Below are 56741 nucleotides of genomic sequence, written 5' to 3'. Positions count from 1 at the left end.
CGTGCAGGTCGCCCGCCCCGGTTACGCCCCGTCGCTCATCTGCGCCGATTGCCGACGCCCGGCGCGCTGCCAGCACTGCGCCGGCCCGCTGCGCGCCGCCCGACCGGGTGCCGTGCCCGTGTGCGCGTGGTGCGGGCGGAGCGCCCACGCGTGGGCCTGCGGGCACTGCGGCTCGACCAAGCTGCGCATGGCCTCCTCGGGCAGCGAGCGCACCGCCGACGAGCTCGGCCGCGCCTTCCCGAACACGCGGGTGATCGTCGCCGACGGCGCCCATCCCGTCGCCGAGGTCGACGCCACTCCCGCCCTCGTGATCGCCACGCGCGGGGCCGAGCCGCTCGCGCGGGGCGGCTACAAAGCCGTGATCCTGCTCGACGGCGACCGGATGCTGCAGAACGAAGCCCTGCGCATCGCCGAGCACTGCCTGCGCTGGTGGTCGAACGCCGCCGCCCTGGCCGCCCCCGGCGCCCCCGTGCACCTGGTCGGCGTCGCGGGACCGGTCGCCCGGGCGCTCGCGACCTGGACCCATCCGGCGTACGCGCGCGGAGAACTCATCGAGCGCCTTCCCCTGCGGATGCCGCCCGCCGTGCGCGTCGCGAGCGTCGACGGACACGCCCGGAGCGTCGACGTGCTGCTCGAATCGCTGCGCGAGAGCGTGCCCGACCTCGACCCGCTCGCGATCCTCGGCCCGGTCGACACGTCGGAGACGCCCGACGTCGCGACCTCCCGCGCACTGGTGCGCTTCGACTACGCCCACGGCCGCGCCGTCGCCGAGGCCCTGCGCGCCGGGGTGATCGCCGACGCCCTGCGCGCGCGCAAATCGCGCAAAGATCGCGGCCCCAAGCCGCGCAGTACGCTCAGAGTCCGCCTCGACATCCCCGAGCCCGACCTCTGAGCGGGTCACGCACCCGTCACGACCCCGAGACTCTGAGGAGACCCATGCGCCTCGTCTTCGCCGGCACACCCGCCGTCGCCGTCCCCTCCCTGCGCGCCCTCGCGTCGGGGCCGCACGAGATTGTCGCGGTCGTCACGCGCGACGACGCGCCCCTCGGCCGTAAGCGCGTGCTCACGCCGTCGCCGGTCGCGCAGGCCGCCGAAGACCTCGGTCTGCCGATCATCAAGGCCGACCGCCTCGACGCCGACGTCACCGCCCGCATCGCGGAGCTCGAGCCCGAGCTCGGGGTGATCGTGGCCTACGGCGGACTCGTGCGCGAACCGCTGCTGTCGACGCCCGCGCACGGCTGGATCAACCTGCACTTCTCGCTGCTCCCGCGCTGGCGCGGCGCCGCCCCCGTGCAGCGCGCGCTCATGGCGGGCGATGCGGTCACGGGCGCGAGCGTCTTCCAGCTCGTCGCCGCGCTCGACGCGGGCGACGTCTTCGCCGAGGAGCGCTACGAGGTACCGGTCGGGGCCACCTCGGCCACGGTGCTCGACGACCTCGCCGAGATCGGGGCTCCGCTGCTGGCCCGCGTGGTCGACGGCATCGCCGACGGCTCGGCGACCGCGACGGCGCAGCAGGGCGAGCCGACCCTCGCGCCCAAGCTCACCCTCGACGACGGAGCCCTCGATCTCACCCGGGATGCCGAGAGCCTCCTGCACCAGATCGCCGGAGTCACGCCCGAACCCGGGGCCCACACCACCCTCGACGGAGCGCGCTTCAAGGTGCTGCGCGCCGCCCCCGCCGATGCGCCCCCGTTGCCGCCGGGCCGGGTCGCGGCATCCGGGAAAGACGTCGTCGTCGGCACGGGGACCACACCGTTGCGCCTCGACACCGTGCAACCCGCAGGAAAGGGAGCGATGAACGCGAGTGATTGGTTCCGCGGCCTCCGCACCGACGAGCCGGAGCTCGGCGCATGAACGTGCAGGGAGCCCGTGCCGTGGCCTACGAGGTGCTGCGCGCCGTCTCGGGTGACGAGGCGTACGCCAACCTGCTGCTGCCGCACGCGATCACCCGTCAGAAACTGGATGCCAAAGACGCAGGTCTCGCGACCGAGCTGACCTACGGCACCCTGCGCCGACGGGGCACGTACGACGCGATCATCGCCTCCGCCGCCGACCGCACGGTCGATCGGATCGACCCGGCCGTGCTCGACGCCCTCCGCCTGGGCGTGCATCAGCTGCTGTCGACCCGCGTCGCCTCGCACGCCGCGGTGAACGAATCGGTCGAGCTCGCGCGTCGGCACGGCGGGGGCCGTGGAGCCGCGGGCTTCGCCAACGCGGTGCTGCGCCGGGTGTCGCGCGACAATCCGGGGCAGTGGATGCAGACCATCTCGGCGGCCGCGCGCAGCGACGACGAGCGCCTCGGCCTGACGACCTCGCACCCGGTGTGGATCGTGCGGGCGCTGCGCCGCGCCCTCACCGCCGAGGGGCGCGCCGACGAGCTCGACGGACTGCTCGAGGCCGACAACGTCGCGCCGCGCGTGGCGATGATCGCCCTGCCCGGCCTCGCGGAGGTGCCGGAGGACGCGACCCCCACGAGGTACGCCCCGACCGCGTTCACCACCCGTGGGGGAGACCCCGAGGGGCTGATCCGCTCGTCGGGCGGCACGATCCGCGTGCAGGACGAAGGGTCGCAGCTCGCCGCCCTCGCCCTCAGCCGTGCCCTTCCCGTGCGCGAGGGCGAGCGCTGGCTCGACCTGTGCGCCGGGCCCGGCGGCAAGACCGCGTTGCTTGCCGCCGAAGCCCTCGCCCACGGGGCGACGCTCGACGCCAACGAGATCGCCCCGGCGCGAGCGGGGCTGGTGCGCCAGGCCGTGGCATCCGTGCCCCTCGACGTCGAGGTGAGCGAAGAGGACGGGCGCGAGCGCGCGGCGCGGATGCCGGGGGAGTACGACCGCGTCCTCGTCGACGCCCCGTGCACCGGCATCGGCGCTCTGCGACGCCGGCCCGAGGCGCGCTGGCGCAAGACGCCGGCCGACGTGCCCGACCTCACCGCACTGCAGCAGGAACTCGTGCTCGCCGCCTTCGAGGCCCTGAAGCCCGGGGGAGTCGTGGCCTACGTCACGTGCTCGCCGCACCTGGCCGAGACCTCGGGCGTGCTCGCCGAGGTGAAGCGTGCGCTCGGCGACGCGGTCGAAGAGCTCGACGCGCGCGCGGTGGTGCGTGAGATCGCCGAGGTCGAGATCGACCTGCCCGACCAGGCCGACGGGTCGCTGCGGGCGCAGCTGTGGCCGCACCGGCACGGCACCGACGCGATGTCGATCGCGCTGCTGCGCAAGCGCTGAACCGCGTCCGTCCCGCGCGAGCCCCCGCGTGAGTCGCCAAGACCTGTCGCTTCCGTAATCCGCGAAGCGACGAACTCTGGCGACTCACGCGATCCGCACCGGCGCCCATAATGGTCGGGTGCCTACCGACGCCCCGCGCATCAACCCGAGCATCCTCGCCGCCGACTTCGTGAACATGGAGGCCGAGCTCGCGCGCATCGCGGGAGCCGACTTCGTGCACGTCGACGTGATGGACAACCACTTCGTTCCGAACCTCACGTTCGGGCCGCAGATGGTGGGCCGCATCCAGGAGACCAGCCCCGTTCCGCTGGACGTGCACCTGATGATCGACGACCCCGACCGCTGGGCTCCGGCGTACGCCGAGCTGGGTGCGGCATCCGTGACCTTCCATCTCGAGGCCGCGGCGTCTCCCGTCGCGCTCGCCCGGCAGCTGCGCTCGATGGGCGCGCGGGCCGGAGTGGCCGTGAAGCCCGGAACCCCGGTCGAGAACCTCTTCGACTCGCTCAACGAGTTCGACCAGATCCTCGTGATGACCGTCGAGCCCGGCTTCGGGGGGCAGTCGTTCATGCCCGAGACCATGCCGAAGCTGCGCTCCCTCGCCGACGAGGCGAAGCGCCGCGGGGCCAGCGTCTGGCTGCAGGTCGACGGCGGCATCGGCGAATCCACGATCGCCCAGGCCGCAGAGGCCGGGGCCGACACGTTCGTCGCGGGCTCCGCGGTATTCGGCGCCGACGACCCCGACCGCGCGATCCAGTCGCTGCGCGCCTCGGCCGCCCACCACCGCCACTGAGCCCGGCCGGCGAACTCCACGCTCGGGAAACGCTCCCCGCCCCGCGCGCACACGCCGCGGACAGCCCCACCCCCGCCGACCCGATACCCTGGAACCGTGAAAACTTTCGACGACCTGTTCGCGGAACTCAGCGCCAAGGCCGTCGAGCGACCCGCCGGCTCCGGCACCGTCGCTCAGCTGGATGCCGGCGTGCACGCCATCGGCAAGAAGATCGTCGAAGAGGCCGCCGAGGTGTGGATGGCCGCCGAGTACGAGAGCGACGAGGCCGCCGCCGAAGAGATCTCGCAGCTGCTCTACCACCTGCAGACGCTCATGCTCGCGAAGGGCCTGTCGCTCCAGGACGTCTACCGACATCTCTGAGCCGCACTCTTCCCCCTCCAGCTCACACAACACGAAAGCCCCCGTCATGCTGCGAATCGCCGTGCCGAACAAGGGGTCGCTCGCCGAGACCGCCGCCGAGATGCTCTCGGAGGCCGGTTACACCGGACGTCGCGACTCGAAAGACCTGTACACCGTCGACCCCGTGAACGAGGTCGAGTTCTTCTACCTCCGCCCGCGTGACATCGCGACCTATGTCGGCTCGGGTGCGCTCGACGTCGGCATCACCGGCCGCGACCTGCTGCTCGACGCCCGCATGCCCGGCGCGCGCGAGGTGGAGTCGCTCGGCTTCGCCGGTTCGACGTTCCGCTTCGCCGGTCGCCCCGGTCGCTTCACCGACATCGCCGACCTCGAGGGTCTGCGCGTCGCGACGGCCTACCCGGGACTGGTCGACGCCTTCCTCGACGAGCGCGGCATCGCCGTCGACATCGTCCCGCTCGACGGTGCGGTCGAATCCGCCGTGCAGCTCGGGGTGGCGGATGCCGTGGCCGACGTCGTCTCGACCGGAACCACGCTGCGCCAGGCCGGGCTCGAGATCTTCGGGCCGGTCCTGCTCCAGTCCGACGCCGTGCTGATCGCCGGTCCCCAGGAGGCCGAGGGCACCGAGACGCTGCTGCGCCGCCTGCGCGGCGTGCTCGCCGCCCGCACCTACGTGCTGATCGATTACGACCTGCCCGCTCACCTGATCGAGCAGGCCGTCGCCGTGGCCCCGGGCCTGGAGTCGCCCACGATCTCGCCGCTGCGCGACCCCGAGTGGGTGGCCGTGCGGGTCATGAGCCCGCGCCGCGACGTCAACCAGGTCATGGACGCCCTCTACGCGATCGGCGCGCGCGCGATCCTCGTCACCGAGATCCTCGCCGCGAGGCTCTGATGACCCTCGCGCGTCGCGTCATCCCCTGCCTCGACGTCGCCGCGGGCCGCGTCGTCAAGGGCGTCAACTTCCTCGACCTGCGCGACATGGGCGACCCCGTCGAGCTCGCGAAGTTGTACTTCGAGCAGGGCGCCGACGAGGTCACCTTCCTCGACGTGACCGCCACGGTCGACGAGCGCTCGACGACCTACGACGTCGTGCGCCGCACGGCCGAGCAGGTCTTCATCCCGCTGACCGTCGGCGGGGGAGTGCGCTCGAGCGACGACGTCGCCCGCCTGCTCGCGGTCGGCGCCGACAAGATCGGCGTCAACTCGGCCGCGATCGCACGGCCCGCCCTGATCGATGAGATCGCCGACCGCTTCGGCGCGCAGGTGATCGTGCTCTCGCTCGACGTCAAGCGGGCGGCATCCACCCCCTCGGGCTTCGTCGTGACCACCCACGGCGGCCGCACCGAGACGACCCTCGACGCCCTCGAGTGGGCGCGCGAGGCGGTCGAGCGCGGAGCCGGCGAACTTCTCGTCAACTCGATCGACGCCGACGGCACGAAGCAGGGCTTCGACCTCGAGCTCGTGCGCCTCATGCGCCAGGTCGCCGCGGTCCCCGTCATCGCCTCGGGCGGGGCTGGCGCGCTCGAGCACTTCGCCCCGGCCGTGCAGGCCGGCGCCGACGCCGTGCTCGCGGCATCCGTGTTCCACTCCGGCCAGCTCACCGTGGGACAGGTCAAAGACGCCATGGCCGCCGAAGGGATCGAGGTGCGCCGATGAGCGTCGACCGTGTGAAGTACGACGCCGACGGTCTGGTGGCCGCGGTCATCCAGCAGTTCGATTCGCGCGAGGTGCTGATGGTCGGATGGATGGATGCCGAGGCCCTCAACCGCACGCTCACCACGGGCCGCGTGACGTTCTGGTCGCGTTCGCGTCAGGAGTACTGGCGCAAGGGCGACACCTCGGGCCACATCCAGCTGGTCAAGGGCGCGCGCCTGGACTGCGACGGCGACACCCTGCTGATCGAGGTCGACCAGATCGGCGCCGCGTGCCACACCGGCGACCACACCTGCTTCGACTCCGACGACCTGCACCCGGTCGTGGGGGAGCGCTGATGCGTCGCGCCCGCTCCACGGCGGTGCTCGCGATGCTCCTGACCGGCGCGATCGGGGTGATCGCGTCGACGCAGACCTGGATCGACGTCACCCTCGACGACGGATCGCAGCAGACGCTCGCGGTGCCCGGCGCCGAGGCCCTGCCCGTGCTCACCCCGCTGAGCCTCGCCGCCCTCGCCCTGGGCGCCGCCCTCTCGATCGTCGGCCCCGTCATGCGGTACGTCTTCGGCGCGCTCGGCGTGCTCATCGCCGCCCTCGTCGGGTTCGGCACCGCGCAGCTGCTGTTCGCCACCCCCGTGTCGGCGACCGCGGCGACCGTCACCGATGCGACGGGGATCTCGGGCACGGATGCCGTGGGAGCGCTGGTCCAAGACCTCTCGCTCACGCCGTGGCCGGCCGTGACCTTCGTCGCGCAGGTCGTGCTGCTCGCGGCATCCGTCTTCACCCTCGTCACGGCGCGACGCTGGGCCTCGGGCGCGAGCCGCAAGTACCGCACGGCCGAGGAGGCCGCGGCGACCGGCACCGGTCGTCCGCACGACGCGATCGACTCGTGGGACGACCTCTCGCGCGGCGACGACCCCACCGCCTGAGCGATCCTCGCGACATCGAGACGTCGGCGCGGGGACGGCACCACCGTTTCGGTAGACTGGACGCACGCTTTCCCCCGCGCTGCGCGCGACTGTAAGGAGCCCCATGAGCAACCCCATCGGCGATCCCGGCCACGGACACTCGCCCGCCGCCTGGACGACCGTGATCATCATGCTGGTCGCGATCACGCTCGGCACGCTGTTCTTCTGGTTCGACATGCCGGTCATGGTGTGGGCGTCCGTGGGTCTGCTCGTGGTCGGCGCGATCGTCGGCTTCGTCATGACCAAGGCCGGTTACGGCGCGAACGGCGCGAAGTCCAACCCGAAGGCCCACTGATCGTGCTGGCCGATCTCACGGCCGGAGCGGTGGAAGACGCCGAGCAGCGCGCCCAGGCGCGTCCGCTCGCGGAGGTCGAGCGCGACGCCCTCGCGCAGACCCCGGCTCGCGATGCCCTCGCGATGCTCGCCCCCGCCGACCGCGTGAAGATCATCGCCGAGGTCAAGCGCGCGAGCCCCTCGCGCGGCGACCTCGCCTCGATCCCCGACCCCGCTCGTCAGGCACGCCTGTACGAAGAGGGCGGGGCCTCGGCGATCTCGGTGCTCACCGAGGCGCGCAAGTTCAAGGGCAGCCTCGCCGACCTCGAGGCCGTTCGTGCCGCCGTCAGCGTTCCCGTGCTGCGCAAGGACTTCATCGCGACGCCGTACCAGGTGCTCGAGGCCCGCGCGTCGGGCGCCGACCTGGTACTGCTCATCGTCGCGGCCCTCGACGACAAGACCCTCGCAGAGCTTTACGGCCTCGTCACCGACCTGGGCATGACCGCCCTCGTCGAGACGCACTCGGCCGATGAGCTCGAGCGCGCGTCGCAGCTGGGCGCGAAGCTCATCGGCGTCAACGCGCGCAACCTGTCGACCTTCGAGCTCGACCGCGACCTGTTCGGTTCGCTGGTCGAGCGTTTCCCCGCGGATGCCGTGAAGATCGCCGAATCGGCCGTCCTCGCCCCCGCCGACGTGGCGCACTACCGCGCGGCGGGTGCCGACGTCGTGCTCGTGGGCGAGGCCCTCGTCACCGGCGACCCCGTCGCCACGCTCCGCGCGTTCCTCCAGGAGTCCTGATGACCACCGTGCCCGACCAGAAGCTGCGCGACCAGAAGGGGCCGTTCTTCGGCGACTTCGGCGGGCGCTACATGCCCGAATCGCTCATCGCGGCGATCGACGAGCTCACCGCGGTCTACGAGTCGGCGATGGCCGACCCGGAGTTCCACACCGAGCTGCGGGCTCTGCTGCACGACTACGCGGGTCGCCCCTCGGTGCTCACCGAGGTGCCGCGCTTCGCCGCGCACGCGGGAGGCGCGCGCGTCTTCCTCAAGCGCGAAGACCTCAACCACACCGGCTCGCACAAGATCAACAACGTGCTGGGCCAGGCGCTGCTGACCAAGCGCCTCGGCAAGACGCGCGTGATCGCCGAGACCGGCGCCGGACAGCACGGCGTCGCCACCGCCACCGCCGCGGCCCTGTTCGGCCTCGAGTGCGTCGTCTACATGGGCGAGGTCGACACCGAGCGCCAGGCGCTCAACGTGGCCCGCATGCGCCTTCTCGGCGCCGAGGTCATCCCCGTCACGACGGGCTCGCGCACACTGAAAGACGCGATCAACGAGGCCTACCGCGACTGGGTCGCCTCAGTCGAGACGACCAACTACATCTTCGGCACCGCCGCGGGCCCGCACCCCTTCCCGGCGATGGTGCGTGACTTCCAGAAGATCATCGGCGAAGAGACCCGCGCGGAGTTCCTCGAGCGCCTCGGCCGCCTCCCCGACGCCGTGTTCGCGTGCGTCGGCGGCGGATCGAACGCGATCGGCATGTTCGACGCGTTCCTCGACGACGAGGGCGTGGCCCTCTACGGCGTCGAGGCGGCGGGCGACGGCGTCGACACCCCCAAGCACGCGGCCTCGATCGAGCGGGGTCGCCCCGGCGTCCTGCACGGTGCGCGCACCTACGTGCTGCAGGACGAAGACGGCCAGACCACCGAGTCGCACTCCATCTCGGCCGGACTCGACTACCCGGGCGTCGGTCCCGAGCACGCGTGGCTCGCCGACATCGGCCGCGCCCAGTACATCCCCGCCACCGACGACGAGGCCATGCAGGCCCTGCGCCTGCTCTCGCGCACCGAGGGCATCATCCCGGCCATCGAGTCGGCCCACGCCCTCGCCGGAGCCCTGCGCATCGGTCGCGAGTTGGGTCCGGATGCCGTGATCGCCATCAACCTCTCGGGTCGCGGCGACAAAGACATGGACACCGCGGCGCGCTACTTCGACCTGTACGACGCCGAGCACGCGGCCGAGGGTCCCGAGGGCTCCGCGCAGACGCGTGCTGCGGAGACGGTGGCATCCGCCCCCGGCTCGCCCGTCGACGTGACCCCGGCCCCGGACGCCGCCAGCGGCGCGGGAGTCGAGCTGTGACCTCTCGCGTCTCGGCGGCCATCGACGCCGCCCACGCCGAGGGCCGTGGTGCCTTCGTCGGCTACCTGCCCGCGGGCTTCCCCGACGTCGCGACCAGCATCGAGGCGGCCGTCGCGCTGGCCGAGGCCGGCGCCGACGTCATCGAGCTCGGCCCGCCCTACAGCGACCCGGTGATGGACGGCCTGGTCATCCAGGAGGCCACGCAGACGGCGCTCGCGAACGGGTTCCGCATGCGCGACCTGTTCTCGATCATCCGCGAGGTCACCGCGCGCACCGACGTGCCGGTCCTCGTGATGACCTACTGGAACCTCGTCGAGCAGTACGGCGTCGACCGCTACGCCGACGAGCTCGTCGCCGCGGGCGGTGCGGGCCTCATCACGCCCGATGTGACCCCGGATGCCGCATCGCAGTGGATCGAGACGAGCAAGCGCGCCGGCCTCGACCGCGTGTTCCTCGCCGCCCCCACCTCGTCGGACGAGCGTTTGAAGATGATCGTCGAGGCCTCCACCGGCTTCGTCTACACCGTGTCGACCATGGGCATCACGGGGGAGCGCACCTCGCTCGACGCCGCCGCGCGGAACCTCGTCGAGCGCCTGCGCTCGTTCGGTGCCGCCCACGCATGCGTCGGGATCGGCATCTCGAACGCCGAGCAGGTCGCGGGTGTCGTCGAGTACGCCGACGGCGCGATCGTCGGAACCGCGTTGGTCAAAGCGCTCCGCGACGGCGGCGTCGAGGGGCTCTCCTCGCTCGCGAAGGAGCTGTCCGCGGGCGCTTCGAAGCGCGCCTAGACTCATCTGCATGACGTTCGCCCTCTCGAGCGCCGCCTCCGGCGTGCTCGCCAGCATCCCGAGCCCGACGATCTCCTACGTCGATCTCGGTCCGCTCCGCATCCACTTCTATGCCCTGTGCATCGTCGCGGGCATCATCGTCGCGGTGTTCCTCACGAACGCGCGTCTGACGCGTCGCGGGGCCGAGAAGTGGGTCGTCATCGACATCTGCCTGCTGGCGGTGCCCCTCGCCATCGTCGCGGCGCGCATCTACCACGTGGTCACGCACGCGGGCTTCTACTTCGGCCCCGGCTCCAATCCGTGGAACATCACGCAGCCCGGATCGGTGTGGGCCATCTGGGAGGGCGGCATCGCCATTTACGGCGCCCTCATCGGCGGCGCGATCGGCGCCTTCCTCGGGTGCAAGTGGACCGGCATCCGCTTCTGGACCTTCGCCGACGCGCTCGCGCCGGGCCTCATCATCGCCCAGGCCATGGGTCGCTTCGGCAACTGGTTCAACCAGGAGCTCTTCGGCCAGCCCACCGACCTGCCCTGGGGTCTGCAGATCGACTCCGGCAACCCGGCCATCCCGGTCGGCCTGCCCGCCGGCACCCTGTTCCACCCCACCTTCGCCTACGAGGTCATCTGGAACCTGCTGGGCGCCGCGGTCATCCTCTACGTCGGCAAACGCTTCACCCTGCAGTGGGGCAAGCAGTTCGCGATCTACCTGGTCTGGTACTCCGCCGGACGCATCGTGTGGGAGTCGATCCGCGTCGACCCGAGCGACATCATCCTGGGGCTGCGCACGAACGTGTGGGCCGCGATCTTCGGCGTGATCCTCGGCATCGTGATCTTCATCGTGCAGTCGCGTCGCCACCTCGGTCTCGAGCCCTCGCCCTACGCGCCCGGGCGCGAGTCGAAGGCTCCGGGGGCTGTAGACTCAGGCGACCCCTCTGACTTCGTCGACGTGAGCGAGCCGCCCGCGACGAGCGACACCGTCGGCACCAGCGCCACAAGCAGCCCCGCCACGAACTAACACTCTGGGCCGACGTCGTCCCATTCGAAGCATCAACGTGAGGACGGTTGATATGGCTTCCAGCCTGCGCTCCGACACCGTCGGAGGCACGTTCCCCGCCCGACAGGGAATGTACGACCCGTCGTTCGAGAAAGACGCCTGTGGCCTCGCCATGGTCGCCACTCTCCGCGGCGAAGCCGGTCACGACATCATCGACCTGGCGCTGACGGCGCTGCGCAACCTCGAGCACCGTGGCGCCATCGGCTCCGACGCGGGCACGGGCGACGGCGCCGGCATTCTGACCCAGATGCCCGACGCGTTCCTGCGCGAGGTCGTCGACTTCGACCTGCCGCCGGTGGGGGAGTACGCCGCGGGCATGATCTTCCTGCCGCTCGGCCACGACGAGCGTCAGGCCATGAAGTCGGGCATCGAAGAGCTCGCGCGCCACGAGAACCTCGAGGTGCTCGGCTGGCGCGAGGTGCCCGTCGAGACCGAGAACCTCGGCAAGCTCGCCTTCGAGGCGCGTCCCGCGTTCGAGCAGCTGTTCGTCTCGCGCCCGGCCACGGGCGACGAGCCGGCGCTGTCGGGCATCGCGCTCGACCGCCGCGTCTACCGCCTGCGCAAGCGCGCGCGTCACGAGCTCCAGGCGTACTTCGTGTCGCTGTCGAGCCGCACGCTCGGCTACAAGGGTATGGTCACCACGCTCCAGCTCGAGCCGTTCTACCCCGACCTCTCCGACGAGCGCTTCGCCTCGGAGCTCGCGGTCGTGCACTCGCGATACTCCACGAACACGTTCCCGTCGTGGCCGCTCGCGCAGCCGCTGCGCATGCTCGCGCACAACGGCGAGATCAACACCGTCAAGGGAAACCGCAACTGGATGCGCGCGCGTCAGTCGCAGCTCGAGTCCGAGCTCATCGGCGACGTTCGCCCCCTGCTGCCCATCTGCACCGAGGGCGCGAGCGACTCGGCGTCGTTCGACGAGGTGCTCGAGCTGCTGACCTTGACCGGTCGCAGCCTGCCGCACGCGGTGATGATGATGGTGCCCGAGGCCTACGAGAAGCAGGCCACGATCGACCCCGACCTGCGCGCCTTCTACGACTACCACTCCATGCAGATGGAGCCGTGGGACGGCCCCGCCGCGCTGATCTTCACCGACGGCACGCTCGTGGGCGCCACCCTCGACCGCAACGGACTGCGCCCGGGCCGCTGGACCGAGACGACCGACGGCCTCGTGGTCATCGGCTCCGAGACCGGTGTGCTCGACTTCGCGCCCGAGCGCATCAAGCGCCGCGGCCGCCTGCAGCCGGGCCGCATGTTCCTCGTCGACACGGCCCAGCGCCGCATCGTCGAAGACGAGGAGATCAAGGCCGACCTCGCCGCCTCGCAGCCGTGGGGCGAGTGGGTCAGCAAGGGCCGCGTCAAGCTCAGCGAGCTGCCCGAGCGCGAGCACATCGTGCACCCCATCGCCTCGATCACGCGCCGCCAGCGCACTTTCGGCTATACCGAAGAAGAGGTGCGCATGCTGCTGACCCCCATGGGTCAGGGCGGCACCGAGCCGCTCGGCGCCATGGGCAGCGACGCACCCGTCGCCGTGCTCAGCGACCGCCCTCGTCTGCTGTTCGACTACTTCTCGCAGCAGTTCGCGCAGGTCACCAACCCGCCGCTCGACTCGATCCGCGAAGAGGTCGTCACGTCCCTCTCGCTCGGTCTCGGTCCCGAGCGCAACCTGCTGGCCTGGGGTCCCGACCACACGCGCACGGTGACCCTCGACTTCCCCGTCATCGACAATGACGAGCTCGCGAAGATCCAGCACATCGACACCGCCCTGCCGGGTCGGTCGTCGGTGACGATCCGCGGTCTCTACCGCGTCGAGGCCGGACACAAAGGTCTGCAGAAGCGCCTCACGCAGATGTGCACCGAGGTCGACCAGGCCATCGAAGACGGCGCCGAGTTCATCGTGCTCAGCGACCGCGACTCCAACAAAGACCTGGCGCCGATCCCGTCGCTGCTCATGCTCGCGGCCGTGCACCACCACCTCATCCGCAAAGAGACCCGCATGAAGGTCGGTCTCGTGGTCGAAGCCGGCGATGTGCGCGAGGTGCACCACGTGGCGACCCTCATCGGCTACGGCGCCTCGGCGGTCAACCCGTACCTGGCGATGGAGACCGTCGAGTACCTGGTGCGAGCGGGCTTCATCACCAACGTCACGCCCGAGAAGGCGGTCAAGAACCTGATCTACGCGCTCGGCAAGGGCGTGCTGAAGATCATGTCGAAGATGGGCATCTCGACCGTGTCGTCGTACGCCGGCGCCCAGGTGTTCGAGGCCGTGGGACTGTCGCGCGACTTCATCGACGCGTACTTCACCGGCACCGAGACCAAGCTCGGCGGCGTGGGACTCGACGTCATCGCGGCCGAGAACGCCGCGCGCCACGAGTACGCCTACCCGCAGGACGCGGCGGCCCGTGCGCACGAGCGCCTGTGGACCGGTGGCGAGTACCAGTGGCGCCGTGACGGGGCCCCGCACCTGTTCAACCCCGACACGGTCTTCCGTCTGCAGCACGCCACGCGCGAGCGCCGGTACGACATCTTCCGCGAGTACACGCACCTGATCGACGACCAGGCGCACGAGCTGAAGACCCTGCGCGGTCTGTTCGGCCTGCGCACGGGCCTGCGGCCGGCCGTGCCGATCGACGAGGTCGAGCCCGTCTCGGCGATCGTCAAGCGTTTCTCCACCGGCGCGATGAGCTACGGCTCGATCTCGAAAGAGGCGCACGAGGTGCTCGCCGTCGCGATGAACCGCATCGGCGGCAAGTCGAACACCGGTGAGGGCGGAGAAGACGTCGACCGTCTGCTCGACCCCGAGCGTCGCAGTGCCATCAAGCAGGTGGCATCCGGTCGCTTCGGGGTGACGAGCCTCTACCTGACGAAGGCCGACGACATCCAGATCAAGCTCGCGCAGGGCGCCAAGCCCGGCGAGGGCGGTCAGCTGCCGCCGACCAAGGTGTACCCGTGGGTGGCGCGCACGCGCCACGCGACCGCGGGCGTCGGGCTCATCTCGCCCCCGCCGCACCACGACATCTACTCGATCGAAGACCTCAAGCAGCTCATCTTCGACCTCAAGCGCGCCAACCCCTCGGCCCGCATCCACACCAAGCTGGTCAGCCAGTCGGGTATCGGTGCGGTCGCGGCGGGTGTCGCCAAGGCGCTGAGCGACGTCATCCTGGTTTCCGGTCAGGACGGCGGCACGGGCGCGAGCCCCATGAACTCGCTCAAGCACGCCGGCACCCCCTGGGAGCTGGGCCTGGCCGAGACGCAGCAGACGCTCATGCTCAACGGCATGCGCGACCGCGTCGTCGTGCAGGTCGACGGTCAGATGAAGACCGGTCGCGACGTCATCATCGGGGCCCTGCTCGGTGCCGAGGAGTTCGGCTTCGCCACCGCTCCGCTGGTGGTCTCGGGCTGCATCATGATGCGCGTGTGCCACCTCGACACCTGCCCCGTGGGCGTCGCGACGCAGAACCCCGTGCTGCGCGAGCGCTTCACCGGCAAGGCCGAGTACGTCGTCAACTTCATGGAGTTCATCGCCCAGGAGGTGCGCGAGTACCTCGCCGCCCTCGGCTACCGCTCGATCGACGAGATCGTGGGTCGTTCGGAGCTCTTGGATGCCAACGAGGCGATCCAGCATTGGAAGGCGCGCGGCCTCAACCTCGCGCCGATCCTCGAAGGACCCCGCTTCGCCGACGACGAGCCCCGCCGCCACGCGCGCAACCAGGACCACGAGCTCGAGGAGCACTTCGACGTGCAGCTCATCGAGCGCGCGCAGGACGTCATCGCGCACGGCGGTCAGCTCACGATCGACCTGCCGATCCGCAACACGGCCCGCGCGGTGGGGACCATGCTCGGCCACCACGTCACCAAGGCGCGGGGCGAGCACGGACTGCCCGAGAACTCGATCGACGTGCGCCTGACCGGCTCGGCCGGACAGTCGTTCGGTGCGTTCATGCCCGCCGGCATCACGCTGCGCCTCGAGGGCGACTCGAACGACTACGTCGGCAAGGGCCTGTCGGGCGGCACGATCGTCGTGCGCCCGCCGCGCGGTTCGACCTTCGCCGCGTCCGAGAACGTCATCGCCGGAAACGTCATCGGCTACGGCGCCACGCAGGGGCAGATGTTCCTCAACGGCGTCGTAGGCGAGCGCTTCCTCGTGCGCAACTCGGGTGCGACCGCGGTCGTCGAGGGCGTGGGCGACCACGCGCTCGAGTACATGACCGGTGGTCTCGCCGTGATCCTCGGCGCCACGGGCCGCAACCTCGGCGCCGGCATGTCGGGCGGCCAGGCCTACGTCTACAAGCTCGACCGCGACCTCGTGAACCGCGAGGCCATGGCATCCGGTGAGCTCGAACTCGGTTCCCTCGGAGCGGGGGATGCCGAGATCCTGCGCGACCTGCTCCAAAAGCACGTCGCGGAGACCGATTCCACCCTCGCCCGTCGTCTGCTCGACGAGTTCGAGACCGAGGTGGACAACTTCGTCCGGGTGCTGCCACGCGACTACGCCGCCGTGCTGCAGACCCGCCAGGAGGCGGTGTCGGAGGGGCTCGACCCCGACGGCGACGTCGTCTGGAAGCGCATTCTGGAGGTGACGGGTGGCTGACCCGAAAGGTTTTCTCAAGACCACGGAGCGCGAGCTTCCGAAGCGTCGTCCCGTTCCGGTCCGCATCATGGACTGGAAAGAGGTGTACGAGCCGGGTGATTCGGCCGTCATCAAGCGCCAGGCCGGTCGCTGCATGGACTGCGGCATCCCGTTCTGCCACAAGGGCTGCCCGCTCGGGAACCTGATCCCCGAGTGGAACGACCTCACGTGGCGCGGCGAGGGCCGTGCGGCCATCGAGCGCCTTCACGCGACCAACAACTTCCCGGAGTTCACCGGTCGCCTGTGCCCCGCGCCCTGCGAGAGCTCGTGCGTGCTCGGCATCAACCAGCCGGCCGTCACGATCAAGCAGGTCGAGGTCTCGATCATCGACGAGGCGTTCGGCAACGGCTGGGTCGAGCCCGAGCCGCCCGAGCGCCTGACCGGCAAGACGGTCGCCGTCGTCGGCTCCGGCCCCGCCGGACTTGCCGCCGCCCAGCAGCTCACGCGCGCCGGGCACACGGTCGCGGTGTTCGAGCGCGACGACCGGATCGGTGGTCTGCTGCGCTACGGCATCCCCGACTTCAAGATGGAGAAGCGCCACCTCGAGCTGCGCCTGCGCCAGATGCAGGCCGAGGGCACGCGTTTCCGCGCGGGCGTCGAGATCGGCAAGGACATCTCGTGGAGCGACCTGCGGGCGCGCTACGACGCGGTCGTGGTGGCCACCGGCTCCACGGTGCCGCGCGACCTCGCGATCCCGGGCCGCGACCTCGACGGCGTGCACTACGCGATGGAGTACCTCATCGAGGGCAACAAGGCCGTCGCGGGCGACCAGGTGCCGCACCAGATCACCGCCGAGGGCAAGCACGTCGTGGTCATCGGCGGTGGCGACACCGGCGCCGACTGCATCGGCACCGCGCACCGTCAGGGCGCGCTGAGCGTGACCAACCTCGCGATCGGCAAGCAGCCCCCGTCGGAGCGCCCGGCCGAGCAGCCGTGGCCGATGATGCCGAACCTGTTCGAGATGGCATCCGCTCACGAAGAGGGCGGGGAGCGCACCTTCCTCGCCTCCACCGTGGAGTTCCTCGGCAACGCCGCGGGCGAGGTGCGCGCGCTGCGCGTCGCCGAGACCGAGTACCTCGACGGTCGTCGCGTGCCCAAGAGCGGCACCGAGCGCGAGATCCCCGCCGACCTCGTGCTGATCGCCATGGGCTTCACCGGCCCCGAGCGCGAGGCGCTCGAGCAGCAGCTCGGCACGCAGTTCACGAACCGCGGCAACCTCGAGCGCGACGCGACGTACGCCACCACCACGCCCGGCGTGTTCGTGGCCGGCGACGCGGGTCGCGGTCAGTCCCTCATCGTGTGGGCCATCGCCGAGGGTCGCGCCGCGGCCGCGGAGGTCGACACGTTCCTCATGGGCGAAACGGTGCTGCCCGCACCGGTGCGCCCGACCGATGTCGCCATCGGCCTCCTGCCCGCCTAAGCTGGCAAGGGCCGATCGGCCACTTCCCGAAAATCCTCACGGAGCTTGAAAACGGATGAGACGCGCCAAGATCGTCGCAACACTCGGGCCCGCCACGTCGTCGTATGAGATGGTTCGCGCCATCATCGACGCCGGGGTGGACGTCGCCCGCCTCAACTTGAGCCACGGAGATTACTCCGTGCACGACGCCAACTTCGCCAATGTGCGCAAGGCCGCGGAGGACGCCGGTCGCCCGGTCGCCGCCCTCGTCGACCTGCAGGGTCCGAAGATCCGCCTCGGCAAGTTCGAGAACGGTCCCCACGACCTGCTGCCCGGCGACATCTTCAAGATCACCGTCGAAGACATCCTCGGCACAAAAGAGATCGTCGGCACGACCTTCAAGGGTCTGCCCCAGGACGTCCGCCCCGGCGACTTCCTGCTGATCGATGACGGAAAGGTGCGCGTCGAGGTCGTCGAGACCGACGGCACCGTCGTCACCACCCGCGTCGTCGTGGGCGGTCCGGTCTCGAACAACAAGGGCATCAACCTGCCCGGCGTCGCCGTCAACGTCCCCGCCCTGAGCGAGAAGGACGAAGCCGACCTCCGCTGGGGTCTGAACGCCGGTGCCGACCTCATCGCGCTGTCGTTCGTGCGCGACGCGAAGGACATCGAGCGCGTGCACGAGATCATGGCCGAAGAGGGACGCTACGTGCCCGTCATCGCCAAGATCGAGAAGCCGCAGGCGGTCGACAACCTCGAAGAGATCATCGACGCCTTCGACGGCATCATGGTCGCCCGCGGCGACCTCGGCGTCGAGCTGCCGCTCGAGGCCGTGCCGATCGTGCAGAAGCGCGCGGTCGAGCTCGCCCGTCGCATGGCCAAGCCCGTCATCGTGGCGACGCAGATGCTCGAGTCGATGATCAACAGCCCGGTGCCCACGCGCGCCGAGACCAGCGACGTCGCCAACGCCGTGCTCGATGGCGCGGATGCCGTGATGCTCTCGGGCGAGACCAGCGTCGGCGACTACCCGGTCGTCGTCGTCGAGACGATGGCCCGCATCGTCGAGTCGACCGAGGAGCACGGCCTGGAGCGCATCGCGCCCCTGACCAACAAGCCCCGCACGCAGGGTGGCGCCATCACCCTCGCCGCCGTCGAGGTCGCCGACTTCGTCGAGGCCAAGTACCTCTGCGTCTTCACCGAGTCGGGCGACTCGGCCCGTCGCATGTCGCGCCTGCGTTCGACGATCCCCATGATCGCGTTCACGCCCGAGCCCGGCATCCGCCGCCGCCTGGCGCTGACGTGGGGCGTGCGCTCGACCCTGGTCGAGCACGTGTCGCACACCGACAAGATGTTCCTGCAGGTCGACGACTACCTGCTCTCGCACGACCTGGCCAAGGTCGGCGACAAGGTGGTCGTGATCTCGGGTTCCCCTCCCGGAATCGCGGGCTCGACCAACGACCTGCGCGTGCACCGCGTGGGCGACGCCGTGCACGGTGCGGCTCCCGGTTACCAGGAGGTCTGACCCTCCGACGACGCGCGCCGGTTCTCCGGCGCGCGTCGTCGCGTTCCCCCCGGTAAGTTGGGAACGCAACACCTGCCGGTGTGGCGGAATGGCAGACGCGGAGCACTCAAAATGCTTTGTCGCAAGACATGTGGGTTCGAGTCCCACCACCGGCACGCTTTCCCACATCCCGGTCGAGACCGGGGTTGTCCGCATTCGTCGTTCTAGGATGGTCCCGTGACTGATCAAGAAGCCGCTCCGGCTACCGCCCCGACCGCACCCCGCCGCGTCGTCGTCGCGGAAGACGAGTCGCTCATCCGCCTCGACATCGTCGAGATCCTCCGCGACAACGGCTACGACGTCGTGGGCGAAGCGGGCGACGGCGAGACCGCCGTCCAGCTGGCCACCGAACTGCGCCCCGACCTCGTCATCATGGACGTCAAGATGCCGCAGCTCGACGGCATCAGCGCCGCCGAGAAGCTCAGCAAGAACCACATCGCCCCCGTGGTGCTGCTCACCGCGTTCAGCCAGAAAGAGCTGGTCGAGCGCGCGAGCGAGGCCGGCGCCCTGGCCTACGTGGTCAAGCCCTTCACGCCCAACGACCTGCTGCCGGCGATCGAGATCGCGCTGGCCCGCTACGAGCAGATCATCACGCTCGAGGCCGAGGTCGCCGACATGGTCGAGCGCTTCGAGACCCGCAAGCTCGTCGACCGGGCCAAGGGCCTGCTCAACGAGAAGATGGGCCTGAGCGAGCCCGAGGCCTTCCGCTGGATCCAGAAGGCGTCGATGGACCGCCGCCTCACCATGCAGGACGTCGCCAAGGCGATCATCGAGCAGCTGGCCCCCAAGAAGGCCTGACGCTCTCTGACACGGAATGGATGCCACTTCGGTGGCATCCATTCGTCGTTTCGCCCCGGTGATCCGCGGCACCAGGTGGCTGAGCCTGTCGAAGCCACCGGTCACGCGCGGGCCCTCGCGACACAGGTGGCTGAGCCCGTCGAAGCCACCGGACACTCGCAAAACCCCGACCCTTCGACAGTCTCAGGGCCCTCCACCCGCCATCAGCGCGCGGGGGCGTCCTTGATGAGGTTCGTGATGCGGATCGTCGAGCATCGGCGGCCCTGCTCGTCGGACACCGCGATCTCGTGCACGGTGAGCGAGCGGCCGAGGTGGATCGGGGTGCAGACGCCCGTGACGATGCCCGAGGTGGCCGAGCGGGTGTGCGTGGCGTTGATGTCGATGCCGACCGCCAGACGCCCCGAACCGGCGAAGAGGTTCGCCGCCATCGAGCCGAGCGATTCGCCGAGCACCACGTATGCCCCGCCGTGCAGCAGGCCGACGGGCTGGGTGTTGCCCTCGACGGGCATGGTGGCGACGCAGCGGTCGACGGTGAACTCGACCCATTCGATGCCCATCTTCTCGGCGAGGGCGCCCATTCCGCGCTGCTTCGCCCAGTCGAGGCCGGCGGACGTGTCAGGGGTCGTGGAGGTCATCATCGCCTTCGATCGGGCCGGGCCGGGGGAGTGTCCGTGGTTCTCGTTACGCTGGAGGGGTGACGGATGCCGAAAAGCCTACTCTCCTCGTCGTCGACGGCCACTCGCTGGCCTATCGGGCGTTCTACGCGTTGCCGGTCGACAACTTCTCGACGAAGGACGGCCAGCACACCAACGGCATCTACGGGTTCCTGTCGATGTTCGTGAACCTCGTGAAGGCCGAGAAGCCCACTCATCTCGCCGTGGCGTTCGACACGTCGCGGCAGTCGTTCCGCACGCGCGAGTACGCCGAGTACAAGGCGAACCGCAGCGAGTCGCCCGCGGAGTTCAAGGGGCAGATCCCGCTGCTGCAGGACTGCCTGCGCGCGATGGGCGTTCCGGTGCTGACCAAGGAGGATTTCGAGGCCGACGACATCCTCGCGACCCTCGCCACCCAGGGCGAGGAGCAGGGCTTCACGGTGCTGATCTGCTCGGGTGATCGCGACACGATCCAGCTCGTGACCGACGACGTCACGCTGCTGTACCCCAATGTGCAGGGCGTCTCGCAGCTCAAGCGCTACGACACCGAGGCCGTCATCGAGAAGTACGGCCTGCCGCCCGCGCAGTACCCCGAGATCGCCGCCCTCGTCGGCGAGACGAGCGACAACCTGCCGGGCGTGCCCAAGGTCGGCGAGAAGACCGCCGTGAAGTGGCTGACCCAGTGGGGCTCACTCGATGCCCTGCTCGAGAACGCCGACAAGATCACCGGCGTGGTGGGCAACAACCTGCGCGAGCACATCGACGGCGTGCGCCGCAACCGCTCGCTCAACCGTCTGCTGCGCGACGTCGAGCTCCCCGTCGGCCCCGGCGAGCTGAAGATGCACCCGCTCGACGCCCAGGCCGTCCGCGACATCTTCGCTCGCCTCGAGTTTCGCACGCTGTTGCCGCGCGTGTTCGACGCGCTCGGCGGCGACGCGGGCATCGTCGAAGAGCAGCGTCCCACCGCGACCGCTCCGACGCCCGCGCAGCTCGATGCCGCTGCCCTCGCGGAGTGGGCCGCGGCGGCCACCGGCGAGGTCGGGGTCACCGTGACGCTGGCCGACGGCGCGCCCACCGCGATCGGACTCGCCTCGGCCGACGCCGCGGTCGAGGCCGAGTGGACGCCGGCGGTGCGCGACGCGCTGGCCGAGTGGCTGGCATCCGACGCCCCCAAGGTCTTCGCCGACGCGAAGCCCCAGATCAAGGCGCTCGCCCGCGACGGCGTGACGGTGGCCGGCGTGGCGTTCGACGTGATCCTCGCCGGGTGGCTCGTGCGCCCGAGCTTCCCCGACAAGACGCTCGGCGACCTCGTGGAGCGCATGCTCGACGAGAAGCTGCCGGTCGCCGACCCGACGCAGTTGGTTCCCGAGACCGAGGGCGCGACCCCCAGCCAGCTGTCGTGGTTCACGCGCCGCGTCGCCGAGGCGCAGCGCGCCGACATGCCCGAGACGGTCGCGAGCGTGCTCGACGACATCGAACTGCCCACGCTCACCGCCCTCGCCGACATGGAGCTCGCCGGTGTCGCGGTCTCGCACGAGAAGCTCTCGAGCTTCTCGACCGAGCTCGGCGCCCGCGCCGATGCGCTCGCGCGCGACGCCTACGCCGCGATCGGTCACGAGGTCAACCTCGGTTCGCCGAAGCAGCTGCAGGAGGTGCTGTTCGACGAGCTGCAGCTGCCGAAGACCCGCAAGACCAAGAGCGGATACACGACGGATGCCGCGGCCCTCGCCGACCTGCAAGAGAGCGCGCCGCATCCCTTCCTCGACCTGCTGCTGCGCCACCGCGAGGCGACGAAGCTGAAGCAGATCATCGATGCGCTCGATACGGCCACCGGTGCCGACGGGCGCATTCACACCACCTACGTGCAGACCGGCAGCCAGACCGGGCGCCTGTCGAGCACCGACCCGAACCTGCAGAACATCCCGATCCGCACCGAGGAGAGCCGTCGCATCCGCGCGGCGTTCGTCGTGGGCGAGGGCTACGAGACGCTCCTCACCGCCGACTACTCGCAGATCGAGATGCGCATCATGGCGCACCTGTCGGGCGACCCCGGGCTCATCGAGGCCTTCAACTCGGGCGAAGACCTGCACCGCTTCGTCGGCGCGCGCGTCTTCGGCGTCGAGCCGGCCGAGGTCACCCCGGCCATGCGCACGAAGGTCAAGGCGATGTCGTACGGCCTGGTCTACGGCCTGTCGGCGTTCGGGCTGTCGAAGCAGCTGCGCATCGAGCAGTCCGAGGCCAAGAAGCTCATGCTCGAGTACTTCGCCCGCTTCGGCGCCGTGCGCGACTACCTGCGCGGGTCGGTCGAGCAGGCCCGCCAAGACGGCTACACCGAGACGATCTTCGGTCGACGCCGGCCGTTCCCCGACCTCACGAGCATGAACCGCGTGCTGCGCGAGAACGCCGAGCGCGCCGCGCTCAACGCCCCGATCCAGGGCAGCGCCGCCGACATCATGAAGGTTGCGCTGTTCCATATCCAGCGCGATCTCGCCGACGCCGACCTGCGCTCGCGCGTGCTGCTGCAGATCCACGACGAACTCGTGGTCGAAGTCGCGGCGGGGGAGTGGGACGACGTCGAGAAGATCGTGCGCGCGCGCATGGCCGACGCCGCCGACCTGTCGGTTCCGCTCGACGTGCAGATCGGCCGCGGCGGCGATTGGGACGAGGCCGGGCACTAGCACCCGCGGTTGCCGCGCCCCGCCGCTGAGCCCGGGGCGCGGCATCCGGAACCGCCGGCGACGCGGGGCCGCGCTGCGCGTGGTCGCACCGGGGCGCCGCATCCGGAACGGTCCACCGCGACGTGGCCGACACGTGCGGGTGGGGCGAGCGCTGGCATCCGGAACCGCCCGAGGGGGCGTGCGCGCGCGGCGCGCCTTGCCTAGGCTCGGAAGATGACTGACGCACAACGCACCCCCACGCCGATCGACACGATCGCGGACGCGTGGGTCGACACCCTGGCGGAGAAGGACCCGACGCTCGCGACCTACATCGGCCGCTTCGAGCACAACGGTCGCTTCGGCGACTACAGCCCCGCGGGCGCGGAAGCCCTCGTGTCGGAGGCGCGCTCGACGAAGTCCGCGCTCGAGGCGGCGGAGGCGACCGACGCGATCGACACGGTCACCAAGATGGACCTCGTGCGTGAGCTCGACCTCATGATCGAGCAGCACGAGGCCAAGACCCACCTGCGCGACCTGAACGTCATCGCCTCGCCCGCGCAAGACATCCGCTCGACCTTCGACCTCATGCCCACCGCGACGGTCGACGACTGGTCGACGATCTCCGACCGCATGAAGGCGCTGCCGGCGGCCATCGACGGCTACGTCGCGACGCTGCGTCAGGGCATCGCCGAGGGCGTCGTCCCGGCGCGCCGCCAGGTGAGCGAGGTCGTGACCCAGATCGCTCGCTACACCTCCGACACGGGCTTCTTCGCCGAGTTCGTCGGAGACGCCGCCCCCGAGGAGGGGCAGCTTCCGGCGTCGCTCGCGCGCGACCTCGCCGCGAACTCCAACGCGGCGCGGGTGGCCTACGACAGCCTCGCATCGTTCCTGTCGAAGGAGCTCGCGCCGGCCGCGGGAGAGGTCGACGCCGTCGGTCGCGAGGTGTACGCCCTGCAGTCGCGTCACTTCCTCGGCGCGGAGGTCGACCTCGACGAGACGTACGAGTGGGGTGTCGAAGAGCTCGCGCGCATGGTCGCCGAGCAGGAGGCCATCGCGAACGAGATCCTGCCGGGCTCCACGGTGGAAGAGGCGGTGGCGTTCCTCGAGAAGGACGAGTCGCGCAAGCTCCGCGGCACCAAGGCCCTGCGGGAGTGGATGCAGCGCACGAGCGACAAGGCCGTCGAAGAGCTCGGCCGCACGCACTTCGACATCGCCGAGCCGATCCGCCACCTCGAGTGCATGATCGCCCCGACCAACGAAGGCGGCATCTACTACACCGGCCCCACCGACGACTTCTCGCGCCCGGGTCGCATGTGGTGGTCGGTGCCCGAGGGCGTCGACACGTTCGACACCTGGCGCGAGCTGACGACGGTCTACCACGAGGGCGTTCCGGGCCACCACCTGCAAATCGCCCAGGCCGTACACAACCGCGCCGAGCTCAACTCGTGGCGCCGCCTGCTCGCCGGCACGAGCGGCCACGCCGAAGGCTGGGCACTCTACGCCGAGCGCCTCATGGAGCAGCTCGGCTACCTCGACGACCCGGCCGACCGCCTGGGCATGCTCGACGGCCAGCGCATGCGCGCTGCGCGCGTCGTGCTCGACATCGGCGTGCACCTGCAGAAGCCCCGCCTCGACGGCACCGGCACCTGGGACCACGACTACGCGCTCGCGTTCATGCTGAAGAACGTCAACATGAGCGAGGAGTTCGTGCGCTTCGAGGTCAACCGCTACCTCGGCTGGCCCGGACAGGCGCCGTCGTACAAGGTCGGCCAGCGCATCTGGGAGCAGGTGCGCGACGAGGAGCAGGAGCGCCACGGCGCCGACTTCTCGATGAAGCAGTTCCACACGCGCGCGCTCGACATCGGCGGCGTGGGGCTCGACACGCTGCGCGCGGCTCTGGCCTCCGCTTGATCTCCTCGAGGGGCGTCACCACGGTGGCGCCCCTCGCCGGTTTCGGGGAATACCCGGCGCCCGCGTAAAGTTCATTCATCCGAATGCAAGGAGACCTCATGGACGTTCGCCCCCTCGAGCTCGGCCTCGACACCTTCGGAGACATCTCGCGCGGCCCCGACGGGTCGCTGCAATCCGACGCGCAGACCATCCGCAACGTCGTGGAACAGGCGGTGCTGGCCGACCAGGTCGGGCTGTCGTTCTTCGGCGTGGGGGAGCACCACCGCAAGGACTTCGCGGTCACGAGCCCCGAAATGGTGCTGGCCGCCGCGGCCGCCCGCACCGAGAACATCCACCTCGGCAGCGCCGTGACGGTGCTCTCGAGCGACGACCCGGTGCGCGTGTACGAGCGCTTCGCGACGCTGGACGCCGTCTCGAACGGCCGGGCCGAGGTCATCCTCGGGCGCGGCTCGTTCATCGAGTCGTTCCCGCTGTTCGGCTACGACCTCGCCGACTACGAGCAGCTCTTCGAAGAGAAGCTCGAGCTGTTCTCGCTGCTGCGCGACGAGAAGCCCGTCACCTGGTCGGGTCGCACGCGCGCCGCGCTGCAGGATGCCGACGTGTACCCCAAGACCGAGAACGGCCTGAAGGCGTGGGTCGGCGTCGGCGGCTCTCCCGAGTCGGTCGTGCGCACGGCGCGCTACGGCTACGGACTGGTCCTCGCGATCATCGGCGGATCGGCCGCGCGCTTCCGCCCCTACGCCGACCTGTACCGCCGGTCGCTCGACGAGCTCGGAAAGCCGCAGATGCCCATCTCGGTGCACTCGCCCGGCCACGTCGCCGAGACCGACCAGCAGGCGTGGGAAGAGGCGTTCGAAGGCGTCGCCGAGCTCAACAACACGATCGGACGCGAGCGCGGCTGGCCCGAGTACAACCGCATGCGCTTCCAGCACGACGTCGGGCCCGAGGGGTCGATGTACATCGGTTCGCCCGAGACGGTCGCCACGAAGATCGCCACCACCGTGCGGGCCCTCGGCAACTCGCGCTTCCAGCTCAAGTTCGCCAGCGGCTCCATCTCGCACGACAAGCTGATGTCGAGCATCGAGCTGTACGGTACGAAGGTGCTGCCCCTCGTTCACGACATGCTCGCCGACACCCCGGCCCAGACGCCCGCCGGCGCCTTCGGCATCCGGTGAGCACCGCCACCGACACCATCCGGGTGTCCGAACGCCTCGATGCTCTGCCGTTCACGCGGCGGCACGGGCGGATCCTGGGTGGGTCGGGGCTGGGGTGGGCCCTCGACGCCATGGACGTCGGGCTCATCTCGTTCGTCATCGCCGCCCTCAGCGTGCAGTGGAAGCTGGCGCCGAGTGAGGCCTCGTGGATCGCGTCCGCGGGCTTCGCGGGGATGGCGATCGGTGCGAGCCTCGGCGGCCTTCTCGCCGATCGGTTCGGCCGGCGCCACGTCTTCGCCCTCACCCTGCTGATCTACGGCGTCGCGACGGGGGCGAGCGCGCTGGTCGGCGGTCTCGCCGCCCTGCTGGTGCTGCGCTTCGTCGTCGGCCTCGGCCTGGGCGCCGAGCTGCCCGTCGCCTCGACCTACGTGAGCGAATTCGCCCCGGCCCGCATGCGCGGGCGCCTGATCGTCCTCCTCGAGGCGTTCTGGGCGGTCGGCTGGACCGCGGCCGCGCTCATCGGCTACCTCGTCGTGCCGTCGTCGGCCGACGGCTGGCGCTGGGCGTTCGCGCTCGGCGCGATCCCGGCGGTCTACGCCCTCGTCGTGCGCTGGGGCCTGCCCGAGTCGCCCCGGTGGCTGGCGTCGCGCGGCCGCAACACCGAAGCGGTCGCGATCGTGCGCGACCTCGAGGCCGCCGCCGGCCGCGTGTCGCTCGAGCCCTCGGCCGAGGGGGTCACGGCATCCGTCCCCGCTCCGCGTCCGCGGGTGAGTGCCCTGTGGGCCCCGGCGCTGCGGATACGCACGGCGAGCCTGTGGGTGCTGTGGTTCTGCGTCAACTTCTCGTACTACGGCGCGTTCATCTGGATCCCCACGATCCTCGTGAGCCAGGGTTACGACCTCGTCCGTTCCTTCGGCTTCACCCTCATCATCACGCTCGCCCAGCTGCCGGGCTACGCGGTCGCCGCGTGGCTCATCGAGGCATGGGGGCGCCGCCCGACGCTCGCGGTGTTCCTCGCCGGGTCGGCGGTGTCGGCGGTGTTCTTCGGCACGGCATCGGGAGAGGTCTCCGTGATCGCCGCCGGCATGGCGCTGTCGTTTTTCAACCTCGGCGCGTGGGGCGCCCTGTACGCCGCGACGCCCGAGACCTACCCCACGCCGCTGCGGGCGACCGGCTCGGGCTGGGCCGCGGGCATCGGTCGCATCGCGTCGATTCTCGCGCCGCTGGCCGTGCCCCCGCTGCTGGGCATCGGGGGAGCGCCCCTGCTCTTCGTCGTGTTCGCCGGGTTCTTCGCCGTGGCGGTGGTGGCGGCGCTGTTCCTGCGCGAGCAGCGAGGGCGCGCTCTGGCGTAAGACCGTCTCAGGGGTTTGGGGCGGATATCGCTGATTGGGGCGCAGAAACTTCGCCCCAAGCGACGGGATGCGCCCCGAACCGGTGAGTGTGGCGAGCGACGGCCAGCACCACGCGCCCGCGTAGGCTCGAGCCATGGCATCCGTGCGCTACGTCGCGATCGGCGATTCGTTCACCGAAGGAGTCGGCGACGAACTGCCCGACGGCACCGTGCGAGGGTGGGCCGACCTCGCCGCGCAGGGGTGGGCCGATGCCGCGGGCGAGCCGATCGAGTACGCCAACCTCGCCATTCGCGGCAAGCTCGTCGAACCCATCGTCGACCAGCAGCTCGAACCGGCGTTGGCGTTGAAGCCCACGCACCTGTCGTTCAACGGCGGCGGCAACGACATGCTGCGCCCGCGCACGGGGATCGAGCGCATCGTCGACGTCTTCGACCACGTCGTGCGCCGCTGCGACGAAGAGGGCGTGCAGCTGATCGTGCTCTCGGGCGCGAACCCCTCGGCGGGCCTGCCGCTCGGCCGGATCGTGCAGGCGCGCGGCGACAGACTGTCGCACGCGGTCGAAGATCGACTCGCCTCACGCCCCGACGTCATCACGGCCTACAACTGGTTCGACCGCGAGCTCGCGGGCGGGGAGTTCTGGTCGGTCGACCGCCTGCACATGAACGCGCGCGGGCACCACCGCGTCGCCGCGCGCGTCATCTCGTCGATCGGTCTGACCCCGCCGACGGACTGGTGGCACCTGCGCGAGATCCCCGAGATCGAGCGGCTGAAAGGCACCGCCTACTACCGCGAGCACGTCGCGCCGTGGGTGCGCCGACGGCTCACCGGCACTTCGTCGGGCGACAACCGTCAGGCGAAGTTCGGCGGCGGCTGGGTCGAGCTGACCCCCGCCGGCTGAGCGCTCAGGGCACGCGGCAGTCCGCGGTCAGCGAGAAGTGCATCAGCCCGTCGATGCTCGAGCGATCGCGGGCCGAAAGACGTACGACGCCGTTGTCCCGCAGGTCTTCCTGCATCGCGCGGTCCTCCGCGTAGCCCTCGGCGGTCCACGCGTCGAGGATCGCCGCGTAGGAAGCGGCGTTGTCATCGGTGCGGATGGCGAGGTCGTACGCGGTCGTTCCGTCGCACGGGAGGTCGGATGCCGCGGGCGCGGTCACCGGCACCCCCTCGGTATCCGTCACCGGGGCCTCGGCGGCGTCGATCGTCAGTTGCACCATGCGCGCGATGTCATCGCGCGAGTCCGACACCGGAGCCGGCGCGGGGCCTTCGTCGGAGTCGGGGAGGGGAGGAGCGGTCGTGGGCGGGGCGGTCGACGGCGATTCGCGACCGAAGGTGGGGCCGCATTGTTCGCCCATGTCGAGCACGACGGGGAGCGCGAAGGACGGAGTGCCCGACGGGTAGGTCCGAACCCGAAGGGTGTCGCCGTCCATGTCGACGCGGTAGTCACCCTCGGCGAAGGGATGCTCCCCACCGCGGCGAAGCTCACTGTCGACAGCGGTGGCCACGAAACCGTCCGGGCGGAGGATATCGATCGTGGTGTGCCGCCACGGCGTACTCTCGCGCACGACGTACCCCGTCGAGCACCCGTTCGCCATCAACGGCACGATCGTGTTCTCCGAAACGACGGCTGCCAGAAAACCTGCGGGCAGGATCGCGCAGAACGCCAGGAATCGCAGGGGCAGGAACACCGCCAACCACCACCGCCGCGCGGGGATCGCGCAGACGAGCACGAAGAAGACGACGGTGGATGCCAGGACCGACACGAACGTGATCTGCCGGCCGTCCCACGATCCGACCAGCACCTCGGTCGTGTCGTCGCCCTGCCCCGACACGGCCCGCACCCCCACGATGACGCCGATCGACACCACGAGCAGTACCGCGGCGACGAGGATGACGAGACGTCGCGACCGACTGACGGATGCGGCATGCGGCGGCGAGGCAGGATCGTCGGTCACCCGGCAACCCTGGCAGCCCCGGCTGGACGACTCCCGCACACCGCGCCCATGGGTTCGAGGAGCAGACTGAGCCCATGACTCTCGCGATCGTCACCGGAACCACCAGCGGCATCGGCCTGCACACGGCCATCGGACTCGCCCGATCGGGGGTGTCGGTGATCGCCACCGTGCGCGACACCGCGCGTGCTGAGGCGCTGCGATCCTCGGCATCCGAGGCCGGTGTCGACCTCGACATCCGGGCCTTGGATGTGACGGATGCCGAGGCGGCTCGCGCCCTCGTGGAGGCGGCGGGTCCCGTCGACATCCTCGTCAACAACGCCGGACGAGGTGCGGTCGGCACCCTCGAGCAGCTCAGCGACCACGACCTTCAGGACCAGCTCGAGACGAACTACCTCTCGGTCGCGCGCCTGACCCGTCTCGTCCTGCCCGGCATGCGCGAGCGGGGGAACGGACGCATCGTGACCGTCACCAGCGTCGGGGGAGCCGTGGGCCAGCCTTTCGCCGACGCCTACTGTGGGGCGAAGTTCGCCGTCGAAGGTCTCATGCAGTCGCTCACCCCGGTCGTGGCGCCGTTCGGCATCGACGTGGCCATCGTCGAGCCCGCCGCGGTCGCCTCGTCGTTCACCGACTCGGTGCACCGCGCACCCGCCGGCCCGTACGCGGTGCAGCAGCAGGCCTACCTCGACCGCGCGGCGACCTCGTTCGCGTCGGCGCAGTCGGCGGAAGATGCCGCGAAGACGGTCGTTGAAGCCGCAACGACCTCAGCTCCTCGCTTCCGGTGGCAGACGTCGGACGCCGCGGTCAGCTTCGCGGGGCTCTCGCTCGCCGATCTCGACGGCTCGCGCGTGCTCGGCGTGACGGCGGGATGGGTGCGACCGGGGGAGTGACGGGCTGCGCGCCACGACCCGCCGGGCCCCGCTGACGCCGTCGCGCATGTCTCGCCGAGCCCGCGCAGCGAAAGATGCGCGTGCGGAGGGGATGGCTCGTCGATGTCGCTGAGACCGATCTTCAGGTCGGCTCCGCCGTCGCTTCCCCCCGCACTCGGCGTCCGCCGGACTCCGCCTTCATCGGTTCCCCGTCAGGGCAGGATGCTGTCGACGTAGCCACCGTCGACCCGCAGGGCACCGCCCGTGGTCGCCGAGGCCAGGGGAGAGGCGAGGTAGACGACCATGTTCGCGATCTCCTCGGGCTCGATGAGCCGCTGGACGAGGGACTGCGGCCGCGCGGTCTTCATGAACTCGCGTTGCGCCTCGTCCCACGGCAGGTTTTCGTCGACGAGTTCGTAGACGAAGCCTTCGACGCCCTCCGTGTGGGTGGGGCCGGCGATGACCGAGTTGACGGTGACCCCCGTGCCGGCAGCCGCTTTGGCGAAGCCGCGCGACACCGCGAGCAGCGCGCTCTTGGAGGCGCCGTAGTGGATCATCTCCTCAGGGATGACGACGGCGGAGTCGCTGGCGATGTTCAGCACCCGGCCCCAGCCGCGCTTTATCATGCCCGGGAGCATCAGACGGATGAGCCGTGCAGCGGACACGACGTTGGTGTCGAGGAAACGGCCCCACTGCTCGTCGGTGATCTCCAGCGCCGGGGTCGACCCGAAGATGCCGAGGTTGTTCACGAGGATGTCGACCGCCCCCGCCTCCTCGGCGAGCGTGGCCGCCCCCTCGGGCGTGGTCACGTCGGCCGCGATTCCGCGGACGCCCGCACCCATCGTCGCCACGACCTCGTCGACCCGCTGCGGGGTGCGTCCGTTGACGACCACGTCGGCTCCCGCCTCGTGCAGACGACGCGCGATGGCGAGACCGATGCCCTGCGTGGATCCGGTGACGACCGCCGTCCTGCCGGCGAGGTCGATCGCGATGGTGGAGCTCATGGGGTGCCGCCTTTCATCGCGACCGAGGCTACTCGGGGCGGCAGGTTGCCGCTCAGCCGCGACCGGTGATGCGGGCGAACCACGCCTTGACGCGGCGCGTCTGCCGATCGGTGTAGTCGTTCGACAGGCGCATCGCCTCGTCGGTGATGTCGGCGCCCGCGTGGATGTTCGCCAGGGCGCGCAGCGCGCGTTCCTCCTGGGTCGCATCGTCGTCGTCGGGCATGCGCCCAGCGTACGTCGGGTCTCGGGAGACCGCAGTACGCGCCGCGGGGGAGATCGCAGGCATGACCTCCGTTTGGAAACTGACATAATGTGCATTATCGGCGCACCTAAAACGACGGCGACCGACCGCTGCAGTCGACTCCGACCCAGGTGAACCAGACTTCATTCAGATGCATATTCCAACGGCGCAAGCAAGTGCTGTTTCACCGCTGAGATCATCTGTCACCATCACCTCATGGCCGCTCGCGCTCCGCACACCGATGACGTCGACGATCACGCCGTCGACACCCTGAGCGCTCTGGCGGCCGCCGTCGCAGAGGGCGATCACGCAGCGTTCGCCCAGCTGTACGACCTCACCTCCGCCCGGGTGTTCGGAGTGGTGCTCCGGGTGGTCGTGAATCGCGCTCTGGCCGAAGAGGTGCTCCAAGAGGTGTACGTCTACGTCTGGCAGAACGCGTCGAGATTCGTCGCCTCGAAGGGCAGCCTGCAGGCGTGGATCAGCACGATCGCGTATCGCCGAGCCGTCGACTGCGTGAGGGCGACGCAGGCGTCTCACGACCGGGACCGGCACGTGGGATCGAGAGCTCTCGTCTGGGAGGCCGACGTGGCCTCGGATGCCGTCGACCACTACCTCGAACGCGCGCACCTTCACGCCGCTCTGGCTCAGCTCTCCCCCGATCAGCGGCTCTGTGTGGAGCTGGCCTACACCGCCGGCCTCACGCAGTCGCAGATCGCGGCCCGCCTCGGCCAGCCCCTGGGGACGGTGAAATCCCGCACGCGAACCGCCCTGAGAGAGCTGCGTCGCATCCTTCACGGACACGCCGGCCTGGGCGTGGGGGCGGTGGCATGACACCGGCGGTCGGCATCATCCCAGGCTGATCTCGACGACGCGTCGGCTCGACCAGCCCGCGGCTCACCATCTCAGCCGGGTATGGCTCGCTCTCGTCGACGCAGCGCCGCCTCGGTCATCGACATGCCGACGACGGAGAGCAGGGCGACACCGGCGAGGCCGATGGTGAGCAGCGCGAGCCCGTCGAAGAGCAGCCACTCGGCGAAAACTCCCCCGAGCACGTTGCCGAGAAGGTAGCCCGCTCCCACGACGACCGAGTACGCGCCCATGATGAGACCACGATCGTCGCGATGATCCGCCGAGATCTCACTGAGATGGATGAGGGCGGCGGGCGTGAATCCGGCCTCGAGGAACACCCCCACCGCGACCATCGGAAGGACGACCACGAGGGACGCTCCGTGATTGGCGAGGAGCAATCCGAAGGATGCCAGCATGGCTCCGGCCACCGTGACGAACAACACGGGAAGCGTCGGGAACCGGCCGATGAAGAATGCCCAGAACACGATGCAGGCGCTGAAGAACAGCACGTAGACGCCCAAGACGGCGGATAGTCCCGCCTCATCGCCGCGGAACGCCCCGGGGAACAGCTGGTCGTCGACGGTGACGTCTCCGGCGAGGACGAACGTGATCTGCGAGGTGACCCACGTTCCGAGGATCGCGTTCACGGCGATCCATGCCGGAAGGAACGCGAGGAGCCGAGGCTGGGCCAGGACCCCCACCCGTTCGCGGAGCGAGACGCGCGCGGCGGGTTGCGTGAGCGCGGCCGCGGGACGAACACGAGCGAAGACGAGAATGGCGGTCGCGACGTACACGACGGCCAGGGCGACGAACGTCCAGAGACCGAGCGCGCCGTAGAGCAACGGGCCCGCCACGGCTCCGAGGGCGATTCCGCCCGACGAGGACAATTCGTAGAGGCTCGTCAGCCGCCCGCGACGCCGCCGGTCGCCGTCGGTGGCGTCAGCCAGAAGCCCGAGTGTCGCGGGGGCCGAGATCGCGGCGCCCGCGCCGTCGAGCAGTCGCGAGCTGCCGACGATCACCACGACCAGCGCGAGCGGGGGAACCGCCGCCAGCACCGAGGCTCCGGGGGTCAACAGGACGCCGCCGGCCGCGAGGAGCGGAGCTGCGATGAGGAAGACCCGGCGCCCGCGCCGATCGCTCGCCGATCCGGCGACCGGCGCGAGCACGAGCTCCGCCAGAAAGCTGACGGCCGACAGAATTCCCAGCAGCAGTGCCCCCACCGACGTGCCCTGCCGCGAGAGATCGACGAAGTACGACCCCAGCGCGAGCGCCCCGGCGGCCGAGGCGGTCCGCAGAAGGAGCTGGGCCACGATGACGGCACCGGAGCCCGACGCCGCGACCCGAGGCCCCGACGAAGACGACGGCGGGTTCATGACGGGCCCCTCACGCCGAATCCGCGCCGAGGGTGACCCGGTCGGCGAGGTCGGCGGCCACGGCCACCAGATGACCGCCCTTGCGCTCGGCCCTGCCGATTTCGCGCGGGTCGGCCGCGTCGCGTTCGAGCAGATGCCACGGGTGCGCGTCGATGTCGGCACCCCCGGTCGCGCAGGCGAGAAGAGCGAGGGGATCGAGCGGTCGCCACCGGCCCCGCGGTCGCTGCATGTCGACGATGCCGGCGCGTCCGCCCGGCCGCACGGCGGCGCACGCGCGACGCCACGCCTCATCTCGTTGCGGGATCACGCTGAGCGCATAGGTGGAGAACACGGCATCCGCTCCCCGTCCGCCGGTCGCGGCGAGGATCTCGCGGGGGTCGACGGTGGCGGCGTCGGCTGCCAGGAGCGTCACGACCGCGTCCCACCCCGCGGCGGAGACACGACGGCGCGCGACGGCCAGCATGTCGGCGCTGCGATCGATGCCGATCACGCGACCCGTCGGCCCGACGGCGGCCACGAGACCGGCGAAGTTCAGACCCGTGCCGCATCCGAGGTCGATCACGACGTCTCCGGGGTGAAGGTCCAGAAGGCGGATGCCGGCCTCACGGCCCGCCCCGTACACCCATCGCTCCCCCGACAGCACGTCGTACCATCGAGCGCCCACGCCGTAGCGACGCAGTGGTGTCGTCATCGCCCCCCCTCTCTCCCCCACCCTAGGCTTCGAGCATGACCTCTTCGCCCCCTCGACGTGCCCGCCCGCTGACCTCGGCGGAGGCGGGCCGCGTCGAGTGGGATCTCGTCGTCGTGGGCGCGGGCAGCGCCGGTCTGGTGGGAGCCCGCACCGCGGCGGCGCTCGGGGCGCGGGTGCTGCTGATCGAGGCATCCGGCTTCGGCGGGGAGTGCCTCTACACGGGCTGCGTGCCCTCCAAGGCGCTCATCGCGGCCGCCGACGCGGCGCACGATGCGCGAGCGGCCGCGCGACTGGGCGTGCACGCGGGCGAGGTGCGTGTCGACTTCCCCGCGGTGATGGCGCACGTGAAGCAGGTGATCGCCGAGATCGAACCCGTCGACTCCCCCGAGACGCTTGCAAAGACGGGCGTGCACACTCTGCGCGGCCGCGCTCGGTTCGACGGACATCGGTCGGTGGTGGTCGAGGGTGTCGGCATCCGCTTCCGAGACGCGCTCATCGCCACCGGCAGTTCTCCGATGGTTCCGCCGGGGATCGACGACGTGCTCACCAACGAGACGTTGTGGGATCTCACGGAGCTCCCCGAGACGTTGATGGTCATCGGTGCGGGCGCCGTCGGATGCGAGATCGCCCAGGCGATGGCGCGTCTGGGGAGCCGGGTCACCCTCGTCCACCGGGGGGAGCGCGTGCTGCCGAAGGAGGATCCCGCGGCGAGTGCTCTCGTGATGGCCGCTCTCCGGGCCGACGGTGTCGAGGTGCGCGTCGGCACGACCGTCGAGACGGCCGAGCACACGGGGGGACGGACGCTTGCCCGTCTCAGCGACGGCACCACCGTGATCGCCGACCGCGTGCTGGCCGCGCTCGGACGCCGCGTCGACACCACCGGATTGGGCCTGGATGCCGCGGGCGTCGAGGTCGACGACTCGGGAGCGATCCGGGTCGATCGCACTCTCGCCACGAGCAACCCGCGCATCCGCGCCGCCGGTGACGCCACTCCCCTGCCGCGCTTCACCCACACGGCGGGGATGTTCGCCAGCGTCGCCGCGACAAATGCCGTGCTCGGCTTGACGCGACGCATCCGTCTCGACGATGTCCCGCGCGTCACGTTCACCTCCCCCGAGGTCGCCGCGGTGGGAGTGTCGACCGCAGTCGGCGAAAGCGCGGGGCTGCGCGTGGTCGAGACCGGGCACGACGACCTCGACCGAGCGATCGCCGAAAACCTCACCGCCGGCTTCACCCGTCTCGCCGTCGACCGGAAGGGACGCGTGGTCGGCGCCACGATCGTTGGACCGAGGGCCGGCGAATCGCTGGGCGAGCTGTCGACGGCGGTGTCGCTCGGCCTCACGGTGCGCGCACTCGCAGGCGTCATGCACGCCTACCCGACCTACTCCGACGCGGGCTGGAACGCGGCCGTTCGCGATGCGCAGAGCGCCTTGCGCCACGGGGCGGTGGCCGCGGTGATCCGACTGCTCCGTCGCGTACGGCGGCGGCGCACCTGATCGGCGATCGTCACCGCAGCAGGCGGTAGCCGGTCACGACGCGTTGCGCGGCGCTGATCCCGACGAACAGGCTCCACACCAAGGCGATCTGCCACGCCCAGAACGGCAGGATGAGCCAGAGGGAGTGCACGATGATCGTCTCGGTGCCTTCCGCGATGCGTCCGAGGAACGACAGGGATCGGCCATCGTCCAGCTGACGACCGGTGCGTTCGGCGATCGACGAGAACGCCAGGAAGGCGGTGCCGTTGACGTAGTACGCGACCAGCACGAGCAGGAACGGCCACCACGGCGCCCCGTACGCCGCCGTCGCCCCCCACGCGACGCCGAAGACGCCCACTCCGTAGGCGATGAAGTCGGCGGCGATATCGAGGAATCCCCCGGCGTGGCTCTCACTCCCCCGGCCTCGGGCGCGGCGCCGGCGCGCGAGGGTGCCGTCGAGCCCGTCCGCGACGCGAGAGAGCAGCCACAGCACAACCGCCGCCCCCCACCACTGCGCCGCTGCGGCCCCCGCTGAGATGAGGGCGAGGACGAGCCCCGCGACCGTCAGCCGATCGGGCGTGATGCCCGGACGATCGAGGGCCGCCGCTGCGGCCTCCAACGGAGCGGAGAGCGCGGCGCGCATGGTGCGGTCAAGCATCGGGCGCTCCGGCGCTGCGGCGACGCCGAACGACGGCCCCCACGACGAGTCCTCCCGCCAGCAACACGCCGACGGCGGCCAGCGCGACCCAGAACTCGGGACCGAGCTCCCAACCGAACGCACCGAGGGCGACATACGCGGCGGATCCCGGAAGAATGCCCACCGCGGTGCCGATCGCGTAGTCGCGCCGACGAACCGAGGTCAGGCCCGCGCCGTAGTTGATGAGGGTGAACGGAATGACCGGAATGAGCCGTGCACTCAAGACGGCGACGAGTCCGCGTCGGCCGATCGCGGCGTCGAGGCGGGCCACCCGCGCACCCGTGAAACGTTCTACGGCCTCGCGGCCCAGCGCTCGCCCGATCAGGAACGACGCCGCGGCCCCCAGCAACGCGCCCACGTAGACCATCGCGAAGGCGACGGGGAAGCCCCAGACCAGTCCGGCCGCGATTCCCAGGACGTTCTTCGGGGCCGGACTGAGCGTCAACGCAGCGTAGAGCACGGTGAAGAGCACCGCGCCCGCCCACCCGGCCTGGCTCGACCAGGCGCGGATCTCCCCGACGTCGTGCGGCATGAAGACGAACCCAACCGTTGCGACGACGGCGACGAACACGAAGAGAAGCACCAACCGGAGGACGGGTCGGCGCTTCGCCCCGCGCGCCGGCACGTCTGTTCCGCTCGGTTGCATCGATCACCCTCCGCTACCCCATACCCTAAAGCCGCACGCGACCTGCGGTCGCCGGTCCCGACCGAGGAGCCTCATGACCCCCCTTCGACACCGACGTCGACTCGCCGCGATGACCGTGGCCACGGCATCCGCCCTCTTCGCCCTCGCCGGGTGCGCCGCACCCGCCGCCCCCGAAACGGCGGAGTTCTCCGACTGGGATGCCGTTCTCTCGGCCGCCCGGGGCCAGACCGTGCAGTTGTGGATGTACGGCGGTGACGATCAGGGCAACGCCTACGTCGACGATGTGCTGACCCCCGCGGTCGCCGAATACGGGGTGACCCTCGAGCGCGTTCCGGTCACCGACACGCGCGACGCGCTCAACCGCGTGTTCACCGAGCTCCAGGCCGGCCGCGACGACGGCAGCGTCGACCTCGTGTGGATCAACGGCGACAACTTCCGCACGGGCAAAGAGGCCGGAGCGTGGCGCTGCGGCTGGACCGGCCTGCTCCCGTCGATGGCGGGCACCGGCGCCGACGACCCTCTGCTGCAATCCGACTTCGGCACGCCGGTCGACGGCTGCGAGGCACCGTGGCACAAGGCGCAGTTCACGCTGGCCTACAACGCCGAAGCGATCGCCGATCCGCCGACCACCCTCGCGGGTGTGCTCGACTGGGCCGACGCTCACCCCGGGCGCTTCACCTACCCGGCGCCGCCCGATTTCACCGGCTCGGTGTTCGTCCGCGAGGCGCTCGCGAGCGTTTCCGGCGGGGCAGACGAGGCGCCCACCGCGTTCTCGCAAGACGCCTACGACGAGCTCACGCCCGCGCTGTGGAACCGCCTCGACGAGCTCGCCCCCCACCTGTGGCGCGGGGGCGACACCTATCCCGCGAACGAGACGGAGCTCGGGCAGCTCTTCGCGGACCGTCAGATCGACATGACCATGACGTACGGCCCGGCCACCCTCACCGCTCTCGTGGCGGACGGAACCTATCCCGCTCAGACCAAGGTCCTGACACTCGAGGACGGCACCGTCGGCAACGCCAGCTTCCTCGGACTGCCCGTCAACTCCGACGCCGCGGCGGGCGCGATGGTCGTGGCGAACGTCGCGCTGTCTCCCGAGCAGCAGGCGAAGAAGGCCGAGCCCGAGGTGTGGGGGCAGTTCCCGGTCCTCGATCTGGACGCTTTGTCGGCCGAGGATCGGGAACTCTTCGATGCGCTGCCGACCTCGCCGGTCGTGCCGCCCTACGACGAGCTCTCGCGCAACGCCCACGGCGAGCTCGCCGCCGAATGGGTCCCGGCTCTCGACGACGGCTGGCGGCAGAACGTGCTGCCCCGGTGACCTGGGCGCCCGTCGCCCGGCGCACCGGCTCGACCCGCGAGAAACTGCTCGGGGCGGTCCTGGTGCTGCCCGCGGTCGCCCTCGCCCTCGTCGTGGTGGGCGGTGGCGTGGGAGCGACGGCCCTTCAGGCCTTCGGCCTGCTGCCGGTGGTCGGTCGGCCGAGGCCGGGGACGGGGGCGTTCACCGCGCGTCCCGGTGAGCTCTTCGCGGCGATCGGGGTCTCGCTGAGCGTCGCCGTCGTCGCCACGGCGGTCGCGGTCGTCGTCGGCACGACGGCCGCCGTGGTCATCGTGTCGCGCACCCGCAGCAGCCGGGCCGTGGCGACGTTGGGCACCTTGACCGTGACGATCCCCCACCTCATCGCCGCTGCGACCGTGGGCCTGCTGCTGTCGGATGCCGGTGTGCTCCCGCGCCTGTTGGGAATCTCCCCCGACGACTGGGCGCCCTGGGTCGGCGGTCCGCTGTGGGGCGCGGCGATCGTCGAACTGGCGTGGAAGGAATCGGCGTTCATCGCCCTCATCGTCACGGGAACGCTCGCCACCCGCATCCAGACGTACGACGAGACCGCAGCGCTCCTGGGCGCGGGACGTGCACAGCGGTTCCGCCATGTGCTGCTGCCGCTGACGGCGCCCACGATCGTCATCGGAGCGGCGATCAGCTTCGTCTACGCGCTGGGCTCGTACGAGGTCCTCTGGTTGCTGGGCCGCACCTCCCCCGAACCGCTACCCGTCCTGGCGGTTCGGCTGTTCCAGGGGGTGTCCCTCGATGCGCGGAACGAGGCCGCGGCGGTCGCGCTGGTCACCTGCGTGCTGGCGCTCGGCGCGGTCGCCCTCACCTTCGCCGCGCTCCGGCGGACGGCGACGTGGCGATGACCTCGGTGGACAGCCCTCTGACCCGATCGCGCGGCGCCGGGAAGGTGGTGCGCCGCGCGCTCGCCGTCGCGCTCGTGGTGTGGTTCGCGCTGCCCCTCCTGCCCCTCCTGCTGTGGTCGTTCGCCGACAGCTGGAGTGTCCCCGCCCCCCTGCCGACGGCCGTGGGGGTGCGCTCGGTCGATGCGGCGATCGCCTTCGGCGCACTCCCCGCCCTCGGCCGCTCGCTCGTGCTCGGCGTCGTCGTGGCCATCGCGGCCACCGCGATCGGCGCCCTCGCTGCTCGAGCGCTCACCTTCGGTGCCGTTCCCGCAGCGCGTGCCGTCTCGGTGCTGCTGCTCGCCCCCATCGCCCTTCCACCGTTCGCGGCCGTGCTCGGCGTCAACGTCGTGCTGCTGCGCGCGCATGTGCCCTCTGTGATCGGCGTCGCGATGGTGCTCACGGTCATGGCCCTGCCCTACACGGCCTTCGTGATGCGCACCGCGTACGGCGCGTACGACCGCTCGTACGAGGAGGAGGCGCGGTTGCTCGGCGCCGGGCGGCTGCAGGTCTTCCGCCGTGTGCAGCTGCCCCTCATCGCGCCCGCCCTCGCTCGGGCCGCGTTCCTGGCGTTCCTCGTCGCGTGGAGCGACTACATCGTCACCCTCATCGTCGGAGGCGGAGAGGTCGTCACTCTGCCGCTCGTCGTCGCCTCGGCGGCTGCTGGCCTGGGTAACGACGCCGCCGTCTCGCTGATGTCGCTGTCGGCGGTCGCTCCGCCCGTTCTCCTCCTGCTCGGTGTGCTGGCCTTCGGGCGTCGGCGTCGAGCCCTTCCCGTGAAAGAGATGGTGGCATGAGCACCGACCTGGTCCTGACGGGCCTGACCAAGACCTTCGCCGCGTCTCCGAACCCGGCCCTCGACGACCTTTCACTGACGGTCACCGCGGGCACCTGCACGGCCGTGCTCGGCCCCAGCGGGTCGGGCAAGTCCACCCTGCTCCGCGTCATCGCGGGGCTCGAGACCCCCGACCAGGGCAGCGTGTCGATCGCGGGACGTGACGTCGCCGCCGTCGCCGCCGAACGTCGCGGCGTGGGGATGGTGTTCCAACGATCGCTGCTGTTCCCGCACCTGTCGGTTCTCGACAATGTCGCCTTCTCGGACCGCGTCGCCGGAATGCCACGGGCCCGCGCCCGCGAGCGAGCCGAACGCTACCTCGACACGGTGCGACTGACGGGTTACGGCCGTCGCCGCGTCGGCGAGCTATCGGGCGGGCAGGAGCAACGCGTCGCGATCGCCCGTGCTCTCGCCGCCGAGCCGGCCGTGCTGCTGCTCGACGAGCCGTTCAGTGCCCTCGACCCGGCCCTTCGAGCCGACATGCACGAACTTCTCGAAGCGGTGCGCGCCGATGTCGCGCCCACGATCCTGCTCGTCACGCACGATCGCGACGAAGCCGCGCGCGTGGCCGATCGCATCGCTCTGGTCGAGCACGGACGACTGCTGCACGAGGGCACCGTCGCCGACGCCTATCGACGGCCCGGGAGCGTGCGCGCCGCCGAGCTGATGGGCGGACGCAACGCCGTCCCCGGTCGAGTGCGCAACGGCGTCCACCGCAGTGTGCTCGGCGAGATCGCCGCCGCCGGGGTCGACGAGGGCCCTGCGACCCTCCTCTTCCGACAGGAGGACGTGCGGGTCGACGAGCACGCGGATGCGGCTTCGCTCCGCATCGTCGGGATCGTCCTCGTGCGGCGTCCGACGGGTGCCCGAAGTGAACTGACGGTCGGAGCGGGTGGCGTCGAACTGCACGCCGAGGTGCCGTCGATGTCGCCGCTGAGCCCCGGCGACGAGGTCGTACTGTCGGTGCCGGAAGCCCTCGCCCACGTCGTCGCCCGCTGAGGACGCCGGGGCGCCTCAGACGACCCGCGTGCCGGTCTCGCGCACGGCGGTGAGCCCGGAGGGACGAGCGGTGACGGTCGCGCCGGGACGCACGGTCGGCAACGGCAGGATGCGCCGCAGCTCGACGTTCTCCTGCGGGTCGAGCACCGAGTGCTGCACGCAGGCGGGAACGAGGCGGCCGTCCTCGGGGTGGGACATGGCGTACATGCACGCCCCGAGGCGCTCCTGGGTTTCGCGCAGCAGCGGATCGTCGGCGACGACGCCCTCTTCCATCATCTTCCAGGCGGGGGCGACCTGCTCGGCATCCATGAAGTTGTGAATCACGAACGTCTTGAACGACACCTTGCCCCGACGCGCGGCCGCCGCGACCTTGCGCACGCCTCCCGCCCGACGCAGCACGCGACTCATCAGGCCGAGGAGCGGAGGGATGTCGCCCGGGTGTGCGGCGAGAGCGCGCACGACCTTGATCACGAGGACGTGACGGGGGATGCCGCCGAAGATCATCCCACCGAAGTGGGAGAGGAACCGATCGCGCGCGGCGATGTCCTTGGCGTCGTCGGGGTCGAGCACGGGGGCGAAGGTCTTCCCGACGCGCACGCCGACGCTCGAGCGATTGCACCGCGGGTCACCGAACTGCGTGGCTTGCCAGGGCAGTTTCTGTCCCGCTCCGGCCTCGATGCGCTCCCACACCGCGTCGATCGTGACCTCGCCGAAGTCTTCGCGCCAGCGGCGATCATCGCCGATGAAGGCCGCGGGCTGGAACGACATCATGTCGAACGGCATCTCGAGGACGTCGCGAGTGACCTCCTCGACCTCGGCGACGTTCGAGGGAGTGACCGTCATGTTGTGCGCGAGATAGCTGCTGACCCCGTGGTCGCGCTTGAGATCGACGAACATGCGGGCGAATGCCTCGCGGAAGGGGTTCAGCTCGGCCTCGCTGTGCGGGCGAACGGCACCGCGGCGCCCGCGCATGAGCGAGTCGAAATGCGCAGCGAACGACACCTTGTCGAAGCGGGACTTGCCGTCGGCGTCGAGCACGACATCGAGCAGGTAGTCGTAATCGAAATCGCCATGGGTCATCGACATGGGTTCGCGCCCGACGGCTCGCATGGCCAGGAGCGAACGCGCGTGATCCTCGGCGCTCAGCAGGCTGACCTCACCGCCGATGAGCTGCGCGTGCGCGCGCGGACCGCGGACCTCGCGCAGGAAGTCCATCTGCCGGATGACGTTGTCGACGGTGTGTTCGCCGTCGATGCGCACCTTGTTGGCGTCCGCCGAGTGGTAGCACGGCGAGCACGTGAGGTTGCACTTGGGGAAGACGCCGTGCGTCCCCTCGCAGCCGACGGCGCTGCGACCGAGAAGTTGACCCGGGGTCTGCGCGTGAGGAGGGAGCTCCGCCCACCGGCGGTCCAGTGCTCGTCTCGTCTCGGGGTGGATCGGGCGGGTGTCCAGCTCGAACCGTCGCAGGGCCGTTGCAAGTCGCATGTCGTCCTTTCGTGGCGTCATCGCTCACCGGGCATTCGACACACACGTGCGTTCGGTTTGCCCGAAGCCTCATTCTGCCTCGATCGCACCCGGGTGAGGCCGTCTTCGCGCCGCGGCCGGACATCCCGCCGGACGACCCGTGCGCGCACGGCCCCGTCGACCTCGTCAGCGCCGCGTCAGGTTGCCTTCGGCCCACTCGCCGAGCTGACCCAGGATCGGAACCAGTCGGCATCCGGCATCCGTCAGCGCATACGTCACGGCCACGGGCGGCCCGGCGTCGACGCGGCGGTCGACCAGGCCGGTATCGGCGAGTTCGGTCAGGCGATCCGACAGCACGGCGTCGCTGATGCCGCCGACTGCTCGCCGCAGCCCGGAGAACGACAACTCCCCCTGGCCGAGCACGTCGAGGATCATTCCGTTCCACCGCTTGCCGAGAACGGAGAACGCGTGCGAGACAGCGGCGTCGCACTGTCGCGCGTCATGTTCTTCGGCCATGACCCCATCCTACGTGTGCTAGCTTTCCCGAAGCCACTTTGTTTTCCATAGTCACTCTGATCGGAGAAGCGCATGACCTTGTTCCGTCTCGATGCCAGCATCCTGCCCGCCACCTCTGCCAGCCGCGAGCTCGGCGACCTCGTCGAGGCCGAATGGCTCGCCGCGCACCCGTCGACGGCGGTCGTCCGCCGCGATGTCGCCGCCGACCCGATGCCCGCCACCGCCTGGCGCGACGCGGTGACCTCGGGCTTCACCCCCGCCGACCAGCACACCGACGGCCAGCGCGAGGCCATCGCGCTGCGCACCCGCCTCGCCGACGAGCTGATCGACGCCGATGCCCTGCTCTTCACCGTTCCGCTGTACAACTACGGCGTCTCGCAGCACGTGAAGACCTGGTTCGACCTCGCCTACACCGACCCGCGCATCGACCCGCAGGGCACCGCGCTCCGCGGCAAGCCCGCCACCCTCGTCACGGTGCTCGGCGGCAACTACGAGCCCGGAAGCCCGAAAGAGGGCTGGGACCACTCGACCGGCTGGCTCCGCCGCGTCTTCGCAGACGTGTGGGGACTCGACCTCACCGTCGTGCACCGCCCCTTCACCCTCGTCGGGGTGAATCCCGCGCTCGACGCGTTCGCCGACGTGGCGGCAGGACTGAAGACGGATGCCGAGCAGGCCGCCGTCACCGCCGGGCGCACCCTCGCCGCGTCGCGCGCCGCCTGACGCCGGCACGTCCCGACTCGCCCGCCACGGACCGCTCCGGCGAACCATGGCGGGCGAATCCCGTCACGCCCGGGGTTCGAACACCTCCGCGAGGAACGCCTTCATCGCGGCCCAGCTGCGCCGCTCGGCGGTCGCCTGAAACTGTGCGCCGTGCTCGGGGGCATCGGCATCCGGAAGCGTGAAGGCGTGCATCGCATTCGCGTACGACACGAGCTGCCAGTCGACAGACGGCGCCGTTCGCAGGTCGTTCTCGAAGGCGAGCATCGCGTCGTCGGGCGCGACCGGATCGGCGGCGCCGTGCAGCACGAGCAGCTTCGCGGTGATCTGCTCCGCCTCGCCCTCGGGGCCGGTGAGCAGGCCGCCGTGGAAGCTCACGACCGCGTCGACGTCGGCGCCCGTGCGGGCGAACTCGAGCACCGACGACCCGCCGAAGCAGTATCCGATCGCCGCGGTGCGGTCGGCGTCGACCGACGGCTGCGCGCGCAGGGAGGCGAAGGCCTCGGTCAGACGCTTCCTCCACAGCGGGCGATCCTGGTAGAAGCCGCCGGCCACACCGGCCGCATCCTCGGGAGCCGGTCGCACGTCGGCGCCGTAGACGTCCGCCGCGAAGGCCGTGTAGCCGAGGCGAGCGAGCATGTCGCAGCGCATGCGCACGTAGTCGGTCACACCGAGCCAGTCGTGCACGACCAGGATCCCCGGGTGGCGCCCCTCCCCTGCCGGGTGCGCCAGGTATCCGCGGTAGGCGACGCCGTCGGCTTCGTAGTCGACGTCACCCGATTCGATCCCGGATGCCGGGAGGGGTTCGCGGTCGAGGATCTCGGTGAGGTTCGGGGCGTAGGTCGTCATTCTGCGGACGCTAGACCGCGGAGATATGGACCGGCCGGGTCTTGCGCGCTCGCCCTCTCCGCTCCTCCCTCTCAGGCCTACACTCGGCGCTGACGGCGACCGCCGTCACCTCCGGCCGGAGAGGGCCGCACGTGCGCGAACGGGTGATGGATCTCGTCTTCCTCATCGGCGTCGCCCTGAAGGGCCTCGACGGTCTGGTCGAACTGGTCGGCGCGATCGTGCTGCTGGTGACGACCCCCAGTCAACTGCTGCACGTCGCGCAACGGCTGACGGCGCACGAGCTCGCGCGGGAGCCGAACGACGTCCTCGCCAACGCGCTGCTGCACAGCATCACGCAGCTCGGATCGGGCACCGTGGTCTTCCTCGCCGTGTACCTGCTGTTGCACGGCGTCGTGAAGCTGGCCATCGTCGTCGCCCTGATGCTCGGCACTCGGCGGGTGTACCCGTGGGCGATCGCCGCGATCGGCGCCTTCCTCGTCTACCAGGTGTACGAGCTGTTCGTGTCACCCAGCATCGGGCTCGTGCTGCTCACGGTCTTCGACCTGATCATCCTGCTGCTCACCTGGCGCGAGTGGCGGCGGGGTCGTCCCCTGCGCCAGACCTGGCATTCGACGCTCGACTGGATCCTGCGCCGGCCGCAGCCGCAGCACTCGGCGTCGTAGCCCGGCGTCAGCGCCCGCTCTCGCTGGCGTTCCGGTGCGAGGCGCGCTTGAGTCGATTGTCGACGAAGAGGTACGCGAGCGCCCAGGACGACAGGCCCAGACCCCACAGCGCGGCCCCACGCTGGTCGGTCAGAAGCGCCCATAGTCCGCTAGCCAGCAGCACGACACCGACGACGCTGTAGACGACCAGGGTGATCCGCCGCGCCGCGTTCATCTCGTGCCATCTCCGGCGCACCATCACTCCCGTCTTCGGTTCAGCCCATTCACGGCGATACCGTTCGCCCACCATCGCAGATCGCACCGTTTCACAGCGCGCCCTTGCGCCGCGATCACCGGCGCCGCCCCCGGGGGCATCCGCCCCCGTCATTCCCACCCCTTCTCCCCCGCTACGCTCGAACCGATGACTCCCCGCAGCGCTCCCCCGAAACGGCCGGGCGCATGAGCGGGATCTTCACCGGCTTCGCGGTCGTCGGCCTCGCCGTGGTGGTGGGCTACATCATCGCCCGCATCGACCTGCTCGGCCCCCACGCGCGCCATGTGCTGAGCCGCCTGACGTTCTTCGTGCTGTCGCCGTTCCTGCTGTTCACGGTGCTGGCGAAGGCTGATGTGGCGACGCTGTTCTCGGCGCTGCTTCCGGTGTCGATGATCACCGCGGCGGGCGTCATCCTGGTCTCGGTCCTGGTGTCCGCGCTGATCCTGCGCCGGCCCGTGGGCGAGACCGTGATCGGCGCCCTGTCGGCCGGGCAGGTCAACAGCAACAACATCGGCATCCCGATCTCGCTCTACATGCTCGGCAACGCGGCCTACTCCGCGCCCGTGATCCTGTTCCAGCTGCTGATCCTCATGCCGATCGCCCTGTCGATCCTGGATGCCGCGACGTCTGGCTCGCGCAACATCGGACGCATCCTGCTGCAGACGGCGAAGAACCCGATGCTCATCGGCTCGGCCCTCGGCGTGCTGGTGGCGCTGCTGGGCATCGACCTGCCGCCGATCGTCTTCGACCCGCTCCAGTTGATCGCCGGTGCGTGCGTGCCGGTGCTGCTGATGTCGTACGGCATGTCGCTGTACGGCCAGCGGGTGCTCACCGAACCGGGGCGTCGCGTCGACGTCGTCATCGCGTCGGCTCTCAAACTCGTGGCGATGCCCGCGCTGGCGTGGCTCGTCGCGACGCTGTTCGGCCTCCCGGCCGACCAGGTGTTCATCATCGTGGTGCTCGCGGCGCTGCCGACCGCGCAGAACGTGTTCAACTTCGCCCAGCGGTACGGGGTGGGCGAGATCCTCTCACGCGACGTCGTGTTCATCTCGACCATCGGCTGCCTGCCGGTGCTGTTCGCGGTCGCGCTGCTGCTCGAGCACTCCCCCGCCTGACGGCCGCGCGGAGCGTGACGGCGTGCGTCGCCCGACCCGCGACGTTTCACCTCCGGGTCTAAGGTGAGCACTGTTCCCAGCGTTCGCACAGAAAGGCTCGCCATGTCGCCCTCGTCAACGACCAACCCCGCCGTCGGAGCCGTGCGCACCGCGCTCGCCGTCAGCGGAGCCCTCTCGCTCGTGATCGGCCTGATCATCCTCATCTGGCCGGGTCGCACCGCCCAGGTGGCCGTCGGCATCATCGCCGTCTACGTCATCATCGCGGGCCTCGTGAACATCGGAATCGGCCTGTTCTGGCGCTCGGGCTGGGCGCGCATCGGCTACATCGTGCTCGGCGTCCTGTTCATCGTCGCCGGCATCTTCTCGTTCGCGAACCTCCCCGCGACCACTGCGTGGCTCGGCGTCTTCATCGGCACGCTCGTCGGCATCCTGTGGATCATCGAGGGCGTCGTCTCGCTCACCACCGCGAGCCACCAGTCGAAGGCCCGGGCGTGGACGATCTTCTTCGCGATCATCAGCATCGTCGCCGGCATCGTGCTGCTGTTCTCGCCGCTGCTCGGCGCCGTCACGCTGTTCATCCTCATCGGCTTCTCGCTGATCGTGCTCGGCATCTTCCAGATCGTCCGGGCGATCCAGTTCGGCAAAGCGGTCTGACGCGGAACGACGAGGGCCCGGATGCCATGGCATCCGGGCCCTTCCCGACTCACGCGACCGGCAGGTACCGCCGCCACCAGTCGAGCACCGCATCGAAACGCTGCACGCGGTGCTGCGGACGACCGGAGCGCGTGAGCTCGTGGTCTTCGCCGGGGAAGACGAGCATCTCGGCGTCGACGCCGTTGCGCTTCAGCGCCGCGTAGTAGCGCGTCGCCTGGTCGAGCGGGCAGCGGTAGTCGAGCTCGGAGTGCAGCACCAGCGTGGGCGTGCGCACCCGGTCGACCACGGCCATGGGGCTCTGCGCCGCGACGAGCTGCGGATCGGTGCCGACGTACTCGTCTCCGAAGAACGTTCCGATGTCGCTCGAGCCCGGGAAGGCCGCCGGGTCGAGGAAGCCGCGCTCGACGATCGAGGCCGCGAAGCGGTGCTCGTGCGCGATGATCCAGGCGGTGAGGTATCCGCCGTACGAGCCGCCCATGACCCCGACGCGGTCCGCGTCGAGGCGCGACTCGGCCGCGATCACGCCGTCGAAGAAGTCCATGACGTCGAAGAAGTCGAGCGTTCCCATGCGGCGGCGGATCGCGCGACCGTGCGCGCGACCGTAGCCGGCGCTGCCGCGGGGGTTGCTGTAGACGACGGCGTATCCGGCGTCGACGAGCACCTGCGTCTCGTCGAACAGGTGCACGCCGTACGCGGCGTAGGGCCCGCCGTGGATCTGCAGGATCACGGGGAACGGCCCCTCGCCCTCGGGAACGGCGACCCACCCGTGCACGGGCGAGCCGTCGCGGCCGGTGATCTCGTGCTCGACGGGCACGACGACACCGCGTTCGGCGGCGCGCGCGCCGAAGTGCGTCAGCGCCCGCACCTCGCGTCCCTCGAGCAGCACCAGCTCGCCCGCTGATTCGGGAGAGGCGACGGATGCCACGACCCGGCCGTGCGCGACGGCGTGGCCGTTCACCTCGAGGTCTCCGCCCAGCACCTCGGTCACCGCGCCGGTGCGCGTGACGCGCAGCAGGCGGACCCGACCGCGGGTGCGGTCCTGCACGAGCACGTCGTCGCCGTCGAATGAGAGGTGGCTCCCCACCTCGCCGAGGTCGATCGACTCGGCATCCGTCAGCGCATGGGGTCCGTCGGGCTCGAGGGCGAACAGGGCGACGCCCGGTGCCACGAAATCGGCCCCGCTCTCGCCCACGTCGTGCGCAAGGAGGAACACCGCTCCGTCCGGAGCGACCGACACCTCCGACACCGACAGGTTCTCGGCCGTGCCAAGCACCTCGCGCTGCTCTCCGCTGTCGACGGCCACGGCGACCACCCGGTCGCGCAGGTCGCGCCGCGCGGTCTCGATGACGTCGGGAACGCTCAACAGCTCCGCGCCGTCGGCGCTCCACGCCACGCCTCCCCAGCTCGTCTCGCCGTGGGTGAGCTGGGCGGCGGGCTCGGGCACGATGCGCTTCTCGGGCGTCTCGAGGGCCGGCGCGGGCAAGTAGAACGGCTCCGCGTCGGTCGCGGGCACGTCGACGACGAACAGCTGCGCGGGACGATCAAGGTAGCCCAGCCCATTGGCGTGCCAGCGGATGCCGGTGATGCGGCGCGGCGGCTCGGCCGCGGCATCCCGCCCCTCCACCGTGCCGTAGCGGCCGGGTTCGGGCACGCGCGCGGTGAAGGCGAGGCGGCTGCCGTCGGGCGAGAACGCCAGAGCGGTCACTCCCCCGGGCTGATCGGTGACCTGCACGGGCTCGCCCCCGGACGCGGCGACCACGAAGACCTGCGCGCGGCCCTTGTCGTCGGCGCGCAGGAAAGCGATCGTCGCGTCGTCGGGCGACAGGCGCGGAGCCGTGTCGGCGACACCGCGCGTCAGACGGCGGGGCGAGCCGGCGGGCAGGTCGACCCGCCAGAGCTGCCCGACCGTGCGGTCGGCGGCGAGGTCGGGGCGCGAGGTCGCGAAGACCGCGAAGGCCCCGGAGGCGGCGATCGTGGGCCGACCGACCCCGATCAGTGTCTCGATGTCGGTCGGCCGCATGCTCACTCGCCTCCGAACGAACCCGTGTCTCCCACGAGGCGGGTGTTGTCGGCGGGCACCGGGTCGACCGCGGCGCGGGCCACCTCGGCGGCGAACTCCGACACGTTGTAGAGCTTGCCGGCGTCTTCGCGGCGGGCCGAGATGGCGCCGGGGTTCGCGCGCTCGAGCAGGGTGGCCGTGATGGTGCCCTCGATCATGTCGCCCGAGACCACGGTGAAGCCGATGCCTCGCTCTTCGAGGGCGGGGATCTTCTCGCGCAGGGCGTCTTCGCCGGCGCGCTTCGACAGGGCGACCGGCTCGTACTCGGGCATGGTCGGCGTGGTGCGGATGAAGTGCGCCTGGTGGCTGGTGACGAAGACCACGCGCGCGTCGTCCTTCAACAGCGGCAGGGCCGTCTCGAGCACATTGACCTGCGCGTCGCGGTTGAGCAGCAGCGCGTAGTCCTCGGCCATGCCCGACTCCATGCCGCCCGAGGCGTTGAGCACGAGGATGTCGAGGCCGCCGAAGGTGCGCTCGACCTCGTCGAACATGGCCTTCACCGACTCGGGATCGGTGAGGTCGGCGCCGACCACCAGGGCCTCGACGCCGAGCTCGCGCAGCTGCGTGGCGAGCTTCTCGGCGCGGGGCGCCTTGTTGCGAAAGTTGATGACGACGTTCGCGCCGGCCTCGGCGAAGTAGCGGACGGTGTCGGCGCCGATGCCGCGCGACGAACCGGTGACGAGGGCGGTCTTGCCGCTCAGCGAGCCGGACGGGAGGGTCTGAGACACGGAAGTACTCCTGACGATTCGAAAGATCGACTCCCCAGCCTACCGACCGCCTCGCCACCGTCTCGGGTGACGCAGTCTGTGGGGTGGTTGAGAAGCGGCCCCGGTGTCGTACCCCGGTGCTACGTTCAGCCTCAGGAGGTGCGACATGGACGTTCTCTCCGCTTTCGACACGTGGGCCTGGATCGGGTGGCTCGTGTTGATCCTGGTCTTCCTGGTCGTCGAGATGCTCACCGGTGAGCTGACGTTCCTCATGCTGTCCGTGGGCAGCGTGGTGGGTCTGGCCGCCGACCTGGTGGGCGCACCGCTGTGGCTCCAGGTGATTCTGGCCGCCCTCGCCGCCGGTTCGCTGCTGACGTTCCTGCGTCCGCCGCTGCTGCGACGCCTGCACCGCGGCGCCGACACCCGCCCGTCCAACGTCGAGGCCCTGCTCGGCCTCGAGGGTCTCGTGCTCTCGCGCATGTCGCCGTCGGTCGCGGGGCAGGTCAAGCTCGCCAACGGCGACGTCTGGACCGCGCGGGCCGAGACCGACACCCGGATCGACCCCGCCACGCGCGTCGAGGTCGTCCGCATCGACGGCGCCACCGCCGTCGTGCGCCCCACACAGCAGCGCGCCCACGACACCGCCAGCGACTAGGAGGCCGCGATGAACATCGACACTCTCATCCCCGTCACGATCGGCTGGGTGCTCGCGATCGTGGTGGCGGTCTTCGTCATCGTGGTGCTGTTCCGCTCGATCCGCATCATCCCGCAGGCCCGCGCGGGGGTGGTCGAGCGCCTCGGCAAGTACCACAAGACGCTCTCGCCCGGCCTGAACCTCGTCGTCCCCCTCGTCGACCGCGTGCGGCCGCTGCTCGACATGCGCGAGCAGGTCGTCTCGTTCCCGCCGCAGCCGGTGATCACCGAAGACAACCTGGTCGTCTCGATCGACACGGTCGTCTACTTCCAGGTCACCGATGCACGCGCGGCGACCTACGAGATCGCCAACTACCTCGGCGCGGTCGAGCAGCTGACGACCACGACGCTGCGCAACGTCGTGGGTGGCCTCAACCTCGAGCAGGCGTTGACCAGCCGCGACAACATCAACGGCCAGTTGCGCGTGGTCCTCGACGAAGCCACGGGAAAATGGGGCATCCGGGTAGGACGCGTCGAGCTCAAGGCGATCGATCCTCCCCTCTCGATCCAGGACTCGATGGAGAAGCAGATGAGGGCCGAACGCGACCGCCGTGCCGCGATCCTGACCGCCGAGGGCTCGAAGCAGTCCCAGATCCTCGAAGCCGAGGGCCGGCGTCAAGCCGCGATCCTCGAGGCCGAGGGCGACAAGCAGGCCGCGGTCCTGCGCGCGCAGGGCGAGGCCGAGGCCATCCACTCGGTGTTCACGGCGATCCACGAGGGTCGGCCCGACGACAAGCTGCTCGCCTACCAGTACCTGCAGACGCTGCCGAAGATCAGCGACAGCGCCTCGAGCAAGCTGTGGATCATCCCGAGCGAGTTCACCGAGGCCCTGAAGGGCATCTCGGGGGCGTTCGCCTCGCGCACCGGTGACGGCGACTCCCCCGCGGTCGCACCGCGCCCCTCCGCACCCTGATGACGCGGCATCCCTACCTCTCCCCCGACGCTCCGCACGTGCTGGCCCATCGGGGCCTCGTGACTCCGGATGCCGCGACCCTCGGCATCGCCGAGAACTCCTTCGCGGCGGTGGCCGAGGCCCACGCCGCCGGCGCGGTGTACGTCGAGTCGGACTGCCACCTGACCGCGGATGGCGTGGTCGTGCTGTTCCACGACGACGACCTGCAGCGCGTCGCGGGCGACCCGCGGGCGATCGCCGACGTGCGCGTGCACGAGCTCGAAGAGCTGATGGCCGACCGCGGCGGCTTGATCACCCTCGCGCAGGCGCTCGAGGCGTTCCCCGAGGTGAGGTTCAACCTCGACGTGAAGGCTGCGGCCGCGGCCGAGGGCGTCGGTCGACTCGTCGCCCCTCACACGGAGCGCGTTCTGGTGACCAGCTTCTCCGACGAGCGACGCCTTGAGGCACTGCGCGCCGCGGCCACGGCCGGAGCCGCCCAGCGCCCGGCCACCTCCCCCGGTTCGGCGACGATCGCGCGTCTGGTCGCGGCGCGCGCACTGCACCAGACCCGCCGTGTACGGGCGCTGCTGGCCGATGTCGACGCCCTGCAGATCCCCGAGAAACAGGGGCCGCTGCGGCTCGTGACGCCGGGTCTGCTGCGCGACGCGCATGCGGCCGGCGTCGAGGTGCACGTGTGGACGGTCAACGACGAGTCCGACATGGCGCGGCTGCTCGACGCGGGTGTCGACGGCCTCGTGACCGACCGCGCCGACGCTGCTCTGGCGTTGGTGAACGAACGGGGAACGGCGACTGTCTGAGCATCCTCTGTGAAAGCTGCCACGACGCCCGCTCTTCGAATAAAGCGCACAGGTGCGAACGTTATACATGGGGACCGACGAGAGGACCACAAAATGGCAGACCGCAGTCTCCGCGGCATCCGACTCGGCGCCCAGAGCCTCCAGAGCGAAGACGGCGTCGTGTTCCACGACCGTGCACAACACACCTATGTCTGCAGCACCTGCGGACGCGAGACCGTCCTGACCTTCGCGGCTGACGCCGAGGTTCCCGACGCCTGGGAATGCCGCACATGCGGCGCCGAGGCGCTCCTGCGTGTCGGCGACAACATCGCGACCGTCGACCACTCGGGCGACAAGGCCGCCCGCACGCACTGGGACATGCTCCTGGAGCGTCGTACGCTGCCCGAGCTCGAGGAGCTGCTCGAAGAGCGCCTCGCCTTCGTGCGCGCCCGTCGTGGCGCAGGCAACGAGAAGCTCAGCGCGTAACCCGCTGCGCGACGAAGATTCAGACGCCGGTCCCCTCGGGGGCCGGCGTCTTCGTCGTTGCGCGATGGCGGCATCGCACCCGCCGCGGCGACGACGCCCGACGTCGTTCTCGGATGCGTGCTGTTCAGGCCCGCGGGCGACGGCGCCGCACCGCGGCGACCAGGCCCGCCGCCAGCCGCTGCTCAGGCCTGCGGGCGACGGCGGCGCACCGCGACCACGAGACCCGCCGCGAGCAACGCGACGATGCTCCCCCACCCGATCACGATCTTCACGGCGGGACCGATGACGACCGCGGGGGTGAGGCCGGTGCGCAGCGGCACCTCGGTGAGCATGTGCCCGGCGGTGTCGATGGGCAGGGCGTCGAGGGTCGCCCCGTCGGGGGCGATCACCTGGCTCGTGCCGACGGTCGAGAGATTGACCACCGAGCGCCCGGTCTCGATCGCGCGCATCTGCGCGAAGGCCAGCTGCTGCAGGTTCTCGTCGGTGCCGCGGAAGTCGGCGTTGTTCGTCTGGAACATGTAGACCTCGGCGCCCTCGTTCGCACCGTCCCACACGACGTCGTCGTAGATGACGTCGAAGCAGATCGCGAGGCCCACGCCGATGCCGTTCAGATCGACGAGCGGGCGCGCGGTGCCGGGCGTGTACTCGCGCCCGATGAGGCCGATGAGGTCGGGCGCGAAGGGCTCCCAGAACGCGCGGTCGGGCACGTACTCGCCGAAGGGCACCGGATGCCGCTTGTCGTAGGTCTCACCGGTCTGCCCGTCGGCGGTCCACAGCAGCGAGGAGTTGAACAACTCCGATCCGCGCTCGGTCACCGCCGAGACCAGCAGCGGCGCGTCGAGGCGCCGCGACAGCTCGGACAGCGCCGCGGAGGTCTGCGCGTTCGCGGTCGGGTCGGAGTCGACCCCGCCCTCCGGCCACAGCACGACGTCCATGTCTTCACCGAAGAGGGGGGCGGATGCCGCGAGCTGGGCGTTCAGCACGGCGTTGCGCGCGCGCTGGTCGAAGTAGCCCGCCGGGCCGTTGCCCTGCACCGATCCCACGCGCAGCGACCCCGCGGCGGTCGTGGGGAACTGCGGCAGCACGACCAGCACGGCTAGGAGCGCCGCGACCGGGATTGCGCGCACCGCGCGACGCACGCGCCCGCCCCGCACGACCTCGATGAGCATCGCGCACGCGAGCACGACGAGGAACGACAGCCCCGACATGCCCACCCACGACGCGACCTCGGCGAACGGTCCGTTGACCTGCGAGACGCCGATGCGCCCCCAGGGGAATCCGCCGTAGGGCCACGAGCCCACGATCTGCTCGCGCAGGGTCCACAGCCCCGCGACGAGCGCCGGGAGCAGCAGCAGGCGCCCCACACGCCCCGGGACCACCCGCGGCAGCCACCGGTACGCGAGGGCGATCGGCGCCGCGAGCACCGCCGTCAGCAGCGACTCGAGCACCGACAGGGCGAGCCACGGGATCGGGCCGAGGTAACGCGCCGTGAACAGCAGGTTGACCGAGAAGAACGCCGCCCCGAAGAGGAAGCCGATCAGCACGGCCGACCAGAAGCGGCGCCCGATCAGCACGACGAGGGCGAGCACGACGGCGGGGAAGGCCATCGGCCACCATGCCAGGGCGGGGAAGGCGGTGACGAGCAGGAGGCCGGCGACGACCGACAGCGGCGCCGCGAACGCGAGCCGCACCAACGGCGCCCGGGTCGGGGCCACCGCGGCGGCGGTGGTCGTCGATGCGGCGCTCATGCCGACGTGTAGGCGACGATGCCGCGGCGCACGGCGTCGAGCGCGGTGCGAGCCGTTCCGGCCAGCTTGGGCTCGGCCACGAGCGAGATCTGATCGAGCAGGTCGATCGTCTGCTTCGCCCAGCGCACGAAGTCTCCGGCGGCCATGTCGGCGAGGGTCAGGACGCTGTCGAGCGGGAGGCCCTTCGCCCACGCGTGCATCGCCGGCGCGAGGCCGGAGGCGGGCGACTCCGAGCCCGGCAGCCGGTGGTCGCGTTCGAGGTCGTCGAGCTCCTGCCAGAGCGTCTGCGTGGCGTCCAGGGCCCCGCGGAAGGCACCGCGCGGCAGACCGCGCTCGCCCGGACCCGCCTCGTCGCGCCGCGGCTCGTACACGAGGCAGCAGGCGAGGGCAGCGAGCGACGGGGCGTCCAGCCCCTCCCACAGCCTCTGGCGCAGCGACTCGGCCACGAGCAGGTCGCGCTCTCCGTAGATGCGGCGCATCGTGCGCCCGGCACGCGTCAGCACGGTGGCACCGTCGTCTTCGATCGCCACGTACTCCAGCGCCGCGAGCACCTCGACCACGCGGTCGAACACGCGCGCAACGGTGCCGGTGCGCTGGTCGATCTGCTGACGGGTCTTGTCGGTGCTGCGCTTCAGCTTCCAGTAACGCTCCGCCCACCGGGCGTGGGCCTCGCGGTCGGGGCACGACTGGCACGGGTGCCGCTGCATGCGCTTGCGCAGCGACTGGATCTGCTGCTGCCGCTCATCGCGCAGACGGCGCGGCGCCGTGGCATCCCGTCGATTGATCTTCTCGAGATCGCTCAGCTCGCGCCGGATGGTGGAGTACTCGCGGAAGTCGCCGCGGTCGCACGTCATCGCCTTCTCGTAGCCGGCGAGCGATTCCTCGGCCTCCTTCACCTGGCGGGCGAGGCCCACCACCGAGCGGTCGGCCTGGAACTGCGCGAACGACGACTCGAGGATCTCGCGCGCCCGCGCCCGACCGAACTGGTCGATGAGGTTCACGGCCATGTTGTACGTCGGCCGGAAGCTCGAGTTGAGCGGGTACGTACGGCGCGAGGCGAGGGCGGCGACCGACTGCGGGTCGAGCCCCTCGGTGAACTGCACGACGGCGTGGCCCTCGACGTCGATGCCGCGGCGACCGGCGCGACCGGTCAGCTGCGTGTACTCCCCCGACGTGATCGCGACGCGCGCTTCGCCGTTGAACTTCTCGAGCTTCTCGAGAACGACGGTGCGCGCCGGCATGTTGATGCCGAGCGCGAGCGTCTCGGTCGCGAAGACGACCTTGACGAGCTTGCGGCGGAACAGCTCTTCGACGACCTCTTTGAACGCCGGCAGCAGACCGGCGTGGTGCGCGGCGACGCCGCGCTCGAGGTTCTCCCGCCACTCCCAGAAGTGCAGCACGGCGAGGTCTTCGTCTTTGAGGGTGAAGGTCAGCTCGTCGACGATCTGGCGGATCTCGACGCGCTCCTCGGCGGAGGTCAGCCGCACGTTCGCCCGGCGCAGCTGCTGCACGGCGGCGTCGCAGCCGGCCCGGCTGAAGATGAAGAAGATCGCGGGCAGCAGGTGGTTGCGCTGCAGCAGCTCGACGACCTCGGGTCGGTCGATGCGCTCGATGCGCGGGCCCTGCTGAGCGCGCAGCGGCTTGTGCCCGCCGCGCCGCTGGTGCGCATGGCGCGGGCCGCCCGCGTGACGCTGCGAGCGGTACTCCTGCGCGCGCCGGTTGTTCTCGTATCCGCCGGCATTGCCGCCCCGGATGCGCAGCAGCTCCTGGTTGACCTGCGCGGTGGCGACTCCGGCCCGGTCGTCGAACAGCGGCAGCAGATCGCCGCGCACGAGCACATGCTGCTCGAGCGGCACCGGCCGGGTCTCCGACACAATCACCTCGGTGTCGCCCCGCACGGTGTCGAGCCAGTCGCC

The 56741-nt window shown here is 70.6% G+C and carries 54 protein-coding genes and 1 tRNA gene (2 of these 55 only partly in view); 39 read left to right on the top strand and 16 right to left on the bottom strand.

Translation table 11 applies throughout. The features are described from left to right. From RWH43_RS13985 to RWH43_RS13895, 19 genes are all read left to right on the top strand, one after another. On the top strand, window positions 1–892 hold the final stretch of the coding sequence (locus tag RWH43_RS13985) for a primosomal protein N' family DNA-binding protein (RefSeq protein ID WP_316001765.1). 1091 nt of this gene lie to the left of the window's left edge; 892 of the gene's 1983 nt are visible here — the last part of the coding sequence; its start codon lies off the left edge, out of view; the stop codon is at window positions 890–892. A gap of 44 nt (window positions 893–936) precedes the next feature. Continuing rightward, window positions 937–1854 (top strand): methionyl-tRNA formyltransferase, encoded by a 918-nt coding sequence (gene fmt / locus RWH43_RS13980; RefSeq protein WP_316001764.1) that lies wholly within the window; start codon window positions 937–939, stop codon window positions 1852–1854. Continuing rightward, window positions 1851–3221: an RsmB/NOP family class I SAM-dependent RNA methyltransferase gene (locus RWH43_RS13975; RefSeq protein WP_316001763.1), complete on the top strand. Its 1371-nt coding sequence runs from the start codon at window positions 1851–1853 to the stop codon at window positions 3219–3221. The genes fmt and RWH43_RS13975 overlap by 4 nt, the downstream gene beginning before the upstream one ends. A gap of 118 nt (window positions 3222–3339) precedes the next feature. After that, entirely contained in the window at window positions 3340–4011 is a 672-nt protein-coding gene (gene rpe, locus RWH43_RS13970) for a ribulose-phosphate 3-epimerase (RefSeq protein WP_144833419.1), read from the top strand. 96 nt (window positions 4012–4107) lie between these two features. Beyond that, window positions 4108–4371, top strand: coding sequence for a phosphoribosyl-ATP diphosphatase (locus RWH43_RS13965; RefSeq protein ID WP_056231808.1), 264 nt, complete (start codon window positions 4108–4110; stop codon window positions 4369–4371). Between the two features lie 46 nt (window positions 4372–4417). Then, window positions 4418–5260 carry an ATP phosphoribosyltransferase gene (gene hisG / locus RWH43_RS13960; RefSeq protein WP_316001762.1) on the top strand — a complete coding sequence of 281 codons (843 nt, stop codon included), beginning with the start codon at window positions 4418–4420 and terminating at the stop codon, window positions 5258–5260. Beyond that, window positions 5260–6024, top strand: coding sequence for an imidazole glycerol phosphate synthase subunit HisF (gene hisF / locus RWH43_RS13955; protein ID WP_056231813.1), 765 nt, complete (start codon window positions 5260–5262; stop codon window positions 6022–6024). The genes hisG and hisF overlap by 1 nt, the downstream gene beginning before the upstream one ends. Beyond that, the gene (gene hisI, locus RWH43_RS13950) at window positions 6021–6359 is read left to right on the top strand and encodes a phosphoribosyl-AMP cyclohydrolase (RefSeq protein WP_144833413.1); all 339 of its coding nucleotides are present in this window, start codon (window positions 6021–6023) and stop codon (window positions 6357–6359) included. The genes hisF and hisI overlap by 4 nt, the downstream gene beginning before the upstream one ends. Next, window positions 6359–6949, top strand: coding sequence for a Trp biosynthesis-associated membrane protein (locus RWH43_RS13945; RefSeq protein WP_154096671.1), 591 nt, complete (start codon window positions 6359–6361; stop codon window positions 6947–6949). Before hisI ends, RWH43_RS13945 begins: the two co-directional genes overlap by 1 nt. Window positions 6950–7052: 103 nt before the next feature. Further along, window positions 7053–7283, top strand: coding sequence for a DUF6704 family protein (locus RWH43_RS13940; RefSeq protein ID WP_144833410.1), 231 nt, complete (start codon window positions 7053–7055; stop codon window positions 7281–7283). Window positions 7284–7285: 2 nt separating this feature from the next. Continuing rightward, window positions 7286–8059 carry an indole-3-glycerol phosphate synthase TrpC gene (gene trpC, locus RWH43_RS13935; RefSeq protein WP_144833408.1) on the top strand — a complete coding sequence of 258 codons (774 nt, stop codon included), beginning with the start codon at window positions 7286–7288 and terminating at the stop codon, window positions 8057–8059. Beyond that, window positions 8059–9402 (top strand): tryptophan synthase subunit beta, encoded by a 1344-nt coding sequence (trpB, locus tag RWH43_RS13930; RefSeq protein ID WP_316001761.1) that lies wholly within the window; start codon window positions 8059–8061, stop codon window positions 9400–9402. Before trpC ends, trpB begins: the two co-directional genes overlap by 1 nt. Beyond that, window positions 9399–10190, top strand: a complete 792-nt coding sequence (gene trpA / locus RWH43_RS13925) for a tryptophan synthase subunit alpha (RefSeq protein WP_230704609.1) — start codon at window positions 9399–9401, stop codon at window positions 10188–10190. Before trpB ends, trpA begins: the two co-directional genes overlap by 4 nt. A 10-nt stretch (window positions 10191–10200) precedes the next feature. After that, window positions 10201–11205 carry a prolipoprotein diacylglyceryl transferase gene (gene lgt / locus RWH43_RS13920; protein ID WP_230704608.1) on the top strand — a complete coding sequence of 335 codons (1005 nt, stop codon included), beginning with the start codon at window positions 10201–10203 and terminating at the stop codon, window positions 11203–11205. 52 nt (window positions 11206–11257) lie between these two features. After that, window positions 11258–15835: a glutamate synthase large subunit gene (gene gltB, locus RWH43_RS13915; RefSeq protein ID WP_316001760.1), complete on the top strand. Its 4578-nt coding sequence runs from the start codon at window positions 11258–11260 to the stop codon at window positions 15833–15835. Then, window positions 15828–17294: a glutamate synthase subunit beta gene (locus RWH43_RS13910; protein ID WP_144833397.1), complete on the top strand. Its 1467-nt coding sequence runs from the start codon at window positions 15828–15830 to the stop codon at window positions 17292–17294. Before gltB ends, RWH43_RS13910 begins: the two co-directional genes overlap by 8 nt. A 55-nt stretch (window positions 17295–17349) precedes the next feature. After that, window positions 17350–18795: a pyruvate kinase gene (gene pyk / locus RWH43_RS13905; protein ID WP_144833395.1), complete on the top strand. Its 1446-nt coding sequence runs from the start codon at window positions 17350–17352 to the stop codon at window positions 18793–18795. Window positions 18796–18869: 74 nt separating this feature from the next. Next, a tRNA-Leu gene (locus RWH43_RS13900) sits at window positions 18870–18950 on the top strand. A 61-nt stretch (window positions 18951–19011) separates the two neighbouring features. Continuing rightward, window positions 19012–19632 carry an ANTAR domain-containing response regulator gene (locus RWH43_RS13895; RefSeq protein ID WP_144833393.1) on the top strand — a complete coding sequence of 207 codons (621 nt, stop codon included), beginning with the start codon at window positions 19012–19014 and terminating at the stop codon, window positions 19630–19632. A gap of 203 nt (window positions 19633–19835) precedes the next feature. Here RWH43_RS13895 and RWH43_RS13890 read toward each other — a convergent pair whose 3' ends face one another. Further along, window positions 19836–20267 carry a hotdog fold thioesterase gene (locus tag RWH43_RS13890; protein ID WP_251507320.1) on the bottom strand — a complete coding sequence of 144 codons (432 nt, stop codon included), beginning with the start codon at window positions 20265–20267 and terminating at the stop codon, window positions 19836–19838. A gap of 59 nt (window positions 20268–20326) precedes the next feature. Between RWH43_RS13890 and polA the strand changes: the two genes are divergently transcribed. The 5 genes from polA to RWH43_RS13865 all read left to right on the top strand — a co-directional run bounded on the left by polA (window position 20327) and on the right by RWH43_RS13865 (window position 28257). Continuing rightward, window positions 20327–22963 carry a DNA polymerase I gene (polA, locus tag RWH43_RS13885; RefSeq protein WP_144833389.1) on the top strand — a complete coding sequence of 879 codons (2637 nt, stop codon included), beginning with the start codon at window positions 20327–20329 and terminating at the stop codon, window positions 22961–22963. 213 nt (window positions 22964–23176) lie between these two features. Next, window positions 23177–24853, top strand: coding sequence for a DUF885 domain-containing protein (locus RWH43_RS13880; protein ID WP_230704604.1), 1677 nt, complete (start codon window positions 23177–23179; stop codon window positions 24851–24853). A gap of 98 nt (window positions 24854–24951) precedes the next feature. Continuing rightward, window positions 24952–26028 carry an LLM class flavin-dependent oxidoreductase gene (locus tag RWH43_RS13875; protein WP_154096677.1) on the top strand — a complete coding sequence of 359 codons (1077 nt, stop codon included), beginning with the start codon at window positions 24952–24954 and terminating at the stop codon, window positions 26026–26028. Beyond that, window positions 26025–27359 (top strand): MFS transporter, encoded by a 1335-nt coding sequence (locus RWH43_RS13870; RefSeq protein WP_230704603.1) that lies wholly within the window; start codon window positions 26025–26027, stop codon window positions 27357–27359. The genes RWH43_RS13875 and RWH43_RS13870 overlap by 4 nt, the downstream gene beginning before the upstream one ends. 133 nt (window positions 27360–27492) lie before the next feature. Further along, window positions 27493–28257 carry an SGNH/GDSL hydrolase family protein gene (locus RWH43_RS13865; RefSeq protein WP_187358411.1) on the top strand — a complete coding sequence of 255 codons (765 nt, stop codon included), beginning with the start codon at window positions 27493–27495 and terminating at the stop codon, window positions 28255–28257. 4 nt (window positions 28258–28261) lie between these two features. Here RWH43_RS13865 and RWH43_RS13860 read toward each other — a convergent pair whose 3' ends face one another. Further along, window positions 28262–29311, bottom strand: a complete 1050-nt coding sequence (locus tag RWH43_RS13860) for a hypothetical protein (protein WP_316001759.1) — start codon at window positions 29309–29311, stop codon at window positions 28262–28264. A 74-nt stretch (window positions 29312–29385) separates the two neighbouring features. On the opposite strand from RWH43_RS13860, the gene RWH43_RS13855 reads away from it, so the two are divergent. Further along, window positions 29386–30198, top strand: coding sequence for an SDR family NAD(P)-dependent oxidoreductase (locus tag RWH43_RS13855; RefSeq protein WP_316001758.1), 813 nt, complete (start codon window positions 29386–29388; stop codon window positions 30196–30198). Between the two features lie 191 nt (window positions 30199–30389). On the opposite strand, the gene RWH43_RS13850 is transcribed toward RWH43_RS13855, so the two are convergent. Then, complete coding sequence (locus RWH43_RS13850; protein ID WP_396694918.1) at window positions 30390–31181, bottom strand: SDR family NAD(P)-dependent oxidoreductase; 792 nt, start codon at window positions 31179–31181, stop codon at window positions 30390–30392. 52 nt (window positions 31182–31233) lie between these two features. Further along, window positions 31234–31404: a hypothetical protein gene (locus RWH43_RS13845; RefSeq protein ID WP_187358412.1), complete on the bottom strand. Its 171-nt coding sequence runs from the start codon at window positions 31402–31404 to the stop codon at window positions 31234–31236. A 234-nt stretch (window positions 31405–31638) separates the two neighbouring features. On the opposite strand from RWH43_RS13845, the gene RWH43_RS13840 reads away from it, so the two are divergent. Continuing rightward, entirely contained in the window at window positions 31639–32253 is a 615-nt protein-coding gene (locus RWH43_RS13840; protein ID WP_316001757.1) for a sigma-70 family RNA polymerase sigma factor, read from the top strand. 71 nt (window positions 32254–32324) lie between these two features. On the opposite strand, the gene RWH43_RS13835 is transcribed toward RWH43_RS13840, so the two are convergent. Beyond that, window positions 32325–33644 carry an MFS transporter gene (locus RWH43_RS13835; RefSeq protein WP_316001756.1) on the bottom strand — a complete coding sequence of 440 codons (1320 nt, stop codon included), beginning with the start codon at window positions 33642–33644 and terminating at the stop codon, window positions 32325–32327. A gap of 10 nt (window positions 33645–33654) precedes the next feature. Beyond that, window positions 33655–34335 carry a methyltransferase domain-containing protein gene (locus RWH43_RS13830; protein WP_316001755.1) on the bottom strand — a complete coding sequence of 227 codons (681 nt, stop codon included), beginning with the start codon at window positions 34333–34335 and terminating at the stop codon, window positions 33655–33657. Between the two features lie 35 nt (window positions 34336–34370). Here RWH43_RS13830 and RWH43_RS13825 point away from each other — a divergent pair, with 35 nt between their 5' ends. Further along, a complete protein-coding gene (locus RWH43_RS13825) occupies window positions 34371–35831 on the top strand; it encodes a dihydrolipoyl dehydrogenase family protein (RefSeq protein WP_316001754.1) in 1461 nt (486 codons plus the stop codon). 10 nt (window positions 35832–35841) lie between these two features. Here RWH43_RS13825 and RWH43_RS13820 read toward each other — a convergent pair whose 3' ends face one another. Continuing rightward, window positions 35842–36468, bottom strand: a complete 627-nt coding sequence (locus RWH43_RS13820) for a CDP-alcohol phosphatidyltransferase family protein (RefSeq protein WP_144833361.1) — start codon at window positions 36466–36468, stop codon at window positions 35842–35844. Then, the gene (locus tag RWH43_RS13815) at window positions 36461–37153 is read right to left on the bottom strand and encodes a TVP38/TMEM64 family protein (protein WP_144833359.1); all 693 of its coding nucleotides are present in this window, start codon (window positions 37151–37153) and stop codon (window positions 36461–36463) included. Before RWH43_RS13815 ends, RWH43_RS13820 begins: the two co-directional genes overlap by 8 nt. Before the next feature lie 73 nt (window positions 37154–37226). On the opposite strand from RWH43_RS13815, the gene RWH43_RS13810 reads away from it, so the two are divergent. The 4 genes from RWH43_RS13810 to RWH43_RS13795 are packed head-to-tail and all read left to right on the top strand — an operon-like array spanning window position 37227 to window position 41213. Next, window positions 37227–38471, top strand: coding sequence for an ABC transporter substrate-binding protein (locus tag RWH43_RS13810; protein ID WP_316001753.1), 1245 nt, complete (start codon window positions 37227–37229; stop codon window positions 38469–38471). Further along, on the top strand, window positions 38468–39343 hold the full coding sequence (locus RWH43_RS13805) for an ABC transporter permease subunit (RefSeq protein WP_230704597.1): 876 nt from the start codon (window positions 38468–38470) through the stop codon (window positions 39341–39343). The genes RWH43_RS13810 and RWH43_RS13805 overlap by 4 nt, the downstream gene beginning before the upstream one ends. A 5-nt stretch (window positions 39344–39348) precedes the next feature. Continuing rightward, window positions 39349–40176 carry an ABC transporter permease gene (locus RWH43_RS13800; RefSeq protein ID WP_222846072.1) on the top strand — a complete coding sequence of 276 codons (828 nt, stop codon included), beginning with the start codon at window positions 39349–39351 and terminating at the stop codon, window positions 40174–40176. Continuing rightward, on the top strand, window positions 40173–41213 hold the full coding sequence (locus RWH43_RS13795) for an ABC transporter ATP-binding protein (RefSeq protein WP_144833355.1): 1041 nt from the start codon (window positions 40173–40175) through the stop codon (window positions 41211–41213). The genes RWH43_RS13800 and RWH43_RS13795 overlap by 4 nt, the downstream gene beginning before the upstream one ends. Window positions 41214–41228: 15 nt before the next feature. Here the strand turns inward: RWH43_RS13795 and RWH43_RS13790 are convergent, their stop codons facing one another. Both RWH43_RS13790 and RWH43_RS13785 read right to left on the bottom strand, forming a co-directional pair. Beyond that, complete coding sequence (locus RWH43_RS13790; RefSeq protein WP_316001752.1) at window positions 41229–42698, bottom strand: hypothetical protein; 1470 nt, start codon at window positions 42696–42698, stop codon at window positions 41229–41231. Window positions 42699–42863: 165 nt separating this feature from the next. Further along, window positions 42864–43193: a winged helix-turn-helix transcriptional regulator gene (locus RWH43_RS13785; protein WP_144784901.1), complete on the bottom strand. Its 330-nt coding sequence runs from the start codon at window positions 43191–43193 to the stop codon at window positions 42864–42866. A 72-nt stretch (window positions 43194–43265) separates the two neighbouring features. Between RWH43_RS13785 and RWH43_RS13780 the strand changes: the two genes are divergently transcribed. Continuing rightward, entirely contained in the window at window positions 43266–43913 is a 648-nt protein-coding gene (locus RWH43_RS13780) for an FMN-dependent NADH-azoreductase (protein ID WP_144784900.1), read from the top strand. A gap of 63 nt (window positions 43914–43976) precedes the next feature. On the opposite strand, the gene RWH43_RS13775 is transcribed toward RWH43_RS13780, so the two are convergent. Then, the gene (locus RWH43_RS13775; protein ID WP_316001751.1) at window positions 43977–44759 is read right to left on the bottom strand and encodes a dienelactone hydrolase family protein; all 783 of its coding nucleotides are present in this window, start codon (window positions 44757–44759) and stop codon (window positions 43977–43979) included. A gap of 131 nt (window positions 44760–44890) precedes the next feature. On the opposite strand from RWH43_RS13775, the gene RWH43_RS13770 reads away from it, so the two are divergent. After that, window positions 44891–45421, top strand: a complete 531-nt coding sequence (locus RWH43_RS13770; RefSeq protein ID WP_316001750.1) for a DUF2127 domain-containing protein — start codon at window positions 44891–44893, stop codon at window positions 45419–45421. Window positions 45422–45428: 7 nt separating this feature from the next. Here RWH43_RS13770 and RWH43_RS13765 read toward each other — a convergent pair whose 3' ends face one another. Then, the gene (locus tag RWH43_RS13765) at window positions 45429–45659 is read right to left on the bottom strand and encodes a hypothetical protein (protein WP_316001749.1); all 231 of its coding nucleotides are present in this window, start codon (window positions 45657–45659) and stop codon (window positions 45429–45431) included. A 200-nt stretch (window positions 45660–45859) separates the two neighbouring features. Between RWH43_RS13765 and RWH43_RS13760 the strand changes: the two genes are divergently transcribed. Then, entirely contained in the window at window positions 45860–46789 is a 930-nt protein-coding gene (locus tag RWH43_RS13760) for an AEC family transporter (protein ID WP_230704592.1), read from the top strand. A gap of 102 nt (window positions 46790–46891) precedes the next feature. Then, window positions 46892–47443, top strand: coding sequence for an HdeD family acid-resistance protein (locus RWH43_RS13755; protein WP_144833347.1), 552 nt, complete (start codon window positions 46892–46894; stop codon window positions 47441–47443). A 49-nt stretch (window positions 47444–47492) separates the two neighbouring features. Here the strand turns inward: RWH43_RS13755 and RWH43_RS13750 are convergent, their stop codons facing one another. Beyond that, complete coding sequence (locus tag RWH43_RS13750) at window positions 47493–49463, bottom strand: S9 family peptidase (RefSeq protein WP_316001748.1); 1971 nt, start codon at window positions 49461–49463, stop codon at window positions 47493–47495. A 2-nt stretch (window positions 49464–49465) separates the two neighbouring features. Further along, window positions 49466–50230, bottom strand: a complete 765-nt coding sequence (locus tag RWH43_RS13745) for an SDR family oxidoreductase (RefSeq protein WP_144833343.1) — start codon at window positions 50228–50230, stop codon at window positions 49466–49468. A gap of 145 nt (window positions 50231–50375) precedes the next feature. On the opposite strand from RWH43_RS13745, the gene RWH43_RS13740 reads away from it, so the two are divergent. The 4 genes from RWH43_RS13740 to RWH43_RS13725 all read left to right on the top strand — a co-directional run bounded on the left by RWH43_RS13740 (window position 50376) and on the right by RWH43_RS13725 (window position 53077). After that, a complete protein-coding gene (locus RWH43_RS13740) occupies window positions 50376–50864 on the top strand; it encodes an NfeD family protein (RefSeq protein ID WP_316001747.1) in 489 nt (162 codons plus the stop codon). 9 nt (window positions 50865–50873) lie between these two features. Continuing rightward, the gene (locus RWH43_RS13735) at window positions 50874–51815 is read left to right on the top strand and encodes an SPFH domain-containing protein (protein WP_144833339.1); all 942 of its coding nucleotides are present in this window, start codon (window positions 50874–50876) and stop codon (window positions 51813–51815) included. Continuing rightward, window positions 51815–52612, top strand: coding sequence for a glycerophosphodiester phosphodiesterase family protein (locus RWH43_RS13730; protein WP_230704590.1), 798 nt, complete (start codon window positions 51815–51817; stop codon window positions 52610–52612). The genes RWH43_RS13735 and RWH43_RS13730 overlap by 1 nt, the downstream gene beginning before the upstream one ends. Window positions 52613–52705: 93 nt before the next feature. After that, window positions 52706–53077: an RNA polymerase-binding protein RbpA gene (locus RWH43_RS13725; RefSeq protein ID WP_144833335.1), complete on the top strand. Its 372-nt coding sequence runs from the start codon at window positions 52706–52708 to the stop codon at window positions 53075–53077. A gap of 182 nt (window positions 53078–53259) precedes the next feature. Here RWH43_RS13725 and lnt read toward each other — a convergent pair whose 3' ends face one another. Then, window positions 53260–54825, bottom strand: a complete 1566-nt coding sequence (gene lnt, locus RWH43_RS13720) for an apolipoprotein N-acyltransferase (RefSeq protein ID WP_144833333.1) — start codon at window positions 54823–54825, stop codon at window positions 53260–53262. Beyond that, on the bottom strand, window positions 54822–56741 hold the 3' portion of the coding sequence (locus RWH43_RS13715; RefSeq protein ID WP_144833331.1) for a DEAD/DEAH box helicase. Its footprint extends 564 nt past the window's final position; 1920 of the gene's 2484 nt are visible here — the last part of the coding sequence; the start codon falls outside the window, past its right edge — the gene reads right to left on this strand; it ends in the stop codon at window positions 54822–54824. Before RWH43_RS13715 ends, lnt begins: the two co-directional genes overlap by 4 nt.

Source organism: Microbacterium algihabitans, from assembly GCF_032464975.1.
GTDB classification, from domain to species: Bacteria; Actinomycetota; Actinomycetes; order Actinomycetales; family Microbacteriaceae; genus Microbacterium; species Microbacterium algihabitans.
The sequence above is the reverse complement of the archived record's forward strand: the minus strand, read 5'-3'. Positions and strand labels throughout refer to the sequence as shown.

Bases quoted from the DNA above. Each gene is read 5' to 3' on its own strand.
- RWH43_RS13845 (WP_187358412.1), bottom strand. From the start codon at position 31,404: ATGCCCGACGACGACGATGCGACCCAGGAGGAACGCGCGCTGCGCGCC.
- hisG (WP_316001762.1), top strand. From the start codon at position 4,418: ATGCTGCGAATCGCCGTGCCGAACAAGGGGTCGCTCGCCGAGACCGCC.
- RWH43_RS13875 (WP_154096677.1), top strand. From the start codon at position 24,952: ATGGACGTTCGCCCCCTCGAGCTCGGCCTCGACACCTTCGGAGACATC.
- fmt (WP_316001764.1), top strand. From the start codon at position 937: ATGCGCCTCGTCTTCGCCGGCACACCCGCCGTCGCCGTCCCCTCCCTG.
- lnt (WP_144833333.1), bottom strand. From the start codon at position 54,825: ATGAGCGCCGCATCGACGACCACCGCCGCCGCGGTGGCCCCGACCCGG.
- RWH43_RS13855 (WP_316001758.1), top strand. From the start codon at position 29,386: ATGACTCTCGCGATCGTCACCGGAACCACCAGCGGCATCGGCCTGCAC.
- RWH43_RS13725 (WP_144833335.1), top strand. From the start codon at position 52,706: ATGGCAGACCGCAGTCTCCGCGGCATCCGACTCGGCGCCCAGAGCCTC.
- RWH43_RS13975 (WP_316001763.1), top strand. From the start codon at position 1,851: ATGAACGTGCAGGGAGCCCGTGCCGTGGCCTACGAGGTGCTGCGCGCC.
- RWH43_RS13830 (WP_316001755.1), bottom strand. From the start codon at position 34,335: ATGACGACACCACTGCGTCGCTACGGCGTGGGCGCTCGATGGTACGAC.
- RWH43_RS13775 (WP_316001751.1), bottom strand. From the start codon at position 44,759: ATGACGACCTACGCCCCGAACCTCACCGAGATCCTCGACCGCGAACCC.
- hisF (WP_056231813.1), top strand. From the start codon at position 5,260: ATGACCCTCGCGCGTCGCGTCATCCCCTGCCTCGACGTCGCCGCGGGC.
- RWH43_RS13890 (WP_251507320.1), bottom strand. From the start codon at position 20,267: ATGACCTCCACGACCCCTGACACGTCCGCCGGCCTCGACTGGGCGAAG.
- RWH43_RS13750 (WP_316001748.1), bottom strand. From the start codon at position 49,463: ATGCGGCCGACCGACATCGAGACACTGATCGGGGTCGGTCGGCCCACG.
- trpB (WP_316001761.1), top strand. From the start codon at position 8,059: ATGACCACCGTGCCCGACCAGAAGCTGCGCGACCAGAAGGGGCCGTTC.
- RWH43_RS13735 (WP_144833339.1), top strand. From the start codon at position 50,874: ATGAACATCGACACTCTCATCCCCGTCACGATCGGCTGGGTGCTCGCG.
- RWH43_RS13755 (WP_144833347.1), top strand. From the start codon at position 46,892: ATGTCGCCCTCGTCAACGACCAACCCCGCCGTCGGAGCCGTGCGCACC.
- RWH43_RS13790 (WP_316001752.1), bottom strand. From the start codon at position 42,698: ATGCGACTTGCAACGGCCCTGCGACGGTTCGAGCTGGACACCCGCCCG.
- RWH43_RS13795 (WP_144833355.1), top strand. From the start codon at position 40,173: ATGAGCACCGACCTGGTCCTGACGGGCCTGACCAAGACCTTCGCCGCG.
- RWH43_RS13940 (WP_144833410.1), top strand. From the start codon at position 7,053: ATGAGCAACCCCATCGGCGATCCCGGCCACGGACACTCGCCCGCCGCC.
- RWH43_RS13730 (WP_230704590.1), top strand. From the start codon at position 51,815: ATGACGCGGCATCCCTACCTCTCCCCCGACGCTCCGCACGTGCTGGCC.
- gltB (WP_316001760.1), top strand. From the start codon at position 11,258: ATGGCTTCCAGCCTGCGCTCCGACACCGTCGGAGGCACGTTCCCCGCC.
- lgt (WP_230704608.1), top strand. From the start codon at position 10,201: ATGACGTTCGCCCTCTCGAGCGCCGCCTCCGGCGTGCTCGCCAGCATC.
- RWH43_RS13780 (WP_144784900.1), top strand. From the start codon at position 43,266: ATGACCTTGTTCCGTCTCGATGCCAGCATCCTGCCCGCCACCTCTGCC.
- RWH43_RS13825 (WP_316001754.1), top strand. From the start codon at position 34,371: ATGACCTCTTCGCCCCCTCGACGTGCCCGCCCGCTGACCTCGGCGGAG.
- RWH43_RS13785 (WP_144784901.1), bottom strand. From the start codon at position 43,193: ATGGCCGAAGAACATGACGCGCGACAGTGCGACGCCGCTGTCTCGCAC.
- RWH43_RS13815 (WP_144833359.1), bottom strand. From the start codon at position 37,153: ATGCAACCGAGCGGAACAGACGTGCCGGCGCGCGGGGCGAAGCGCCGA.
- RWH43_RS13850 (WP_396694918.1), bottom strand. From the start codon at position 31,181: ATGAGCTCCACCATCGCGATCGACCTCGCCGGCAGGACGGCGGTCGTC.
- RWH43_RS13810 (WP_316001753.1), top strand. From the start codon at position 37,227: ATGACCCCCCTTCGACACCGACGTCGACTCGCCGCGATGACCGTGGCC.
- RWH43_RS13835 (WP_316001756.1), bottom strand. From the start codon at position 33,644: ATGAACCCGCCGTCGTCTTCGTCGGGGCCTCGGGTCGCGGCGTCGGGC.
- hisI (WP_144833413.1), top strand. From the start codon at position 6,021: ATGAGCGTCGACCGTGTGAAGTACGACGCCGACGGTCTGGTGGCCGCG.
- RWH43_RS13880 (WP_230704604.1), top strand. From the start codon at position 23,177: ATGACTGACGCACAACGCACCCCCACGCCGATCGACACGATCGCGGAC.
- pyk (WP_144833395.1), top strand. From the start codon at position 17,350: ATGAGACGCGCCAAGATCGTCGCAACACTCGGGCCCGCCACGTCGTCG.
- RWH43_RS13760 (WP_230704592.1), top strand. From the start codon at position 45,860: ATGAGCGGGATCTTCACCGGCTTCGCGGTCGTCGGCCTCGCCGTGGTG.
- RWH43_RS13865 (WP_187358411.1), top strand. From the start codon at position 27,493: ATGGCATCCGTGCGCTACGTCGCGATCGGCGATTCGTTCACCGAAGGA.
- RWH43_RS13840 (WP_316001757.1), top strand. From the start codon at position 31,639: ATGGCCGCTCGCGCTCCGCACACCGATGACGTCGACGATCACGCCGTC.
- RWH43_RS13740 (WP_316001747.1), top strand. From the start codon at position 50,376: ATGGACGTTCTCTCCGCTTTCGACACGTGGGCCTGGATCGGGTGGCTC.
- RWH43_RS13945 (WP_154096671.1), top strand. From the start codon at position 6,359: ATGCGTCGCGCCCGCTCCACGGCGGTGCTCGCGATGCTCCTGACCGGC.
- RWH43_RS13820 (WP_144833361.1), bottom strand. From the start codon at position 36,468: ATGCTTGACCGCACCATGCGCGCCGCGCTCTCCGCTCCGTTGGAGGCC.
- RWH43_RS13765 (WP_316001749.1), bottom strand. From the start codon at position 45,659: ATGGTGCGCCGGAGATGGCACGAGATGAACGCGGCGCGGCGGATCACC.